General features: G+C 61.2%; 47 protein-coding genes and 1 pseudogene (1 of these 48 running past the window's edge). 30 read left to right on the forward strand and 18 right to left on the reverse strand.

The window, feature by feature from the left end:
- Positions 1–247: 247 nt before the first annotated feature.
- From ntrC to glnA, 3 genes are all read right to left on the reverse strand, one after another.
- Positions 248–1,684 carry a nitrogen regulation protein NR(I) gene (gene ntrC / locus FIV38_RS15175; RefSeq protein ID WP_029295912.1) on the reverse strand — a complete coding sequence of 479 codons (1,437 nt, stop codon included), beginning with the start codon at positions 1,682–1,684 and terminating at the stop codon, positions 248–250.
- Entirely contained in the window at positions 1,681–2,766 is a 1,086-nt protein-coding gene (gene glnL / locus FIV38_RS15180) for a nitrogen regulation protein NR(II) (RefSeq protein ID WP_029295914.1), read from the reverse strand. The genes ntrC and glnL overlap by 4 nt, the downstream gene beginning before the upstream one ends.
- 461 nt (positions 2,767–3,227) lie before the next feature.
- The gene (gene glnA, locus FIV38_RS15185) at positions 3,228–4,634 is read right to left on the reverse strand and encodes a glutamate--ammonia ligase (protein WP_029295916.1); all 1,407 of its coding nucleotides are present in this window, start codon (positions 4,632–4,634) and stop codon (positions 3,228–3,230) included.
- Between the two features lie 333 nt (positions 4,635–4,967).
- On the opposite strand from glnA, the gene thiI reads away from it, so the two are divergent.
- Together thiI and typA are read left to right on the forward strand one after the other, a co-directional pair.
- Entirely contained in the window at positions 4,968–6,422 is a 1,455-nt protein-coding gene (gene thiI / locus FIV38_RS15195; RefSeq protein WP_029295918.1) for a tRNA uracil 4-sulfurtransferase ThiI, read from the forward strand.
- 139 nt (positions 6,423–6,561) lie between these two features.
- Positions 6,562–8,382: a translational GTPase TypA gene (gene typA / locus FIV38_RS15200; RefSeq protein ID WP_092232819.1), complete on the forward strand. Its 1,821-nt coding sequence runs from the start codon at positions 6,562–6,564 to the stop codon at positions 8,380–8,382.
- 220 nt (positions 8,383–8,602) lie between these two features.
- Here typA and FIV38_RS15205 read toward each other — a convergent pair whose 3' ends face one another.
- Positions 8,603–9,037: a YkgJ family cysteine cluster protein gene (locus tag FIV38_RS15205; RefSeq protein ID WP_029295922.1), complete on the reverse strand. Its 435-nt coding sequence runs from the start codon at positions 9,035–9,037 to the stop codon at positions 8,603–8,605.
- Positions 9,038–9,277: 240 nt separating this feature from the next.
- Here FIV38_RS15205 and FIV38_RS15210 point away from each other — a divergent pair, with 240 nt between their 5' ends.
- From FIV38_RS15210 to FIV38_RS15245, 8 genes are all read left to right on the forward strand, one after another.
- Complete coding sequence (locus FIV38_RS15210) at positions 9,278–11,728, forward strand: glycogen/starch/alpha-glucan phosphorylase (RefSeq protein WP_029295924.1); 2,451 nt, start codon at positions 9,278–9,280, stop codon at positions 11,726–11,728.
- A gap of 200 nt (positions 11,729–11,928) precedes the next feature.
- Positions 11,929–15,018 (forward strand): DUF2339 domain-containing protein, encoded by a 3,090-nt coding sequence (locus tag FIV38_RS15215; RefSeq protein ID WP_092232822.1) that lies wholly within the window; start codon positions 11,929–11,931, stop codon positions 15,016–15,018.
- Positions 15,018–16,355: a DUF3999 domain-containing protein gene (locus FIV38_RS15220; protein WP_092237272.1), complete on the forward strand. Its 1,338-nt coding sequence runs from the start codon at positions 15,018–15,020 to the stop codon at positions 16,353–16,355. Before FIV38_RS15215 ends, FIV38_RS15220 begins: the two co-directional genes overlap by 1 nt.
- Before the next feature lie 113 nt (positions 16,356–16,468).
- Entirely contained in the window at positions 16,469–17,479 is a 1,011-nt protein-coding gene (locus FIV38_RS15225) for a class 1 fructose-bisphosphatase (protein WP_029295932.1), read from the forward strand.
- A 246-nt stretch (positions 17,480–17,725) separates the two neighbouring features.
- Positions 17,726–17,980, forward strand: a complete 255-nt coding sequence (locus FIV38_RS15230; protein ID WP_029295934.1) for a hypothetical protein — start codon at positions 17,726–17,728, stop codon at positions 17,978–17,980.
- 30 nt (positions 17,981–18,010) lie between these two features.
- Complete coding sequence (locus FIV38_RS15235; protein ID WP_029295936.1) at positions 18,011–18,580, forward strand: lipocalin family protein; 570 nt, start codon at positions 18,011–18,013, stop codon at positions 18,578–18,580.
- 172 nt (positions 18,581–18,752) lie between these two features.
- On the forward strand, positions 18,753–19,601 hold the full coding sequence (locus FIV38_RS15240) for an EamA family transporter (RefSeq protein WP_092232825.1): 849 nt from the start codon (positions 18,753–18,755) through the stop codon (positions 19,599–19,601).
- Positions 19,601–20,527, forward strand: coding sequence for a LysR substrate-binding domain-containing protein (locus FIV38_RS15245; RefSeq protein ID WP_092232828.1), 927 nt, complete (start codon positions 19,601–19,603; stop codon positions 20,525–20,527). The genes FIV38_RS15240 and FIV38_RS15245 overlap by 1 nt, the downstream gene beginning before the upstream one ends.
- On the opposite strand, the gene FIV38_RS15250 is transcribed toward FIV38_RS15245, so the two are convergent.
- Positions 20,524–21,888, reverse strand: a complete 1,365-nt coding sequence (locus tag FIV38_RS15250; protein ID WP_092232831.1) for a formimidoylglutamate deiminase — start codon at positions 21,886–21,888, stop codon at positions 20,524–20,526. The genes FIV38_RS15245 and FIV38_RS15250 overlap by 4 nt on opposite strands.
- Before the next feature lie 78 nt (positions 21,889–21,966).
- On the opposite strand from FIV38_RS15250, the gene hutC reads away from it, so the two are divergent.
- The 12 genes from hutC (at position 21,967) to hutG (ending at position 36,650) form a co-directional block, all read left to right on the forward strand.
- On the forward strand, positions 21,967–22,746 hold the full coding sequence (gene hutC, locus FIV38_RS15255; protein WP_169877429.1) for a histidine utilization repressor: 780 nt from the start codon (positions 21,967–21,969) through the stop codon (positions 22,744–22,746).
- The gene (locus FIV38_RS15260; RefSeq protein WP_092232837.1) at positions 22,743–23,303 is read left to right on the forward strand and encodes a HutD/Ves family protein; all 561 of its coding nucleotides are present in this window, start codon (positions 22,743–22,745) and stop codon (positions 23,301–23,303) included. Before hutC ends, FIV38_RS15260 begins: the two co-directional genes overlap by 4 nt.
- A gap of 412 nt (positions 23,304–23,715) precedes the next feature.
- Positions 23,716–25,401 (forward strand): urocanate hydratase, encoded by a 1,686-nt coding sequence (gene hutU / locus FIV38_RS15265; RefSeq protein ID WP_070995911.1) that lies wholly within the window; start codon positions 23,716–23,718, stop codon positions 25,399–25,401.
- A 157-nt stretch (positions 25,402–25,558) separates the two neighbouring features.
- A complete protein-coding gene (locus FIV38_RS15270) occupies positions 25,559–27,016 on the forward strand; it encodes a purine-cytosine permease family protein (protein WP_092232840.1) in 1,458 nt (485 codons plus the stop codon).
- Positions 27,017–27,084: 68 nt separating this feature from the next.
- The gene (locus FIV38_RS15275) at positions 27,085–28,053 is read left to right on the forward strand and encodes an ABC transporter substrate-binding protein (RefSeq protein WP_029295953.1); all 969 of its coding nucleotides are present in this window, start codon (positions 27,085–27,087) and stop codon (positions 28,051–28,053) included.
- A 72-nt stretch (positions 28,054–28,125) separates the two neighbouring features.
- The gene (locus FIV38_RS15280; protein ID WP_070995909.1) at positions 28,126–28,977 is read left to right on the forward strand and encodes an ABC transporter permease; all 852 of its coding nucleotides are present in this window, start codon (positions 28,126–28,128) and stop codon (positions 28,975–28,977) included.
- Positions 28,974–29,798, forward strand: a complete 825-nt coding sequence (locus tag FIV38_RS15285; protein ID WP_050492906.1) for a quaternary amine ABC transporter ATP-binding protein — start codon at positions 28,974–28,976, stop codon at positions 29,796–29,798. Before FIV38_RS15280 ends, FIV38_RS15285 begins: the two co-directional genes overlap by 4 nt.
- A 143-nt stretch (positions 29,799–29,941) precedes the next feature.
- On the forward strand, positions 29,942–31,465 hold the full coding sequence (gene hutH, locus FIV38_RS15290; RefSeq protein ID WP_092237275.1) for a histidine ammonia-lyase: 1,524 nt from the start codon (positions 29,942–29,944) through the stop codon (positions 31,463–31,465).
- Positions 31,466–31,484: 19 nt separating this feature from the next.
- On the forward strand, positions 31,485–33,023 hold the full coding sequence (gene hutH / locus FIV38_RS15295) for a histidine ammonia-lyase (RefSeq protein WP_092232843.1): 1,539 nt from the start codon (positions 31,485–31,487) through the stop codon (positions 33,021–33,023).
- A gap of 181 nt (positions 33,024–33,204) precedes the next feature.
- Positions 33,205–34,614, forward strand: a complete 1,410-nt coding sequence (locus FIV38_RS15300; RefSeq protein ID WP_070995908.1) for an amino acid permease — start codon at positions 33,205–33,207, stop codon at positions 34,612–34,614.
- A 15-nt stretch (positions 34,615–34,629) separates the two neighbouring features.
- A complete protein-coding gene (gene hutI, locus FIV38_RS15305) occupies positions 34,630–35,835 on the forward strand; it encodes an imidazolonepropionase (protein ID WP_092232846.1) in 1,206 nt (401 codons plus the stop codon).
- Positions 35,836–35,846: 11 nt separating this feature from the next.
- A complete protein-coding gene (gene hutG / locus FIV38_RS15310) occupies positions 35,847–36,650 on the forward strand; it encodes an N-formylglutamate deformylase (RefSeq protein WP_092232849.1) in 804 nt (267 codons plus the stop codon).
- A gap of 48 nt (positions 36,651–36,698) precedes the next feature.
- Here hutG and FIV38_RS15315 read toward each other — a convergent pair whose 3' ends face one another.
- The gene (locus FIV38_RS15315; RefSeq protein WP_092232852.1) at positions 36,699–37,682 is read right to left on the reverse strand and encodes a hypothetical protein; all 984 of its coding nucleotides are present in this window, start codon (positions 37,680–37,682) and stop codon (positions 36,699–36,701) included.
- Positions 37,683–37,983: 301 nt separating this feature from the next.
- Between FIV38_RS15315 and pip the strand changes: the two genes are divergently transcribed.
- From pip to FIV38_RS15355, 8 genes are all read left to right on the forward strand, one after another.
- Positions 37,984–38,955, forward strand: coding sequence for a prolyl aminopeptidase (gene pip, locus FIV38_RS15320; RefSeq protein WP_029295970.1), 972 nt, complete (start codon positions 37,984–37,986; stop codon positions 38,953–38,955).
- Complete coding sequence (gene dtd, locus FIV38_RS15325; protein WP_029295971.1) at positions 38,952–39,389, forward strand: D-aminoacyl-tRNA deacylase; 438 nt, start codon at positions 38,952–38,954, stop codon at positions 39,387–39,389. The genes pip and dtd overlap by 4 nt, the downstream gene beginning before the upstream one ends.
- A gap of 267 nt (positions 39,390–39,656) precedes the next feature.
- A complete protein-coding gene (locus FIV38_RS15330) occupies positions 39,657–41,393 on the forward strand; it encodes a glucan biosynthesis protein G (RefSeq protein ID WP_029295974.1) in 1,737 nt (578 codons plus the stop codon).
- A complete protein-coding gene (mdoH, locus tag FIV38_RS15335; RefSeq protein ID WP_092232855.1) occupies positions 41,386–43,956 on the forward strand; it encodes a glucans biosynthesis glucosyltransferase MdoH in 2,571 nt (856 codons plus the stop codon). The genes FIV38_RS15330 and mdoH overlap by 8 nt, the downstream gene beginning before the upstream one ends.
- Before the next feature lie 229 nt (positions 43,957–44,185).
- On the forward strand, positions 44,186–44,986 hold the full coding sequence (locus FIV38_RS15340) for a transporter substrate-binding domain-containing protein (protein ID WP_092232858.1): 801 nt from the start codon (positions 44,186–44,188) through the stop codon (positions 44,984–44,986).
- A gap of 222 nt (positions 44,987–45,208) precedes the next feature.
- A complete protein-coding gene (locus FIV38_RS15345; protein WP_029295979.1) occupies positions 45,209–46,006 on the forward strand; it encodes a transporter substrate-binding domain-containing protein in 798 nt (265 codons plus the stop codon).
- Between the two features lie 192 nt (positions 46,007–46,198).
- Positions 46,199–47,158, forward strand: a complete 960-nt coding sequence (locus FIV38_RS15350; protein WP_070995902.1) for an amino acid ABC transporter permease — start codon at positions 46,199–46,201, stop codon at positions 47,156–47,158.
- Positions 47,151–47,885 (forward strand): amino acid ABC transporter ATP-binding protein, encoded by a 735-nt coding sequence (locus FIV38_RS15355; RefSeq protein WP_029295984.1) that lies wholly within the window; start codon positions 47,151–47,153, stop codon positions 47,883–47,885. Before FIV38_RS15350 ends, FIV38_RS15355 begins: the two co-directional genes overlap by 8 nt.
- Before the next feature lie 15 nt (positions 47,886–47,900).
- On the opposite strand, the gene FIV38_RS15360 is transcribed toward FIV38_RS15355, so the two are convergent.
- The 12 genes and pseudogenes from FIV38_RS15360 to ubiE all read right to left on the reverse strand — a co-directional run.
- Complete coding sequence (locus FIV38_RS15360; protein ID WP_167362626.1) at positions 47,901–49,808, reverse strand: methyl-accepting chemotaxis protein; 1,908 nt, start codon at positions 49,806–49,808, stop codon at positions 47,901–47,903.
- A 187-nt stretch (positions 49,809–49,995) separates the two neighbouring features.
- The gene (locus FIV38_RS30980; RefSeq protein ID WP_371923394.1) at positions 49,996–50,868 is read right to left on the reverse strand and encodes a methyl-accepting chemotaxis protein; all 873 of its coding nucleotides are present in this window, start codon (positions 50,866–50,868) and stop codon (positions 49,996–49,998) included.
- Positions 50,851–51,912: pseudogene (locus tag FIV38_RS30985) on the reverse strand (methyl-accepting chemotaxis protein); the annotation flags it as partial. The gene FIV38_RS30980 and the pseudogene FIV38_RS30985, both read right to left, overlap by 18 nt.
- A 192-nt stretch (positions 51,913–52,104) precedes the next feature.
- Positions 52,105–52,812 (reverse strand): 16S rRNA (uracil(1498)-N(3))-methyltransferase, encoded by a 708-nt coding sequence (locus FIV38_RS15370; RefSeq protein ID WP_029295990.1) that lies wholly within the window; start codon positions 52,810–52,812, stop codon positions 52,105–52,107.
- Positions 52,809–53,600, reverse strand: coding sequence for a twin-arginine translocase subunit TatC (tatC, locus tag FIV38_RS15375; RefSeq protein WP_029295992.1), 792 nt, complete (start codon positions 53,598–53,600; stop codon positions 52,809–52,811). Before tatC ends, FIV38_RS15370 begins: the two co-directional genes overlap by 4 nt.
- A complete protein-coding gene (tatB, locus tag FIV38_RS15380) occupies positions 53,597–54,004 on the reverse strand; it encodes a Sec-independent protein translocase protein TatB (protein WP_029295994.1) in 408 nt (135 codons plus the stop codon). Before tatB ends, tatC begins: the two co-directional genes overlap by 4 nt.
- A 10-nt stretch (positions 54,005–54,014) precedes the next feature.
- On the reverse strand, positions 54,015–54,293 hold the full coding sequence (locus FIV38_RS15385) for a twin-arginine translocase TatA/TatE family subunit (protein ID WP_070995899.1): 279 nt from the start codon (positions 54,291–54,293) through the stop codon (positions 54,015–54,017).
- A gap of 27 nt (positions 54,294–54,320) precedes the next feature.
- Positions 54,321–54,653, reverse strand: a complete 333-nt coding sequence (locus FIV38_RS15390; protein WP_029295998.1) for a phosphoribosyl-ATP diphosphatase — start codon at positions 54,651–54,653, stop codon at positions 54,321–54,323.
- A gap of 2 nt (positions 54,654–54,655) precedes the next feature.
- The gene (gene hisI / locus FIV38_RS15395) at positions 54,656–55,048 is read right to left on the reverse strand and encodes a phosphoribosyl-AMP cyclohydrolase (RefSeq protein ID WP_029296001.1); all 393 of its coding nucleotides are present in this window, start codon (positions 55,046–55,048) and stop codon (positions 54,656–54,658) included.
- 64 nt (positions 55,049–55,112) lie between these two features.
- Positions 55,113–56,717, reverse strand: a complete 1,605-nt coding sequence (ubiB, locus tag FIV38_RS15400) for a ubiquinone biosynthesis regulatory protein kinase UbiB (RefSeq protein WP_070995898.1) — start codon at positions 56,715–56,717, stop codon at positions 55,113–55,115.
- A complete protein-coding gene (locus FIV38_RS15405) occupies positions 56,714–57,337 on the reverse strand; it encodes a ubiquinone biosynthesis accessory factor UbiJ (protein ID WP_029296005.1) in 624 nt (207 codons plus the stop codon). The genes ubiB and FIV38_RS15405 overlap by 4 nt, the downstream gene beginning before the upstream one ends.
- Positions 57,337–57,671: the 3' end of a bifunctional demethylmenaquinone methyltransferase/2-methoxy-6-polyprenyl-1,4-benzoquinol methylase UbiE gene (ubiE, locus tag FIV38_RS15410; protein WP_003209306.1), read on the reverse strand. Its footprint extends 436 nt past the window's final position; only the last 335 of its 771 coding nucleotides appear in the window; the start codon falls outside the window, past its right edge; it ends in the stop codon at positions 57,337–57,339. Before ubiE ends, FIV38_RS15405 begins: the two co-directional genes overlap by 1 nt.

A 57,671-nucleotide genomic window follows, 5' to 3' on the forward strand; every position in this document is an offset into this window, starting at 1 on the left:
AATAAGCCGAATGCGTTGTACCAGATACACCGCAGCGGCTGGTTTTGGGGCTGCTTCGCAGCCCAGCGCGGGGCAAGCCCGCTCGCCACAGGGGAGTTCGTCAGTTTCTGAAAGTTGTGTAGATACCGATGCTGCGATGCGGGCACCTCGGTCTTTCAGAGATACCGAGGTGATGCAATCGCAGGCAAGCCAGCTCCCACACAAGCCCTCATCCACATTAGGTCATCCGTGTGCTGGAGGGCTGTGTTCAGCCCTCTTCACCCTCATCATCATCCCCGCCATCCACCTTCATCCCCAATTCCTTGATCTTGCGGGTCAAGGTGTTACGACCCCAGCCCAGCAGCACGGCGGCGTCACGCCGGCGGCCAGCGGTGTGCTTGAGGGCCGTCTCGATCATGATCCGCTCAAAGGTCGGCACGGCGCTGTCCAGCAGGCTCGACTGGCCGCGAGCCAAGGCCTGGTCGGCCCATTGGCGCAGGGCTTGTTCCCAGTTGGTCACGGGCGCTGAATCCTGCGGCAGGCTCAACAGCTCCGGCGGCAGGTCGCTGATATGCACTTCGCGCCCGGACGCCATCACCGTGATCCAGCGGCAGGTATTCTCCAGCTGGCGCACGTTGCCCGGCCACGGCAGGTTTTTCAGGTATTCCTCGGTTTCCGTCTTCAGCAGCTTGGGCTCTACCGCCAGCTCCTGGGCGGCGCGGCTGAGGAAGTGGCGGGCCAGGGTCGGGATGTCTTCGCGGCGGTCCGACATCCGCGGGATGTGGATGCGGATCACGTTGAGGCGGTGGAACAAGTCCTCGCGGAACTTGCCGGCGTGCACCAGGGTTTCCAGGTTCTGGTGGGTCGCGGCGATGATCCGCACATCGACCTTGACCGGCGTATGGCCGCCGACACGATAGAACTCACCGTCGGCCAGCACCCGCAACAGTCGGGTCTGGGTGTCGGCCGGCATATCGCCGATTTCATCGAGAAACAGGGTGCCGCCGTCGGCCTGTTCAAACCGGCCGCGACGCAGGTTGGCGGCGCCGGTAAACGCGCCTTTCTCATGGCCGAACAGCTCCGATTCCATCAAGTCCTTGGGGATCGCCGCCATGTTCAGCGCGATGAACGGCGAGGCGGCCCGTGGGCTGTGGCGGTGCAGGGCATGGGCGACCAGCTCTTTACCGGTGCCGGACTCACCGTTGATCAGCACGGTGATGTTGGAATGGCTCAAGCGCCCGATGGCGCGAAACACTTCCTGCATCGCCGGCGCTTCACCGATGATTTCCGGGGTGCGCGTCAGGGTCGGTTCCACGGCCTGGCCTTGCTGCTCCTGGGCGTGCTGGTTGGCGCGCTTGACCAGCGCCACCGCCTCATCGACGTCGAACGGCTTGGGCAGGTACTCGAAGGCGCCGCCTTGATAGGACGCGACAGCGCTGTCCAGGTCCGAGTGCGCGGTCATGATGATCACCGGCAAGCGCGGGTGCTGCTCGCGGATCCGCGCCAGCAAGTCCAGGCCGCTGGCGCCGGGCATGCGGATGTCGGAGATGATCACATCGGGCTGCTGGCGCGCCAGGCGGCTCATCACCCCGTCGGCGCTGTCGAAGCTCTGGGTGGTCATGCCTTCCTGTTGCAAGGCTTTCTCCAGGACCCAGCGGATGGAACGGTCGTCATCGACGATCCAGACAGTTTCACTACGGCTCATGTCGATGGGGCTCCTTGTTCCAGTGGCAGAAAGATCGAAAAGGTCGTGTGGCCGGGATGGCTTTCACATTCGATCAGGCCCTGGTGCTGGCTGATGATGTTCTGGGTAATGGCCAGGCCCAGCCCGGTACCGTCCGGGCGGCCGCTGACCATCGGGAAGAAAATGGTTTCTTGCAGTTCGGCCGGGATACCCGGGCCGTTGTCGATGATCTCGACCTTGGTCACCAGGCGATGGCGTACGTGGCCAATGGTGAACTGGCGCAAGGCGCGGGTGCGCAGGCTGATACGGCCCAGGCGCAGTTCGTTCTGGCTGCTGATGGCCTGCATGGCGTTGCGCACGATATTGAGCACCGCCTGGATCATCTGCTCGCGGTCGATCAATACGTCGGGGATGCTCGGGTCATAGTCGCGCACCAGGGTGATGCAGCCCTGGCTTTCGGCCTCCACCAACTGGCAGACGCGCTCCAGCACTTCATGCACGTTGGTCATCGCCAGCGACGGCAGTTTGTTGGAACCCAGCATGCGGTCCACCAGGTTTCGCAGGCGGTCGGCTTCCTCGATGATGACGTTGGTGTAGTCCTTGAGGTGCTCATCCGGCAGCTCGCGGGCCAACAACTGTGCGGCGCCGCGAATCCCGCCCAGGGGGTTCTTGATCTCATGGGCCAGGCCGCGTACCAGCATCTTGCTGGTTTCCTGCTTGGACAACTGCGCCTCTTCCTTGGTGATGCGCAGCAGGCGATCGCGGGGATGCACCTCCAGCAGCAGCAAGGTGGCGCCGTGGCTCAGGATCGGTGTTACCGCGTAGTCGACGGTCAGGGTCTGGCCGGTGAGGGCCGTGAGCATCGCTTCGCGCTTGGTGAACGGGTGGGCCTGCTCCACGGCCTGGCGCAAGGAACTCAACGCCTCGGCGGACTCGGTGAACAGCTCGCTGATAAATTGCCCATGGCTGCGCTGGCCGCTGATGGCCAGGAGCATCTCCGCCGCGGGGTTCATGTACTCAAGGCGCAGTTCGGCATTGAGCAGGATGGTCGCGGTGGTCAGGTTGTCGAGTAGCAAGCGGTGCAGTGCGTCGCTGATGGTCATGAGGACCTCTTTTGGAGCAAGGCGTGGGCTTGAGGCTCACGCTGATACCAGGAAAATGCAAAAACCAAACCAAGGCTCCGAAAAGAAGCGTAAAAGCCCTGAAATAGGGGCTTTAGGCGCGAAACTATGGCGCTCTGCCAGCTTGCTCGGGAGATATCGACCCAAAATGGGCTGGCCGGCGGGCATGGGTGCAACCTATCGCACCAATATAGTGCGAATCCCGGCATTCTGTTCAGCGATCAACTATTTCCTGGAAGCACCAATCAAACTGTATGAGCTGGCTTGCCTGCGATAGCGGTGTATCTGTCACATCACGACTGACTGAACCACCGCTATCGCAGGTAAGCCAGCTCCCACAGTTTTGATGGGGTTTGCAAAGGTGGAGAGTCATTGTTTCAGGCAAAAAAAAGACCTCCCGAAGGAGGCCTTTTTGTCACGCCGCGTTGAGCAGCGCTACCGGATCAGCAGCTGTAGTACAGCTCGTATTCCAGTGGGTGTACGAAGGTGCGGACCTTGATTTCTTCTTCGCTTTTCAGGGCGATGTAGGCATCGATGAAGTCGTCGCTGAACACGCCGCCTTTGGTCAGGAACGCACGGCCCTTGTCCAGCTCTTCCAGGGCTTCTTTCAGGCTGCCGCACACTTGTGGGATTTCCTTGGCCTCTTCAGGCGGCAGGTCGTACAAGTTTTTGTCGGCGGCGTCGCCTGGGTGGATCTTGTTCTGGATGCCGTCCAGGCCAGCCATCAGCAGTGCAGCAAAGCCCAGGTACGGGTTGGCTGCTGGATCCGGGAAGCGTGCTTCGATACGGCGAGCGCGAGGGCTGGACACGTAAGGAATACGGATCGAAGCGGAACGGTTGCGAGCCGAGTAGGCCAGCATCACCGGTGCTTCAAAACCTGGGACCAGACGCTTGTAGGAGTTGGTCGACGGGTTGGTGAAGCCGTTCAGGGCCTTACCGTGCTTGATGATGCCGCCGATGAAGTACAGGGCGGTGTCGGACAGGCCGGCATAACCTTCGCCAGCGAAGGTGTTCTTGCCATCTTTGGCGATGGACAGGTGAACGTGCATACCCGAACCGTTATCGCCGTACAGTGGCTTAGGCATGAAGGTAGCGGTACGGCCGTAGGCCACTGCCACGTTGTGTACGCAGTACTTGAGGGTCTGTACTTCGTCAGCCTTGGCAACCAGGGTGTTGAACTTCACACCGATTTCGTTCTGGCCGGCAGTCGCCACTTCGTGGTGGTGAACTTCGATGACCAGGCCCATGTCTTCCATGGCGTTGCACATGGAGGTACGGATTTCGTGGTCGTGGTCGAACGGTGGTACTGGGAAGTAGCCGCCTTTGACGCCTGGACGGTGGCCATGGTTGCCGCCTTCCACGTCCTGGTCGGACATCCACGAACCCTGGTCGGAGAAGATCTTGAACATGGAGCCGGAGATGTCGGACTTGAACTTCACCTGGTCAAAGATGAAGAACTCAGGCTCAGGGCCCACGAATACGGTGTCACCGATACCGGTGGACTTCAGGTATTCCTCGGCACGCTTGGCGATCGCACGTGGGTCGCGGTCGTAGCCCTGCATGGTCGAAGGCTCGATCACGTCGCAGACGATGATCAGGGTTGGCTCTTCGGTGAACGGGTCGAGTACGGCGGTGGAGTCGTCCGGCATCAGGATCATGTCGGAGGCTTCGATGCCTTTCCAGCCAGCGATGGAGGAGCCGTCGAACATTTTGCCTTCTTCGAAGAAGGCGTCATCCAGCGCGTCGCGAGCCGGCATGGTCACGTGGTGCTGAGTGCCTTTGGTGTCCGTGAAGCGCAGATCAATCCATTTAACGTCATGATCTTTGATGAGTTGAACCGACTTCGACATAGTGTCCTCCGGGTGGCTTCGGGCTGGGGTAGTGGAGTAGCCCTTAGAATGTGGGTGATGCCGGCGCGGATAGTCCGCCATGGCAACCTGCCTCACAAGAGAGCAAATTGCATGCCAGTGCCCCGACATGGGTTTTTTGCCTCAAAATGGCCCCTATAAAGGTGCAAATCGTCGAAATGGCAAAAATCGCGCACTGCAATGTAGCGTAACTGCCTGTAAATGCACCTCTTTGGTGCGTTGCGTGCCGTTTGTATATTAACTGGTCAAACCTTGAGCGATTTCCGCTATAATCCGCGCCCCCCTTTTTCGGCTGGCCCTGCGCGCGCTGTTTCCATGAAATTAATCGTTAAAGTCTTCCCCGAGATCACCATCAAGAGCCGACCGGTACGGATGCGTTTCATCCGTCAATTGGCCAAGAATATCCGCGCCGTGCTCCGTGACCTGGACCCGGCCGTGGTGGTGAACGGTGTGTGGGACAATCTCGAGCTGGAAACCCGCGTCAGCGACCCTAAAGCCTTGAAAGATATGACCGAGCGCCTGAGCTGCATGCCGGGCATCGCGCATTTCCTGCAGGTCGACGAGTACCCGCTGGGCGACTTCGACGACATCACGCAAAAATGCAAACTGCACTTTGGCACCAGCCTTGAAGGCAAGATTTTTTCGGTGCGCTGCAAGCGTGCGGGCAAGCACCCGTTCAGCTCCATGGATGTCGAGAAATACGTCGGCAGCAAGCTGCGTCGCGAGTGTGGGGCCGCAGGAATCTCGCTGAAAGAGCCGCAAATCGAAGTACGCATCGAAATTCGCGACCAACGGTTGTTTGTGATCCACAGCCAGCACAACAGCATCGGTGGCTACCCGCTGGGTGCGCTGGAGCAGACCCTGGTGCTGATGTCCGGCGGTTTCGACTCTACCGTGGCGGCCTACCAGATCATGCGCCGGGGCCTGATGAGCCACTTCTGCTTCTTTAACCTGGGCGGGCGTGCACACGAATTGGGCGTGATGGAAGTTGCGCACTATATCTGGAAGAAGTACGGCAGCTCCCAGCGCGTGCTGTTTGTCAGCGTACCGTTCGAGGAAGTCCTGGGAGAAATTCTCGGAAAAGTCGATAACGGTCATATGGGCGTCGTATTGAAGCGTATGATGTTGCGCGCAGCGTCGAAAATCGCCGACCGCCTGCAAATCGAAGCGCTGGTGACCGGCGAGGCGATTTCCCAGGTCTCCAGCCAGACGTTGCCGAACCTGTCCGTGATCGACTGCGTGACCGACAAGCTGGTATTGCGCCCGCTGATCGCCAGCCACAAGCAGGACATCATCGACCTGGCCAACGAAATCGGCACCGCTGATTTCGCCAAGCACATGCCAGAGTACTGCGGGGTCATCTCGGTGAACCCCAAGACCCATGCCAAGCGCTATCGCGTGGAGCATGAAGAGAAAGAATTCGACATGGCGATTCTGGAGCGAGCGCTCGAGAACGCCAAACTGGTGCCGATCGATCGAGTCATCGACGAACTGGGCCAGGACGTACAGATCGAAGAAGTCAGCGAAGCCCTGGCCGGTCAGATTGTCATCGACATCCGTCACCCGGATGCCGCTGAAGACGAGCCGCTGGAAATCGCTGGCATCGACGTGCAAACGTTGCCGTTCTATGCACTGAACGCGCGTTTCAAGGAACTGGATAACAGCCGTCAGTACCTGCTGTATTGCGACAAAGGCGTGATGAGTCGCCTGCATGCCCACCATTTGCTCAGTGAGGGATATGCCAATGTGCGCGTTTATCGACCGAGCTAAGAGCCCGGGGCTGTTTGCCTGTGGCCTGCGTCACCGGCCCCCCGACTCTGCCGTCAAGCTGTAACGGCAAGGCCTGACTCTACTGTTAATCGCTGCCACGACCTGTCAGCACACCGAATCCTCTGATCGAGATACACAAGTGATCGAAAATCTACGTAACATCGCCATCATTGCTCACGTTGACCATGGTAAAACCACCCTGGTAGACAAACTCCTGCGTCAATCCGGCACCCTGGAGCGCAACGAGCTCAACGACGAGCGCGTGATGGACTCCAACGACCAGGAAAAAGAGCGCGGTATTACCATCCTGGCAAAAAACACCGCCATCAACTGGAACGGCTACCACATCAACATCGTGGATACCCCGGGCCACGCCGACTTCGGCGGCGAAGTTGAACGTGTAATGTCGATGGTTGACTCCGTTCTGCTGCTGGTTGACGCTCAAGACGGCCCTATGCCGCAAACCCGTTTCGTGACCAAGAAGGCTTTCGAAGCCGGCCTGCGTCCAATCGTGGTGATCAACAAGGTTGACCGTCCAGGCGCGCGTCCGGACTGGGTTCTGGACCAGATCTTCGACCTGTTCGACAACCTCGGTGCCACCGAAGAACAGCTGGACTTCAAAGTCGTCTACGCCTCGGCCCTGAACGGCATTGCCGGTCTGGAACACACCGACATGGCTGAAGACATGACCCCGCTGTACCAGTCGATCGTCGACAACGTACCAGCGCCGAAAGTCGACCGTGACGGTCCGTTCCAGATGCAAATCTCCGCACTGGACTACAACAGCTTCCTGGGTGTTATCGGCGTTGGCCGTATCGCTCGTGGTCGCGTCAAGCCGAACACTCCGGTCGTGGCTATCGACGCCACCGGCAAGAAGCGTAACGGTCGTATCCTGAAGCTGATGGGTCACCACGGTCTGCACCGTATTGACGTTGAAGAAGCTGCTGCAGGCGACATCGTGTGCATCAGCGGTATGGACTCGCTGTTCATCTCCGACACCCTGTGCCACCCGGACATGGTTGAAGCAATGGTGCCGTTGACCGTTGACGAGCCAACCGTTTCCATGACCTTCCAGGTAAACGACTCGCCTTTCTGCGGTAAAGAAGGCAAGTTCGTGACTTCCCGTAACATCAAGGAACGTCTGGACAAAGAGCTGCTGTACAACGTTGCACTGCGCGTTGAAGAAGGCGACTCGGCTGACAAGTTCAAGGTTTCCGGCCGTGGTGAGCTGCACCTCTCGGTACTGATCGAAACCATGCGTCGCGAAGGCTTCGAAATGGGCGTTGGCCGTCCGGAAGTGATCATCCGTACCGTTGACGGCGTGAAGCAGGAACCGTTCGAAAACGTCACCATCGACACCCCTGAAGAATCCCAGGGCAAGGTCATGGAAGAGATGGGCCTGCGTAAGGGCGACCTGACCAACATGGTGCCGGATGGCAAAGGCCGTGTGCGTCTGGAATACAACATCCCTGCTCGTGGTCTGATCGGTTTCCGTAACCAGTTCCTGACCCTGACCAACGGTGCTGGCATCCTGACCTCGATCTTCGATCGCTACGACACCATGAAGTCCGGCGACATGTCCGGCCGTCAGAACGGTGTTCTGGTATCGGTAGAAACCGGCAAGGCACTGACCTACTCCCTGGAAACCCTCCAGGCGCGTGGCAAGCTGTTCGTTGAACACGGTCAAGAGATCTACAACGGCCAGATCGTTGGTCTGAACAGCCGTGACAACGACATGGGCGTCAACCCAACCAAAGGCAAGAAGCTCGACAACATGCGTGCTTCGGGTAAAGACGAAACCATCGCCCTGGTTCCACCTGTTCGCTTCACCCTGGAACAGGCTCTGGAATTCATCCAGGACGACGAGCTGTGCGAAGTGACGCCGAAGTCCATCCGTCTTCGTAAGAAGATCCTGGACGAAGGCGAGCGTACCCGCGCTGCCAAAAAGGCCAAGAACTGATACTTAGTTCCGGCTGAATAAAAACGCCCCCGGTCGAAAGGCCGGGGGCGTTTTTTTATGCCCGCAATATTTGCAGTGGCTGTACCGGCCTCTTCGCGAGCAAGCCCGCTCCCACGCTTGACCTCATTCATCCTGAAAAAACGCGGTCGAATGTGGGAGCGGCGGTGCGACGATTCGACTTGCTCGCGAAAGCGCTAGTTCAAGCAATAAAGAACTTGGATCAGAACTTGTCGAGGGTCTTGAACTTGGTCTCGCGCACCACTTCCTTGGGCTTGTACGCGCAATACCCCGGCCGTGGCCCGATCTTCGGGTGATTGCGGCAGGTATCCGGGCGCTTGTCATAAATAGTGCAGAAGCGCGTCTTACGATCCAGGTACAGGCAATCGTTGTTGCTCATGCGCTGCAGGGTAAAGATCTCGGACTTGGAGTTGAAACGCTCGACGATGCCTTCCTTCTGCAAGCGCTTGGCGATGTTCTTCGGCGGGTCGCCACGCTCGAATTCGTCGACGATGCCAATGCGGATCAAATCCTTGATCTTCACCTCAACCGGCAGGGTGCAGCAGTTGGACGTGCAGCCGCCGCACATGTGGCTGGAGTATTTCTGCCACGTTTCGAGACGGTCGAGTTCCGCGGCGGCGATCAGTTGAGGCTTCATCAGGTTTCCAAGAGGGGCTTTGTCCGGGCGCGCGATCATACCGGGATTGGTGATTTTTTGAACAATATTTTGCGGATTTCGGCTCAAAGGCTCCCGCCCGTCTCAAACGGGCACGGCCCCTGCATCTAAAACCTGCATGCGTGAATGAGTGAAAAAACTGCCGAACCGTCAGCCATGCCATGGGTCAGACCGTCTAGGCTCTAGGATTTCCCTTCTTCTATCTCGCCCGAGGTCGCACCGATGTCTCAGGAACCGCTTGTACGAGAAGCAGAGGTAGCCGCGTTTCGCGATGCTGTCTTGACCAAACTCACTTATGCGGTGGGCAAGGATCCCGATCACGCCTTTGACCACGACTGGTTCGAAGCCATTGCCCTGGCGGCGCGCGACCATATGGTCGACCACTGGATGGACCACACCCGGCGTATCTACCGGCGTGGGCAGAAGCGGGTGTATTACCTGTCCCTGGAATTTTTGATCGGTCGTTTGCTGTTTGACAGCCTGAGCAACCTCGGCCTGCTGGAGGTGGCGCGCGAAGCCCTCGGCGAGTTGGGTGTGGACCTGGAGCGCATTCGCCTGCTGGAGCCCGATGCGGCCCTGGGCAACGGGGGCCTGGGGCGCCTGGCCGCGTGCTTTATGGAAAGCATGTCGACCCTGGGCATTGCCGGCCATGGCTATGGCATTCGTTACGAACACGGGCTGTTTCGCCAGGCGATTGTCGATGGCTGGCAGCAGGAGCAGACCGAACGCTGGCTGGATTTCGGCAACCCCTGGGAGTTCGAGCGCGCCGAGGTGATCTACCCGATCGGCTTTGGCGGCAGCGTCGAGACTGTGCTGGATGCGTCCGGCAAGTCGATCCAGGTCTGGTCGCCCAATGAAACCGTGCGCGCCGTAGCCTACGACACCCCGGTGGTCGGCTGGCGTGGCGCCAGTGTGAACACCTTGCGCCTGTGGCGTGCGCGGGCCGTCGAAGACCTGCACCTGGAGCGCTTCAACGCCGGTGACCATTTGGGCGCCGTTGCCGAAGTGGCCCGTGCCGAAAGCATCTCAAGGGTGCTTTACCCGGCCGACAGCACCGAAGCAGGGCAGGAATTGCGCCTGCGCCAGGAATATTTCTTCGTCTCGGCCTCCCTGCAGGACCTGCTGCGCCGCCACAAAAACATGCACGGCTCGGTCCTGAGCCTGGGCGAGCACGCGGCCATCCAGCTCAATGACACGCACCCGTCCATCGCCGTGGCCGAGTTGATGCGCCAATTGGTCGACCTGCACGATATTGCCTGGGATGCGGCCTGGCAGGTCACCGTCGAAACGCTGTCCTACACCAACCACACCCTGCTCCCCGAAGCCCTGGAAACCTGGCCGGTGGGCCTGATGGAACGCATGCTGCCCCGGCACATGCAGATCATTTACCTGATCAACGCCCAGCACATTGATTCGCTGCGGGCCAAGGGCATTCACGACTTCGACGTCCTGCGCGCTGTCTCGCTGATCGAAGAAGACAACGGGCGCCGCGTGCGCATGGGCAACCTGGCGTTCCTGGGGTCCCACAGCGTCAACGGCGTCTCGGGATTGCATACGCAGCTGATGCGCAGCACGGTGTTTTCCGAACTGCACAAGCTCTACCCCGAGCGTATCAACAACAAGACCAACGGCATTACTTTCCGCCGCTGGCTGTTCCAGGCCAACCCCAAGCTTACCGCGATGCTGGTGGAGGCCCTGGGGCCGGACATTCTCGACAACATGGAACAGCGCCTGGTGGAGCTGGAAACCTTCGCCGAGAAAGACGCCTTTCGCAAAGCCTTCGCCGAGCAGCGCCTGCACAGCAAGCGGGTGCTGGCCGATATCATCCACGAGCGCCTGGGGATTTCGGTCAACCCGGCGGCGATGTTCGATGTGCAGGTCAAGCGTATCCACGAGTACAAGCGCCAATTGCTGAACCTGTTGCACACGGTTGCCCTGTACCAGGCGATTCGCGCCGAACCCGAAGTGGATTGGGTGCCGCGGGTGAAGATCTTCGCCGGCAAGGCGGCGGCCAGTTATCACCAGGCCAAGCTGATCATCAAGCTGACCAACGACATCGCCCGTACGGTGAACAACGACCCCACGGTGCGTGGCTTGCTCAAGGTCGTGTTCCTGCCCAACTACAACGTCAGCCTCGCCGAAAACATCATCCCGGCGGCGGACCTGTCGGAGCAGATCTCCACCGCCGGGTTTGAGGCCTCGGGCACCAGCAACATGAAGTTCGGCCTCAATGGCGCGCTGACCATCGGCACTATGGATGGCGCCAATGTGGAGATGCATGAGCGTATCGGCGGCGAGCACATGTTTATTTTCGGCCTCAGCGCCGAGCAGGTGGAAGCGCGTAAACAGGCCGGTGAGTTCAATGCCGGCCCTGATATCGCCGCATCCCACCGCTTGAACGACGTGCTGCAGGCGATTCGTGGCGGGGTGTTCTCGCCGGACGATCCGGGGCGCTATGTGGGGTTGATCGACTCGTTGATCGCCTATGACCGGTTCCTGGTGTGCGCCGATTTTGACGCCTACTGGGACGCCCAGGCGCGGGTCGAAGCCCATTGGCACGACACCAGGGAGTGGTGGCGTTCGGCGGTGCTCAATACTGCGCGCACGGGTTGGTTCTCGTCAGACCGAACCATCCGGGAATACGCCACCGAGATCTGGAAAGCCTTGGACTAGAACCCGCAGAACCCCGTGTGGGAGCTGGCTTGCCTGCGATAGCATCCCCTCGGTGTCACTGATACACCGAGGCGCCTGTATCGCAGGCAAGCCAGCTCCCGCACAAGCCAGGTCCTACACAAGCTGGCTCCTACATTGGGATTGTGTCGATATACTGAGCGTCGGTTACGCCCGCTTCGGGCTGCTTAGGGATCTCGACCATGCAATGGATGTTCATGCTCATTGGCCTGGTGCTCGGCTGGGCGCTGGATGAGTCGTTCAGTGACGCAGCCTTCGGCGCGCTCCTGGGTTTGGGGATTGGCCAAGCCATTCGTCTGTCGAACCTTGGCAGCGCCTTGAAGGCTCTGGAGCAACGCCTGGCGATGCTGGAAAAGCCGCCGCAGGTCGAGCCGCCCATGGTCGAACCCGCGCCCGCCCCAGAACTGGTCTGGGAACTGCCCGCCGAACTGCAACCCACCTCTGCTGCCGAACCCAGCCCGCCGCTGCCGGACGACCTGTGGAAACCGGCCGCTGCTGCACGCGAAGCTGAACCCCAAACCCCCCGTGGCCCCAACCTGATCGAACGGGCTATCCAGGGGGCGCGCAACTGGCTGCTGGGTGGCAACACCGTGCTGCGGGTTGGCGTGGTGCTGCTGTTCCTTGGCCTGGCATTTTTGCTGCGCTATGCCACCGAAGGCATGGTGGTGCCCATCGAGTTGCGCTACGCCGGTGTCGCCGCCTGCGCCCTGGGCTTACTGGGCCTGGGCTGGTGGCTGCGCGCGCGCAACGGCAATTACGCGCTGATCCTGCAAGGCACCGGCATCGCCGTGTTGTACCTGACGGTATTCGCCGCCATGCGTCTGCACCCTTTGCTCGACCCCGGCGCGGCGCTCGGCCTGCTGGTGGCAGTGACGCTGTTTTCGGCGATCCTTGCCATTACCCAGGACGCCATCGGCCTGGCCTGCGCCGCCGCCCTGGGCGGTTTCGCCGCGCCGATCCTGGCGTCCACCGGCGAGGGCAGCCATGTGGCGCTGTTCAGCTACTTCACCTTGCTCAACGTCGGCATCCTCGCCATTGCCTGGTTCAAGGCCTGGCGCCTGCTCAATGTGATTGGTTTTGCCGGCACCTTCGGTATCGGCTTTGCCTGGGGCATCCGCTCCTACACGCCGGAGTTGCTGTGGAGTACCGAGCCGTTCCTGATTGTGTTTTTCCTGATGTACCTGGCCATCGGCCTGTTGTTTGCGCGGCGCAAACTCCTGGAAATGCCCGACGCCCCGGCCGATGACAGCCGTGGCGCATTGCTGCGCTGGTCGGCGGCCAAGGGGGATTATGTGGATGGCGGCCTGCTGTTCGGGCCACCGCTTGTGGCGTTTGGCTTGCAGTTCACCCTGGTGCAACACCTGGAGTTCGCACCGGCATTCAGCGCGTTGGCGTTGGGCATCATCTATATGCTCCTGGCGCGTGTGCTCAGTGGCGGGCGCACCGTATTGCTGGCCGAAACCTGCCTGGCCCTGGGCGTGATCTTCGCCAGCCTGGCGATCCCCCTGGGCCTGGATGCGCGCTGGACCGCCGCGGCGTGGGCGGTGGAGGGGGCGGGGATCTTCTGGCTGGGGTTGCGTCAGCAGCGCTTGCTGGCTCGCGGGTTTGGCCTGCTGCTGCAACTGGGTTCGGCACTGGCGTTTCTCAGTGAGTTGCAGGCGGGCGAATACACGCTGCTTGAGGGTGCACCGTTGGGTGCGTTGCTGCTTGGCGTGGCGTTGCTGTTTAGCTTCTGGCAACTGCGCAAGGCGGGCGATGAGCAGGTGTCTGCCTGGGAGCGCCACGGTTTGCCGGTGTTGGCCGGCTTGGGGCTGGGCTGCTTGTATTTGCTGGCACCGTTGCTGCTGTCGATCAACGGTACGGCGATCAGTTGGGCGCTGGCGGGCGCGGTGACACTGTTTGCCGGCCTGCGTATCGCTTCGCGCACTTTCCTGTTCGCGGGGCTTACTGTGCAAGTGCTGGGCGGCACATTGCTGTTGTGGTGGGCGCCGTGGATCGACGAAGAGTGGCCTGCGTTCCGGCATCTAGGATTCTGGGCGCCGATGCTTGTAGGGCTGGCAGCATTCGTGGGCGCCTGGCGTTTGCGGGGCGCAGGTCAATCGTCGGTGTTTGACGGGCTTAAGTTGCCGCGTATCGCGGATGGGCTGTTGGCCTGGGGCGTAATCTGGTGGGCGGCAGCGCTGAACAGCGAAGTGCTGCGCTTTACGCCTCCTGAACTGCAAGCCACGTTCCTGCTGGCGGCCGCGGCGGCCAGTGTGGCGCTCTGGACTGTGTTGGCCGTGCGTCTGCGCTGGGCATCGCTGGGCGCCATGAGCCTGTTGCTGATGCCGGCGGCGGCGATGGTGCTGCTGGTTTCGGCGCATCGCTATTATCACCCAGCAGCCGAATTTGGCTGGCTGGCCTGGAGCTGCGTGTTCGCCGTACATTTCATCTCGTTGCGCCTGTTGAGTCTGGTGGCGCCGACCAAGGCTTTGAGCATCGCCCATGTACTGGGCTGCTGGATGCTAATCGGCATGCTGGCCCTGGAGTTGCGCTACGGCCTGCTGGTGCTCTCGGTGCAATACAACGCCTGGCGCTGGCTCGGCTGGGCGATTTTCCCCAGCCTGTACCTGATAGCCGTCGCTGCACCGCGCCAATGGCCGTGGCCAGTTTCTGCTTATCCACGCGAATACCGCCTGCTGGCCGCGCTGCCGTTGGCCGTGCTGATGCTGGTGTGGTTCTGGCTGGCCAATATTTTCAGCGACGGTACCGCCAAGCCGTTGCCCTACATGCCATTGCTCAACCCCTTGGACCTTGGCCTGCTGTTTGCGCTGCTGGGTGTGTACCTGTGGGCGCGCAGCGCGGCGCCGCAACTGGGCGGCCGCACCCCCTGGATTGCCCAGGGGGTTGCCGGGGTTTCGCTGTTCGCCTTTTTCACCGCATTGGTGATGCGCACGGCGCACCACTGGGGCGGCGTGCCGTTTCATCTGGATGCGTTGCTCGACTCCATGCTGGTGCAGGCCGGATTGTCGATTGTCTGGACCCTGATTGCCCTGGGCCTGATGATCGGTGGTCATCTGCGCAATCGCCGGGAGGTGTGGCTGGTCGGCGCGGTGCTGATTGGCGTGGTGGTCGCCAAGTTGTTCCTCGTCGAGCTGAGCAACCGTGGCGGGCTGGAGCGGATTGTGTCGTTTATCGGCGTGGGCGGGCTGTTGCTGGTGGTGGGTTATTTTGCCCCGCTGCCGCCCAAACGCGTTGAACTCGAGGTTCAAACCCAAGGAGCTTCCTCTTGATCGGCAAACTGAGTATTGCCCTGGTGGGCCTGTGCACCGCGCTATCGGTATGGGCCGCAGAAGCCCCCGCCGACTTCACTGCCCAAGTGCCGCTGGCGATCAGCGGCGAAGGACCCTGGTATCGCCTGGAGTTGCCGCTGGCGGTGCAACTGAGCGCCCGCCAGGCCGATCTCAGTGACCTGCGGGTGTTCAACGCCGCCGGCGAGCCGCAGGCGTATGCATTGGTGCGTCAGTCGGCCGCCAGCGCGAAAAACCTGGCGAGGCTGAAGGGCTTCCCGCTGTACGCCGCCGACAACACCAGTGACAGCGCGCCCAGCGTGCGCGTGCAATCGAGTGCCACGGGCACCCTGGTGCAGGTGCAGCCGTCCAGCGAAGTGCCGGCCGGCGCGCAGGTGCGACGCGGCTGGTTGCTCGATGCCAGTGCCATCAAGGCGCCGTTGCAAAAGCTGATCCTCGACTGGTCCGCCGAGCACGACGGTTTCCAGCGTTTCAGCATCGAAGCCAGTGACGATTTGCAGCACTGGCGCTCCTGGGGCGAAGGGCAGTTGGCGCGCCTGGCGTTTGCCGATGATCGGGTTGAACTGCGTGAAGTGGCCTTGCCGGGGCAACCGGCGCGTTACCTGCGCCTGTTATGGCAAGGCCAGGCCGCGCCCGAGTTGACCTCCATTGAAGTGCAGAGCACCAGCAGCTTGCCGTTGCCGCTGGTGTGGTCCGAGCCATTGGCCGGCAGCGCCCTTGAAGCGGGGCAATACAGCTGGCAGCTGCCCGGGGCGTTGAATATCGAGCGGGTGCGCATCGAGTTACGCCAGCCCAACAGCCTGGCCCCGGTGGGTCTTGCCGGGCGCCAGGACAGCAAGCAGGCATGGCAGCCGTTAAGCCGCGGTTTGCTCTACCGGTTGCCGCAGAACGGGCAAGAAATCACCCAGGATCAATTGCAGTTGCCGGGTTACCCGGTCCGCCAACTCAAGCTGGACGTAGACGAGCGGGGCGGTGGCCTGGGGCCGCAGGCGCCGGGGTTGAGTTTCGCCGTGCGGGCCACGCAGGTGGTGTTCCTGGCGCGGGGCGAACCGCCGTTTACCCTGGCGCTGGGCAACCCGTCGGCCAAGGCGGCGAACCTGCCGTTGACCACCCTGATTCCCGATTATCAGCCGCAGCGCCTCGCGGCGTTGGGCCAGGCCAGGGTCGATGGCGAGTGGCGCGCCATTCCGCCGGCCGCGCCAAATGTCGCAGGTATGCCTTGGCAGACAATCGGCCTGTGGGCCGTATTGCTGCTGGGCGTAGCGGCACTCGGGGGCATGGCCTACAGTCTGTTGCGCAAGCCGCCGGCCAGGCCCTGAGCCGGGGCCTGCATGAACTCTGTCAGGGTTATCTCGTCTGATAGGAGGAAATGCGCCCCGACTCGCGCTAAACTGCGCGGGTTTTTAGCCCCCCCCATTCTCCGGAGCCGTCCATGTCCCGCGTTACCCTGAGTCGCTATTTGATTGAGCAGACCCGCAGCAACAACACCCCTGCCGATCTGCGCTTCCTGATCGAAGTGGTGGCGCGTGCTTGCAAGGAAATCAGCCACGCCGTGTCCAAGGGCGCGCTGGGCGGCGTCCTGGGCAGCATGGGCACTGAAAACGTGCAAGGCGAAGTGCAGAAGAAGCTCGACGTGATTTCCAACGAAATCCTGCTCGAAGCCAACGAATGGGGCGGTCACCTGGCCGGCATGGCGTCCGAAGAAATGGACAACGCCTACCAGATCCCGGGCAAATACCCTAAAGGCGCGTACCTGCTGGTATTCGACCCGCTGGACGGCTCGTCGAACATCGACATCAACGCGCCAGTCGGCACCATCTTCTCCGTACTGCGTTGCCCGAACGAATACCTGAGCCAGAACGAAGCCCTGAACGAAAAGGCCTTCCTGCAGCCAGGCACCGAGCAGGTCGCCGCCGGTTATGCGATCTACGGCCCGCAGACCATGCTGGTGCTGACCCTGGGCGATGGCGTCAAGGGCTTTACCCTGGACCGTGAAATGGGCAGCTTCGTGCTGACCCACGAAGACATCTCCATTCCTGCCTCGACCCAGGAATTTGCGATCAACATGTCCAACCAGCGCCACTGGGAAGAACCGGTCAAGCGCTACGTCAACGAGTTGATGGAAGGTGAAGAAGGTCCGTTGAAGAAAAACTTCAACATGCGTTGGGTCGCCGCGATGGTTGCCGACGTACACCGCATCCTGACCCGTGGTGGCCTGTTCATGTACCCACGCGACAGCCGCGAGCCGTCCAAGCCGGGCAAACTGCGCCTGATGTACGAAGCCAACCCGATGTCGTTCCTGGTCGAACAAGCTGGCGGTGCTTCCACCGACGGTCACCAGCGCATCCTCGACATCCAGCCTGAAGGCCTGCACCAGCGTGTGGCGGTGTTTCTGGGCTCCAAGGAAGAAGTGGCGCGCGTGACCGGTTACCACAAAGGTTAATGCTACCCCCTTTGGCGAGGGGGCTTGTCCCCCGCTGGGCTGCGAAGCAGCCCCCAAACCCACCCACTCGTTTTACCTGAAAGTACTCAGTGGCTTTATTGGGGCTGCTTCGCACCCCAGCGGGGGACAAGCCCCCTAGCCACAGGGGGCTTTTTTTGTTTTTGCCTTCCGGGAACCAGACCCCCCTTTTCCCTTCTAAGCTTCTGGCAGACCCCCACTGCTGCGTGTCCCTCCAGGAGCTCTACCATGTCGTTACGCCGTCTCGCACTCTTGTGCTTTTGCGTCCTATTGGCCGCTTGCAGCAAGGTCACCCAGGAAAACTACCAAAAGCTCTCGGCTGGCATGGCCAAGGCTGAAGTGGAGTCGTTGCTGGGTAAGCCCACCGATTGTTCCGGCGCGCTGGGCATGTCCAGTTGCACCTGGGGCGATAAAACCAGCTTTATCAGCGTGCAGTACGCCGGTGACAAAGTTCTGATGTTTTCCGGGCAAGGCCTGAAGTAAACCGGGGCGCAAGCCTGCGGGAGAAGAAGAATGATGCGTTTCGTTTTATACCTTTGCGCCAGCCTGTTTTTGGCAGGCTGCGCCAGCCATTCTGGCGATGATCTGCAACCCAAGACCGTCGGCAGCGTCAACCTCAAGCGTTACCAGGGCACCTGGTACGAGTTGGCCCGCCTGCCCATGTACTTCCAGCGTAACTGCGCGCAGTCCGAGGCCCGTTACTCCCTGCTGCCCGATGGCGACATGTCAGTGTTCAACCGCTGCCTGACCACCGAGTGGAAGTGGGAAGAAGCCAAGGGCACGGCCACGCCGCAAGTACCGGGCAAGACCGACAAGTTGTGGGTCGAATTCAATAACTGGTTCACCGCGCTGTTGCCGGGCGTGGCCAAGGGCGATTACTGGGTGTTGTACGTCAGCGACGACTACAAGACCGCCATCGTCGGCAGCCCGAGCCGGCGCTACATGTGGCTGCTGTCGCGCACGCCGACCGTCAGCGCCGACACCCGCGAAGACCTGCTCAGCAGGGCACGCCAGCAGGGTTACGACACCACGCGTTTGATCTGGCGTACGTCGGATAAGCAGATGAGCAAGACGTCGCAGTAATGCGAAATAGAAAGGGCGGGTTTTTTAATAAACCCGCCCTTTTTTTGCCCGCAGGGTTTGACCACGTCGGGAACCATGATGGATTTTGATGGCTGTGCTGATGAGGATTCGCTTCTGGCCAATGCGCGAGGCTGAGTTAAATACCCGCCTTTTCCTCTGAACAGCCGACTCCATGGACAACTCCGATATTGCGATCACCCTGGTCCTGATCTCCGCCTTTATGCACGCCACCTGGAACGCCGTTGTCCGGGCCGGCAGCAGCCGCTTCATGACCCTGGCTCTGGTCGATGGCACGGCTTTGTTGATCTGCCTTGCGGCGCTGCCGTTGGTCGATGTGCCGAGCCTGCAAGTGTGGAGCTATGTACTGCTCTCGGTGGTGCTAAATACGGTCTATCGCCTGTTTTTGATCAAGGCCTATGAAACGGGCGACTTTGGCCAGGTCTATCCGGTAATGCGCGGCGTACCGCCGGTACTGGTCGCGCTGTTTTCCTACTTTCTGCTGCACGAACACCTGTCTTTCCAGGCGCTGGCAGGGGTGTTGTTGATTTGCCTGGGGATCATCAGCCTGACGTTTGTGCGCAAGATGACGGCGCTCATGCTCCGGCCGATCCTGATGGCGGTGGGCGCCGGGGTGTTTATTGCCTCCTACACGGTGGTGGACGCCAAGGGTGTAAGAGCCAGTGAGACGGTGCTGCAATACATCATTTACTTGACGGTGTTCCAGAGTATTCCGATCCCGTTGCTGGCGTTTCTCAAGGCGCGTACGCAGTTTGTCCAGGCGATTGCCCGGCAGTGGCGGGTGGGCATGTTGGGCGGGGTTTTTTACCTGGCGTCCTACGGCCTGGTGTTGTTCGCGCTGTCCTTGGACGCGGTGGCCAAGGTCTCAGCACTGCGGGAAACCAGTGTTATCATCGGCGCCATTATTGCTGCGCTGTTCTTTCGTGAGCGGTTCGGCTGGCGGCGGATGCTTTCGGCGCTGGTGATAGTTTGCGGGATCATCCTGATCAAAGTGAGCACCTGATGGCCCAGCGCCCGCCACCGACTCCTATGCTTCAAGCCTTTGTCAGCGCTGCGCAATGTGGCAGCTTTGCGCGTGCGGCGTCTGAACTCAACCTCACAGCCAGTGCCATCAGCCATCAGATTGCGGGCCTGGAAGCGTGGTGGGACGTGCAGTTGTTCGAGCGCCACTCGCGGGGCGTCACGCTGACTGAAGCGGGGCAGGCCTTGCTGCCGGTGACCGCTGGATTTTTCCGCGAGCTGGATGGCGTGCTGCACTCCCTGCGCCCGGACACACCTCAACCGCTCTACCTTTCGTGTACCTCGTCCCTCTGCTCGACATGGCTGATCCCCAGGCTGCACGGCTCGCATACCGAGGCTTCGTTCAACCTGGACCTGGTGTTGACCAGTACGGATAACCTGGGCGCCCATCAATACGACGTAGCCGTGGTGATGGGGTACGGCGACTATCCGGAGCATCATGTCGAACTGCTGATGCGTGATGCCGTGTTCCCCGTCTGTTCGCCGGCGTTTGTGCGGGGCAATGGCGATATTGCGTTGGCGGATATCGCCCGGCACCCGCTGATCCACCGGGTCGACGATCAAGTGTGCCCGGGCTGGGAAAGCTGGTTTGCGTTCCAGGCACTGGCGGCTCCACCGTATCACCGTGGCCCGCGATTTCCGGATTCCAGCCAGGCCATCAGCCTGGCGGCAAAAGGCAGTGGGATTGCCCTGGGCAGGACGGCGCTGGTGTATGACGCGCTGAAAGAGGGGAGCCTGCTGGCGTTGAACGGTCCGGTGATGATGTCACCGGCGGCGTACTACATCATTTGTCGAAACGGGCGACAGTCTGAGCCGGATATCGCCCGGCTATTTGCTTGGCTCAAGGCGACTGCCGATGAGTTTGTGGGAGAAGTCCGCGAGCAGTGTCCGCAAATCTGTAGCTGTTAGGACAGTAGGTCTCTAAGAACCTGCGTGAAGGCCCGGCTGCTTTCTTCCTCGCCAGCATGCCGCCCATCGCGTACCACCCACTGGCCATTGACCAGCACATCACGCACTTGCCGATCACCCCCGGCGAACAGCCAGCGGTTGAGAATCCCGTCTTCACTGGCCGTCGCCAGGTACGGATCGTTGCCGTCCAGCACCAGCCAGTCGGCGCGCTTGCCCACTTCCAGGCGGCCAATCGGCTGGCCCAGGGCCTGGGCGCCGCCGTCGAGGGCGGCGTCGAACAACGTACGCCCGACCATCGGTTGATCGCTGCGATACAGCCGGTTACGCCGCTGGTCGCGCAGGCGCTGGCCGTATTCCAGCCAGCGCAGTTCCTCGACCACGCTCAATGACACATGGCTGTCTGAGCCAATCCCCATGCGCCCGCCCTGGGCCAGGAAGTCCACCGCCGGGAAAATCCCGTCGCCCAGGTTGGCTTCAGTGCTCAGGCACAGCCCGGCAATCGCTCGGCTCTGGGCCATCAGCGTCACTTCTTCAGGGTTGGCGTGGGTGGCATGTACCAGGCACCAACGCTGGTCCACTTCGACATTGTCATACAGCCATTGCAGCGGGCGCTTGCCGCTCCAGGCCAGGCAGTCATCGACTTCCTTTTGCTGTTCGGCGATGTGGATATGCACCGGGCAGGCCTGGTCGCTGGCGGCCAGGACTGTGCTGATCTGTTGTGGCGTTACCGCGCGCAATGAGTGGAAACACAGGCCCAGTTGCTGTGCCGGTTGCGCGGCCACTATCGGTTGCAAACGCGCTTGCAGGTCCAGGTAGTTTTCGGTGCTGTTGATAAACCGCCGCTGGCCTTCGTTCGGCGCCTGGCCGCCAAAGCCCGAGTGGCTGTACAGCACCGGCAGCAACGTCAGGCCGATCCCGCTGCTGGCCGCCGCCAGGCTGATCTGGCGTGACAGTTCGGTGGGGTCGGCGTACGGCTGGCCGCTGACATCGTGGTGTACATAGTGGAACTCGGCGACCGAGGTGTAGCCGGCCTTGAGCATTTCGATATACAGCTGGCGGGCGATGATTTGCAGTTGCTCGGGGCTGATCTGGCCGACCATGCGGTACATCAGGTCGCGCCAGGTCCAGAAGCTGTCATTGGGGTTGCCGGCGACTTCCGCCAGCCCTGCCATAGCCCGCTGGAATGCATGGGAATGCAGGTTCGGCATGCCCGGCAACAACGGGCCTCTGAGCCGTTCGGCGCCGTCTGCGCTGGCATTGGCCGTTACGTTGGTCAGCAGGCCGTCGGCGCTGACTTCAAGACGTACATCAGTGGCCCATCCATTAGGCAGCAGCGCGCGTTCGGCAAAGAAAGCGGACATGATCAAGGCACCCCGGTCGTGTGTTTATTTGTATATACATATACAGACGTTTGCCTGCTCGGTAAACTCCGGCAATCTATGCATCTTTTCCCCCTGCAAGGATTCCCCGTGCCGACTCCGCCCGCCAAGTCCCCGCTGGCTGCCCACATGGACGAAAGTCCGGCGCCCTTGTATGCCCGCGTCAAGCAGATGATCAGCCAGCAGATTCTCAACGGCAACTGGCCGCCGCACTATCGCGTGCCGTCGGAAAGCGAGTTGGTCAACCAACTGGGCTTCAGCCGCATGACCATCAACCGGGCGCTGCGGGAGCTGACCGCCGAAGGTCTGCTGGTGCGCATGCAAGGCGTCGGCACCTTCGTCGCCGAGCCCAAGAGCCAGTCGGCGCTGTTCGAGGTGCATAACATCGCCGATGAGATCGCCTCCCGCGGCCACCGCCACACTTGCAAAGTCATTACCCTGGGCGAAGAGGCCGCTGGCTCCGAACGTGCCGTGGCCCTGGAGATGCGTGAAGGCGGGCGGGTGTTCCACTCGTTGATCGTGCACTACGAAAACGATATCCCGGTGCAAATCGAAGACCGCTTCGTCAACGCCCTGGTCGCCCCTGAATACCTGCAACAGGATTTCACCCAGCAAACCCCCTATGCCTATCTCAACCAGGTGGCACCGCTGACCGAGGGTGAGCATGTGGTGGAAGCGATCCTGGCCGACCCGCAGGAGTGCAAGCTGCTGCAGATCGAGGCCGGCGAGCCATGCCTGTTGATTCGTCGGCGCACTTGGTCCGGCCGCCAGCCGGTGACCGCTGCGCGACTGATCCACCCCGGCTCCCGTCATAGCCTCGAAGGACGTTTCAGCAAATGAATGCAGTAAAGGTCTGGCGTGCTGCCGATTACGTGCGTATGCCGTGGAAGAACGGTGGCGGTAGCACCGAAGAAATCACCCGTGACGCTGGCCATGGTCTCGACGGCTTTGGCTGGCGCCTGTCGATTGCCGATATTGGCGAGTCGGGCGGCTTTTCCACGTTTGCCGGGTATCAGCGGGTCATCACCGTGATCCAGGGCGCGGGCATGGTGTTGACGGTGGACGGTGAGGAGCAGCGCGGGTTGTTACCGCTGCAACCGTTTGCCTTCAGCGGTGAAAGCCAGGTGGCGTGCCGCCTGATCACCGGGCCGATTCGCGATTTCAACCTGATCTATTCGCCCCAGCGTTACCACGCGCGTTTGCAGTGGGTGGATGGTGTGCAGCAGTTTTTCAGCACCGCGCACACCGTGCTGGTGTTCAGTGTGGCGGATGAGGTGAAGGTGCTGGGCCAAGTGCTGGGGCATCATGATTGTTTGCAGGTGGACGGTAACACCGGGCTGCTGGAGTTCAGCATCATTGGCCGTTGCTGTGTGATCGAACTGACCGCACGCGATTAAAAATGTAGGAGCGGGCTTGCTCGCGAATGCGCTGTATCAGTCACCGCAAGCGTTAGCTGACACACCGCATTCGCGAGCAAGCCCGCTCCCACATTTGGATCTTCATAGGCTACAAAATCTGTTTCCAGTCCCGCACCAAGTTGTTACCGAATGCCCCAGCATGGCGCAATGCCCTGCTTCAGTAGCAATCCCCCGGCACTTCAAAACCCCTCTGTAAGAAATTTCATCAAGCCCGGAAGCCTTGTTTTCCGAGGCTTACACGCATCCCACAAGAAAATCTTAGGCACATGGCGCAGAAGTTGGCCGCTTGATTGCATATGCTTGTATGTACAAGTAAAGGTGTGTGCATAAGAGTCGCTGGACATCCTCTTCGCACCATCGTGTTCGCGCATCGATTGCTGAGGAGTTTTTTGTGACTGACTTTTCCCAGAACAAGCCTACCAAGTACCGCGACGTTGAAATCCGCGCCGCCCGTGGCAACACGCTTACCGCCAAAAGCTGGCTGACTGAAGCACCGCTGCGCATGCTGATGAACAACCTCGACCCGCAAGTGGCCGAGAACCCCAAAGAGCTGGTGGTATACGGTGGCATCGGCCGCGCGGCGCGTAACTGGGAGTGCTACGACCAGATCGTCGAAAGCCTCACCCACCTGAACGACGACGAAACCCTGCTGGTGCAATCCGGCAAGCCGGTGGGCGTGTTCAAGACCCACAGCAACGCGCCCCGCGTACTGATCGCCAACTCCAACCTGGTGCCGCACTGGGCCAGTTGGGAGCACTTCAACGAACTGGATGCCAAGGGCCTGGCCATGTACGGCCAGATGACCGCCGGCAGCTGGATCTACATCGGCAGCCAGGGCATCGTCCAGGGCACCTACGAAACCTTCGTTGAGGCTGGTCGCCAGCATTACGACAGCAACCTCAAAGGCCGTTGGGTGCTCACCGCCGGCCTCGGCGGCATGGGCGGTGCCCAGCCTCTGGCCGCGACCCTGGCCGGCGCGTGCTCGCTGAACATTGAATGCCAGCAGGTCAGCATCGACTTCCGCTTGAACAGCCGCTATGTCGACGAACAAGCCACCGACCTCGACGACGCCCTGGCGCGCATCGCCAAGTACACCAAGGAAGGCAAGGCCATCTCCATCGCCCTGCTGGGCAACGCTGCCGAAATTCTCCCGGAACTGGTCAAGCGCGGCGTACGCCCGGACATGGTCACCGACCAGACCAGCGCCCACGACCCGCTCAATGGCTACCTGCCAGCCGGCTGGACCTGGGACGAGTACCGCGCCCGCGCCAAGACCGAGCCCGCCGCCGTGATCAAGGCGGCCAAACAGTCGATGGCCGTGCACGTCAAAGCGATGCTCGAGTTCCAGAAACAAGGCATTCCGACCTTCGACTACGGCAACAACATCCGTCAGATGGCACAAGAAGAGGGCGTAGAAAATGCCTTCGACTTCCCGGGTTTTGTGCCGGCCTATATTCGCCCGTTGTTCTGCCGTGGCATCGGCCCGTTCCGTTGGGCGGCACTGTCGGGCGACCCGCAAGATATCTACAAGACCGACGCCAAGGTCAAAGAGCTGATCCCCGACGACGCCCACCTGCACAACTGGCTGGACATGGCCCGCGAGCGCATCAGCTTCCAGGGCCTGCCGGCGCGCATCTGCTGGGTCGGCCTGGGCCAACGCGCCAAGCTTGGCCTGGCATTCAACGAGATGGTGCGCAGCGGCGAGCTGTCGGCGCCGGTGGTGATCGGCCGTGACCACCTGGACTCCGGTTCGGTGGCCAGCCCCAACCGCGAAACCGAATCCATGCAGGACGGTTCCGATGCCGTGTCCGACTGGCCTCTGCTCAATGCCCTGCTCAATACCGCCAGCGGTGCGACCTGGGTTTCGCTGCACCACGGTGGCGGCGTAGGCATGGGCTTCTCCCAGCATTCGGGGATGGTGATTGTCTGCGACGGTACCGACGAAGCCGCCGAGCGGATTGCCCGCGTGCTGCACAACGACCCGGCCACTGGGGTAATGCGCCACGCCGATGCGGGCTATCAGATCGCTATCGACTGCGCCAAGGAGCAGGGCCTCAACCTCCCGATGATCAAGTAACTAATGTGGGAGCGGGCTTGCTCGCGAATGCGGTGTATCAGTCACCGCAAGCGTTAGCTGACCCCCTGCTTTCGCGAGCAAGTCGAACCGTCGCACCGCCGCTCCCACATTTGATCTGCAGTGAACCAGAAAACAATCCATTAGAGGTTGAACCCCCATGGCTGCAAAAGACGCACGTGCAAGCTCCACCCCGTTGATCGAAAGGCGTTCGATCGACTACATCCCGGAAGCGGAAAGACACGGTCGTCTATTTAGCCAGTTCACCCTCTGGATGGGGGCCAACCTGCAGATCACCGCGATTGTCACCGGGGCCCTGGCCGTGGTGTTGGGCGGTGATGTGTTCTGGTCGTTGATCGGTCTGTTGATCGGCCAATTGCTGGGCGGCGCGGTGATGGCATTGCATGCGGCGCAGGGACCACGGCTTGGCCTGCCGCAGATGATCTCCAGCCGGGTGCAGTTCGGGGTATATGGCGCGGCCATTCCGATGGTGCTGGTGTGCTTGATGTACCTGGGGTTCACCGCCACCGGGACTGTGCTTTCCGGCCAGGCACTGGGCCAGTTGTTCGGGGTCAGTGACAGCCTCGGCATCCTTATCTTTGCCAGTGTCATCGTGCTGGTCACGGTGCTCGGTTATCGGGTGATCCATTTCATCGGCCGTGTCGCCAGCGTCATTGGGGTGGTTGCCTTTGTCTACCTGTTCAGCCGCCTGATGAGCCAGACCGATGTTGGCGCACTCCTGCAAATCCGCCACTTCAGTTGGTCCAGCTTCCTGCTCGCGGTGTCGCTTGCGGCCTCCTGGCAGATCGCCTTCGGGCCCTATGTGGCTGACTACTCACGCTACCTGCCGAGCAACACGTCTTCGGTGAAAACCTTTCTGGCCGCAGGCGCAGGCTCGGTCATTGGTGCGCAGGTGGCGATGATCCTCGGCGTGTTTGCCGCCGCCATGTCCAACGGGCAATTTGCCGGTAACGAAGTGGCCTACATCGTGGGCCTGGGCGGCACCGGTGCTACGGCGGCGCTGCTGTACTTCAGCATCGCGTTCGGCAAGGTCACCATCTCCACGCTCAATTCCTACGGCAGCTTCATGTGTATTGCGACCATCGTCAGCGGTTTTCGTGGGCGCATGGAGGTGACGCGTGTGCAGCGCCTGGTTTTCGTGCTGTTGATCGTCGGCGCGGCGACCCTGATCGCGTTGCTCGGCCAGCACTCGTTCCTCAGTGCGTTCAAGTCCTTCATCCTGTTTTTGCTGGCGTTTTTTACGCCCTGGAGCGCGATCAACCTGGTGGACTACTACTGCATCACCCGCGATCGCTATGACGTGCCGGCGCTGGCCGATCCGAATGGTCGCTATGGCCGCTGGAACCCGCTGGGTATCAGCGTGTATGTGTTCGGTGTGCTGGTGCAGTTGCCGTTCATCGCCACCAAGTTCTACACCGGCCCCCTGGTAGCCAGCCTGGGGGGTGTGGATATTTCCTGGATCATCGGCCTGGTACTGCCTGCCGCCCTGTATTACGTGTGTGCAAAAAAATGGCACGGCGAGATTCCGCAGCGACTGATCCTGCCGGTAGAGCAGGGCGCTACACCAACAACAACCGGGCAGCTTGCACAAGCCTGATGGGACGTGGACGAGGCAGGATGCCTTTTGACTGCCGTAATCCATTTCATGATTGGGAGCGTCACACAATGAAAATGCATAAGACCCTGCTGACCCCATTGCTCGCCGCAGGCTTGCTGGCCAGCGCTGGCGCCACCCAGGCGGCCGGCTGGTGCGAGTCAGGCAAACCGGTGAAGTTCGCCGGCCTGAATTGGGAAAGCGGCATGCTGCTGACCGACGTCCTGCAAGTGGTCCTGGAAAAAGGCTACGACTGCAAAACCGATAGCCTGCCGGGCAATTCCATCACCATGGAAAACGCCCTGGGCAGCAACGATATTCAGATCTTCGCCGAGGAGTGGGTCGGCCGCAGCGAAGTGTGGAAGAAAGCCGAGAAGGCCGGCAAAGTCGTCGGCGTCGGCGCCCCCGTGGTCGGCGCGGTTGAAGGTTGGTACGTGCCGCGTTATGTGATCGAAGGCGACGCCAAGCGCAAGCTTGAGGCCAAGGCGCCGGACCTGAAAAACATTGCCGACCTGGCCAAGTACTCTGCGGTATTCAAGGACCAGGAAGAACCTGCCAAAGGCCGCTTCTACAACTGCCCGGCCGGCTGGACCTGCGAGCTGGACAACAGCGAAATGCTCAAGAGCTATGGCCTGGAAAGTTCCTACACCAACTTCCGCCCAGGCACCGGCCCGGCGCTGGATGCGGCAGTGCTGTCGAGCTACAAGCGTGGCGAGCCGATCCTGTTCTACTACTGGTCGCCAACGCCGCTGATGGGCCAGGTGGACCTGGTCAAACTCGACGAAAAACCCGGCGTGGACAAAAGCGTGACCATCAAGGTCGGCCTGTCCAAGACCTTCCACGAGCAGGCCCCGGAACTGGTGGCGGTGCTGGAAAAGGTCAACCTGCCGATCGACCTGCTCAACCAGAACCTGGCGCGCATGAGCAAAGAGCGCATTGACTCAGCGAAGCTGGCGAAGATTTTCCTCAAGGAACACCCGGAAGTCTGGCACGCCTGGGTCAGTGAAGACGCAGCCAAGAAAATCGACGCGGCCTTGTAGGCACAGTGCTCCCGGCTACCCTGAAAAGGCAGCCGGACACCCGGCCACACTCCACTGGATCGAGAGCACGCTATGTTTCCTGAGAGTTTTACGTTTTCCATCGCCGACTGGGTCAACGGTTGGGTCGATGGGTTGGTGACCAACTACGGTGATGTGTTCCGGCAGATCTCCGACACCTTGCTGTGGGCCATCGTCAACCTGGAAGGCCTGCTGCGCATGGCGCCCTGGTGGCTGATGCTGGCGATTGTCGGCGGCGTTGCCTGGCACGCTACCCGCAAGGTCGTGACCACGGCGGTGATCGTCGGCCTGCTGTTCTTGGTCGGCGCGGTCGGCCTGTGGGACAAACTGATGCAGACCCTGGCCCTGATGATGGTAGCCACGGTGATTTCGGTGCTGATCGGCATTCCCCTGGGCATTCTCTCGGCGCGCAGCAATCGCCTGCGCTCGGTGCTGATGCCGCTGCTGGACATCATGCAAACCATGCCCAGCTTCGTGTACCTGATCCCGGTATTGATGCTGTTTGGCCTGGGCAAGGTGCCGGCGATTTTCGCCACGGTGATCTACGCCGCGCCACCGCTGATACGCCTGACCGACCTGGGCATTCGCCAGGTGGACCGCGAAGTGATGGAAGCCATCAATGCCTTCGGCGCCAACCGCTGGCAGCAGCTGTTCGGCGTGCAACTGCCGCTGGCCCTGCCAAGCATCATGGCCGGGATCAACCAGACCACCATGATGGCCCTGTCGATGGTGGTGATCGCCTCGATGATCGGCGCCCGTGGCCTGGGGGAAGACGTACTGGTCGGCATCCAGACCCTCAACGTCGGGCGTGGCCTGGAGGCCGGCCTGGCGATTGTGATTCTCGCAGTGGTCATCGACCGCATTACCCAGGCCTATGGTCGTCCACGGCATGAGGCGAGCAAATGACTACTGTCAGCAAGATCGAAGTTAAAAACGTCTTCAAGATTTTCGGCGCGCGGGAAAAAGAAGCCCTGGCACTTATTGGCCAAGGCCAGACCAAGGACCAGGTGCTGGCGCAGACCGGTTGCGTGGTGGGCGTCAATGACCTGTCCCTGAGCATCGGCACTGGCGAGATCTTTGTGATCATGGGCCTGTCGGGTTCTGGCAAGTCCACGCTGGTGCGCCACTTCAACCGCCTGATCGACCCCACCAGCGGCGCGATCCTGGTGGACGGTGAAGACATTCTGCAACTGGATATGGACGCCTTGCGCCAGTTCCGTCGGCACAAGATCAGCATGGTGTTCCAGAGCTTCGGCCTGTTGCCCCACAAGAGCGTGCTGGACAACGTGGCCTACGGCCTGAAAGTGCGCGGCGAAAGCAAGCCAGTGTGCACCGAGCGCGCGTTGCACTGGATCCAGACCGTGGGCTTGAAGGGCTACGAAAACAAATACCCGCACCAACTGTCGGGCGGCATGCGCCAACGGGTGGGCCTGGCCCGTGCGTTGGCGGCCGACACCGACATCATCCTGATGGACGAGGCGTTCAGCGCCCTCGACCCGCTGATCCGTGCCGAGATGCAGGACCAGTTGCTGGAGCTGCAAAAGACCTTGCACAAGACCATCGTGTTTATCACCCACGACCTGGACGAGGCCGTGCGTATCGGCAACCGCATCGCGATCCTCAAGGACGGCAAGCTGATCCAGGTCGGTACGCCGCGGGAGATTTTGCATTCGCCGGCGGATGAGTATGTGGACCGGTTTGTTCAGCGGCGGGCGGCGGTGGTCTGAGCCAGCAGGTGCAGTGAGGCCGCTGGCCCCATCGCAGGCAAGCCAGCTCCCACATTTGAATGCATTCACAAATCAAAATGTGGGAGCGGGCTTGCCCGCGATGAGGCCGGCAAGGCTGCAAAAGAATTGAAGAAGGTATGAAGATGTCCCAGGCAAAAAAAATCATCATCGCCGACACCCCCCTGCACTGGCAGGACGTAGTCGCCGTCGCTCGTTTCGGCGCCGAACTGCAGCTGTCGGGCCAGGCCTGGGCGCGCATCGATAATGCCCAGGCCATCGTGCAACGCATCGTCACCAGCGGCGAGCGCGCCTATGGCGTCAACACCGGCCTGGGCGCCCTGTGCAATGTGTCGCTCAAGGGCGAGCAACTGAGCCAGTTGTCGCGCAACACCTTGCTTAGCCACGCCTGCGGTGTCGGTGCGCCGCTGAGCAATGAACAGACCCGCGCCATCATCTGCGCCGCCGTCATCAACTACAGCCAGGGCAAATCCGGCCTGCATCCGCAGGTGGTGCATTCGCTGCTGGCGCTGCTCAACCATGGCATCACCCCGCAAGTACCGTCCCAGGGCTCGGTGGGCTACCTGACCCATATGGCCCATATCGGCATTGCCTTGCTGGGTGTAGGAAATGTTAGTTATCGCGGGCAGATCGTTACCGCCCAGGCCGCCTTGGCCGCCGAAGGCCTGCAGCCCGTGGTGCTTGGCGCCAAGGACGGCCTGAGCCTGGTCAACGGTACGCCGTGCATGAGCGGCCTGAGCTGCCTGGCCCTGGCCGATGCCCACCATTTGCTGCAATGGGCCGATGTGATCGGTGCCATGAGCTTTGAAGCACAGCGCGGGCAGATCGACGCATTCGACGAGCAGGTCATCGCCCTCAAGCCGCATCCGGGCATGCAGCAGGTCGCCAGCAACCTGCGGGCCTTGCTCGATGGCAGTGAGGTGATTGCCGCGAGCAAGGGCATTCGCACCCAGGACGCGCTCAGCATCCGTTCGATCCCCCAGGTCCATGGCGCTGCCCGCGATCAACTGGAGCACGCCACCCGGCAGATCGAGACCGAACTCAACGGCGCCACCGACAACCCTTTGCTGCTGGGCACGCCGGACAACTACCGGGTGGTGTCCCAAGCCAACCCCCATGGCCAGTCCGTGGCATTGGCGGCGGATATGCTGGCCATCGCCATGGCGGAAATCGGCGCCATCGCCGAGCGCCGCCTGGACCGCCTGATCAACCCCCACGTCAGCGGCCTGCCGGCATTCCTGGTGAGCAACCCCGGGGTTAACTCGGGGATGATGATCGTGCAGTACGTCGCCGCTTCCCTCTGTGGGCAGAATCGCCAACTGGCGCAGCCGGCGGTGCTCGACAATTTCGTCACCTCGGGCCTGCAGGAAGACCACCTGAGCATGGGCACCAATGCCGCGCTCAAACTGCACGCGGTGCTGGACAACGTCACCCAGATCCTCGCCATCGAATACCTGCTGGCGGCCCAGGCCTTTGAGTTCCTCAAGGAGCAACGCTTCGGCGCCGGCACCCACACCGCCTGGCGCCTGCTGCGCGAGCAGGTCCCGGCCTATGAACAGGACCGCTGGCTGGCGCCGGATATCGCGACCGCTGCCACGCTGCTCAAGAACACCGATTTGCTGAACCACGCTTTACCGAATGTGCACTGAACCCTATTTCAAAAGGAGCATGAATGTGACCGCGCTAAATCTGATTCCAGGCCAACTGAGCCTTGCCCAACTGCGTGACATCTACCAGCAGCCGGTAACCCTCAGCCTGGATGACAGCGCCACGGCGCAGATCGAAGCCAGTGTTGCCTGTGTCGAGCAGATCCTTGCCGAGAACCGCACTGCCTATGGCATCAACACCGGTTTTGGCTTGCTGGCCTCGACCCGTATCGCCAGCGAAGACCTGGAAAACCTCCAGCGTTCCCTGGTGTTGTCCCACGCTGCCGGGGTGGGTGAACCGATCAGCGATGCGCTGGTGCGGTTGGTGATGGTGCTCAAGGTCAACAGCCTGAGCCGGGGTTTCTCCGGGATTCGCCGCAAGGTGATCGACGCGCTGATCGCCCTGATCAACGCCGAGGTCTACCCGCATATTCCGCTCAAGGGCTCGGTGGGTGCTTCCGGTGACCTGGCGCCGCTGGCCCATATGTCCCTGGTGCTGCTGGGCGAAGGCAAGGCGCGTTACAAAGGGCAATGGCTGGAGGCCACCGAGGCGCTGAAAGTCGCCGGCCTCACGCCTCTGACCCTGGCCGCCAAGGAAGGCCTGGCGCTGCTCAACGGCACCCAGGTTTCCACCGCCTACGCCCTGCGCGGTCTGTTTGAAGGCGAAGACCTGTTTGCCGCCGCCATCGCCTGCGGTGGCCTGACCGTCGAAGCCGTGCTGGGCTCGCGCTCGCCGTTCGACGCGCGCATTCATGCGGCCCGTGGCCAGCGTGGGCAGATTGACTCGGCGGCCGCGTATCGCGACCTGCTCGGCGACAGCAGCCAGGTGTCCCAGTCCCACCAGAACTGCGACAAGGTGCAAGACCCGTACTCCCTGCGTTGCCAGCCACAAGTCATGGGCGCCTGCCTGACCCAGTTCCGCCAGGCGGCCGAGGTGTTGGTGGTCGAAGCCAACGCAGTGTCGGATAACCCGCTGGTATTTGCCGCCGAGGGTGATGTGATCTCCGGCGGTAACTTCCACGCCGAACCGGTGGCGATGGCTGCCGACAACATGGCCCTGGCCATCGCTGAAATCGGCTCCCTCAGCGAGCGCCGTATTTCGTTGATGATGGATAAGCACATGTCGCAACTGCCGCCATTTTTGGTGGGCAACGGCGGGGTGAACTCCGGCTTTATGATCGCCCAGGTAACTGCTGCGGCCTTGGCCAGTGAGAACAAGGCGCTGTCCCATCCCCATAGCGTCGACAGCCTGCCGACGTCGGCCAACCAGGAAGACCACGTCTCCATGGCCCCGGCTGCTGGCAAGCGCCTGTGGGAAATGGCTGAAAATACCCGTGGCATTCTCGCGGTGGAATGGCTGGCCGCGTGTCAGGGCCTGGACCTGCGCGATGGCCTGAAAACCTCGCCGAAGCTGGAACAGGCCCGCGGGATCCTGCGCGCCAAAGTAGGGTTCTATGACAAGGACCGCTTCTTCGCCCCGGACATCAATGCCGCCAGTGAGTTGTTGGCCAGCCGCTGCCTGAATGAGCTGGTACCCGCCAAGTTGCTGCCAAGCCTCTAAACACTCCCCCGATCCCGTGTGGGAGCTGTCTCGCCCGGCGAGGCTGCGATAGCGGTGGACCAGGCAATGTAAATGTTGCCTGTGCCGCCGCCATCGCAGCCTCGCCAAGGCTCGACAGCTCCCACAGGTGATCGTCCATAGGTTCGGATTCTCTCTGGATAACAATAATTAGGGACGAGAAATGCACCAGCAAGCACAAGGTCTCAAACGCGGACTGACCGCCCGCCATATTCGCTTCATGGCACTGGGGTCGGCGATCGGCACCGGGCTGTTCTACGGCTCCGCCTCGGCCATCCAGATGGCCGGCCCGGCGGTGTTGCTGGCCTACCTGATCGGTGGCGCTGCGGTGTTCATGGTGATGCGCGCCCTCGGTGAAATGGCCGTGCACAATCCGGTGTCTGGCTCCTTCGGCCAGTACGCCAGCACCTACCTGGGCCCGATGGCCGGCTTTATCCTCGGCTGGACCTACGCATTCGAGATGATCATCGTCTGCCTGGCGGACGTCACGGCCTTCGGCATCTACATGGGCTTCTGGTTTCCCGAAGTCGCACGCTGGGTCTGGGTGCTCGGCATTGTCCTGCTGATCGGCGGGCTGAACCTGTGCAACGTCAAGGTGTTTGGCGAGATGGAATTCTGGCTGTCGCTGCTCAAGGTCGGCGCGATTGTCGCGATGATCCTCGGTGGCTTCGGCATCATGCTGTTCGGCGTGCATTCGGCCGGTGACGCGCCAGCCAGTGGCTTGAGCAACCTGTGGGCCCATGGCGGCTTCATGCCCAATGGCGTGGGCGGCCTGATCGCTTCGTTTGCGGTGGTGATGTTTGCCTTTGGCGGCATCGAAATCATTGGCATCACTGCGGGTGAAGCCAAGGACCCGCAACGGGTAATCCCCAAGGCGATCAACGCGGTGCCGCTGCGCATCCTGCTGTTCTATGTGCTGACCCTGTTTGTGCTGATGGCCATCTACCCATGGCCGCAGATCGGCAGCCAGGGCAGCCCGTTCGTGCAGATCTTCAGCAACCTGGGGATTGGCTCGGCGGCGACCATCCTCAATATCGTGGTGATCTCGGCGGCGGTCTCGGCCATCAACAGTGACATCTTCGGCGCAGGCCGCATGATGTACGGCCTGGCCCAGCAAGGGCAGGCACCCAAGGGCTTTGCGCAACTGTCGCGCCACGGTGTGCCGTGGATGACCGTGGTGGTGATGGGCGCTGCGCTGTTGGGCGGCGTGGTATTGAACTACCTGATCCCGGAAAACGTGTTCCTGGTGATTGCCTCGATTGCCACCTTCGCCACCGTCTGGGTATGGCTGATGATCCTGGTCACGCAGGTGGCAATGCGCCGCTCGATGAGCAAGGAACAGATCGCCGAACTGAAATTCCCGGTACCGTTCTGGCCCTATGCGCCGGCGGCGGCCATTGTCTTCATGCTGTTTATTTTTGGCGTACTGGGCTACTTCCCGGACACCCAGGCCGCGCTGCTGGTGGGTGCCGCATGGATTGTGCTGCTGGTCGTCGCCTACCTGCTGTGGGTCAAGCCTGCAGCCGGGCAAGCGGCCAAGGTCCATTACGACCCGGCTTTGTCTCATCGATAACTTAGGGAGGCGTTGATGAAAACGCTTTGGCAACACTGCCACATCGCAACCATGGCCCAGGGCGAGTACTCGATCATCGAGGATGGCGCGATGGTCACGGCCGGCACGCTGATCGAGTGGATCGGCCCACGGGCCGAGCTGCCCAGTGGCGACTACGGGCAGACCCATGACCTGCAGGGGGCGTGGGTCACGCCGGGGCTGATCGACTGCCATACCCACACGGTATTTGGCGGCAACCGCAGCGGTGAATTCGAGCAGCGCTTGCAGGGCGTGAGCTACGCCGAGATCGCCGCAGCCGGTGGCGGCATTGCCAGCACCGTGCGCGCCACCCGTGCAGCGACCGAAGACGAGCTGTTCGACAGCAGCCGCAAGCGCCTGCGCAGTTTGCTGCGCGATGGCGTGACCACCGTGGAGATCAAGTCCGGCTACGGCCTGGACCTGGCCAACGAGCGCAAGATGCTGCGGGTGGCCCGGCGCCTGGGCCGGGAGCTGCCGGTCAGCGTGCGTGCCACGTGCCTGGCGGCCCATGCGTTGCCGCCGGAGTACAAGGACCGTGCCGACGACTACATCGAGCATATCTGCAACGAGATGCTGCCAGCCCTGGCCGCTGAAGGGTTGGTGGATGCCGTGGATGCGTTTTGCGAATACCTGGCGTTTTCCACCGAGCAGGTTGAGCGTGTGTTCAAGGTTGCCCAGCGTTTGGGCTTGCCAGTCAAGCTGCACGCCGAGCAATTGTCGTCCCTGCACGGCTCCAGCCTGGCGGCGCGGTATCAGGCGCTGTCGGCGGACCACCTGGAATTCATGACCGAAGAAGATGCCATCGCCATGGCCGCCTCCGGCACTGTCGCCGTGCTATTGCCGGGGGCGTTCTATTTCCTGCGTGAAACCCAGTTGCCTCCGATGGATGCCTTGCGCAAGCACGGGGTGAAGATCGCGATTGCCAGCGACCTCAACCCCGGCACTTCACCGGCCTTGTCGCTGCGCCTGATGTTGAACATGGCCTGCACCTTGTTCCGCATGACCCCGGAAGAAGCCCTGGCCGGCGCCACCCGGCATGCCGCCACGGCGCTGGGCATGGGTGACACCCACGGCTCGCTGGAAGTGGGCAAGGTGGCGGACTTTGTCGCCTGGCAGATCGATCGCCCCGCCGACCTGGCCTACTGGCTGGGCGGCGAGCTGGATAAACGCGTTGTGCGCCATGGCGTCGACGTCACTGTGTAAGGAGTAGCGTTGTGGACAAGGTTCTGAACTTCAAACAAGGCAGCACCCCGCTGCTGATCAGCATGCCCCATGCCGGCCTGCGCCTGACGCCTGCGGTGGCGGCGGGCTTGATCCCCGAGGCACAAAGCCTGCCGGATACCGACTGGCATATCCCCACGCTGTACGATTTTGCGGCAGAGCTGGGGGCCAGCACCCTGGCGGCCGAGTATTCGCGGTTTGTGATCGACCTTAACCGGCCATCTGACGACAAGCCGCTGTATGCCGGCGCGACCACAGGCCTGTTTCCAGCGACGTTGTTTGATGGCGTGCCGTTGTTCAGCGAAGGCAAGGAGCCGTCGAAAGAGGAACGGGCGACCTACCTGGAGCAGATCTGGACGCCCTATCACCAGACCCTGCAGCGCGAACTGGCGCGGCTCAAGGCCGAATTCGGCTACGCATTGCTGTTCGATGCGCATTCTATCCGCTCAGTCATCCCGCACCTGTTCGACGGCAAGTTGCCGGACTTCAACCTCGGCACGTTCAACGGTGCCGCCTGCGATCCCGGGTTGGCCAGCCAGTTGGAAGCGATCTGCGCGGCGCACCCGCAATACAGCCATGTGCTGAACGGGCGTTTCAAAGGCGGGCATATCACCCGGCATTACGGCAACCCGGCGCAGGCTATCCATGCAGTGCAACTGGAGCTGGGGCAGTGCACGTATATGGAGGAGTTTGAGCCGTTTCGTTATCGGGCGGATTTGGCCGAACCGACACGTCGAGTGCTTATGGAGTTATTGAAGAGCATGCTGGGTTGGGGATGCCGGCAGTATGCCAAATAAAGGCGGATGCGATCTTTGAAAAAAGATCGCATCTTTAATCTCCGAGCCTCAATAAATAAGACGTGGGGGGCCGGTTAATACGTTGAAGTGGCCGCGTATTTGAATGTTTGTTTTATCGGGCGCGACAACCAGGACGCTGAACTCGCCCAGGACTCTTTTCCTGCCACTCTCCCAGCGATAGCTGATGTGTCCCGAAATACCGAGGTAGTCAACAGTGGTATCGATCTTGTTTTGAGCGTCGGGAATGTGGTCAATAATTCTAAAAAAGCTGGCGCTGTTTTTTTGAGTTGCGGGGAGGCTTTTGGCAGGTGCCATCGGCTGATTGTCCTCCAGAGGGGTTCGCGCAATGTATAAATGGATCCCCTGTACTTCCTTGATCGCCCCGCCTTCTACGATTTCCTGAAAGGCCTCGATTTTCCAGCAGGCGTCTTCTGAGGTGCCTTCGGGGGGCTCAACCCTGACTTTAACGGCTTTGAATTCTAAATTGCTGGTCGGATACTGCACGCTAGCCACAAACTCCTCGTTTGTCTTGATACGGTGCACGCCACCCTTCTTCAGGTTAAAACCGCCCATTATTCTAAAGCTAGAGACGCCCGGGTTTTCGACGGTCAGGTCAAATGTTCCGCGCAAGTAGGTTTTGTCCGTGTTCCATTGATACGTTATCCAACCGTTGCGCAGAGGAAAGTTATTGGCTGTATCAACTTCTTTATCTATATCGTCAGGGCTGTCTGTGTATTTATAAAAGTAGCCGCTGTTTTTCGTCATGACGGGATACGGTTCGGGCGTGGCAAGTGCATGATCGAAGCTGGTTGAGTTCTTATCAAGAAAGAACTGGAATAAATTGACTTCGTCGCTGTAGGTTGTTTCGTTTATGGTGTTTTCGGCGGCGGTTATTTTCCAGCAGTCGGTGCCGGAAATATCATAGCTGTCAATACTTGCTTTATCGGCGGTGATTTTTTCCGTATGGCTGGAAAAAATCAGATCGGCCGTAAAGTATTCTATGAACTCATCCTGGATTATTTGAGTGGACATGGCGCAACTCTCCTGTGGCCGTGAAATTCCGCAAGGCGGTTGTCATGATTTAAATGCCGTTATAAGGAGGTGTCGACTGTCATAGTTGACAGTTTTTTATAATATTTGGATATAGCGCCAAGAGGGATTATGGAGGGTATCTGTGTCTGCGTAAAAGAAGCAGCGCCTTGGCAGGCAGATCTGCTGACACAGATCCAAGCCCTCAAGAACATGCTCATTGCACAATTCGGGTTTATGATGCCAGACGGCAAAATAATAGACGTCCCCCCAGGGATGGACCCGACCCCTTACGGAGCGCGCAATGCAGACTTTGTTCCCGCAGATCAAACCCTACGCCCGGCACGATCTGGCCGTCGATGAAACCCACACGCTGTATGTCGACGAAAGTGGTTCCCCGCAAGGTTTGCCCGTAGTTTTCATCCACGGCGGCCCCGGCGCCGGCTGCGATGCCAACAGCCGCTGCTATTTCGATCCCAACCTGTACCGTATCGTCACCTTTGACCAGCGCGGTTGCGGGCGCTCCACGCCACGGGCCAACCTGGAAAACAACACCACGTGGGATCTGGTCGCTGACCTTGAGCGCATTCGCGAGCACCTGGGCATTGAAAAGTGGGTGCTGTTCGGCGGCTCCTGGGGCTCGACCCTGGCCCTGGCCTATGCGCAAACCCACCCCGAGCGTGTGCTTGGCCTGATCGTGCGCGGCATTTTCCTGGCCCGCCCCCAGGATATCCAGTGGTTCTACCAGGCCGGCGCGAGCCGTCTGTTCCCCGATTACTGGCAGGACTACATCGCGCCAATCCCTGTGGAAGAACGCCACGACATGATCAGCGCCTACCACAAGCGCCTGACCGGCAACGACCAGATCGCCCAGATGCATGCCGCCAAGGCCTGGTCCACCTGGGAAGGCCGCATGTTGGGCCTGTGCCCCAACCCGCAGTTGATCGAGCGTTTTTCCGAGCCCCAGCGCGCCTTGTCGATTGCGCGTATCGAGTGCCACTACTTCACCCATAACTCCTTCCTGGAGCCCGACCAGCTGATTCGCGACATGCACAAGATCGCTCATCTGCCGGGCGTCATCGTGCATGGCCGCTACGATATGATCTGCCCGCTGGACAATGCCTGGGAATTGCATCAAGCCTGGCCGAACAGCGAATTGCAGGTGATCCGCGAGGCGGGTCATTCTGCCGCCGAGCCTGGAATCACCGATGCGCTGGTGCGAGCCACGAACGAGATGGCACGGCGCCTGCTTGATCTGCCGCCAGAAGAAGCATGAAGGGGCTTTTACAACGGGTGCGCGGCGCCCGGGTCGAGGTGGCAGGCGAAGTGGTGGGGGCGATAGACCAGGGTTTGCTGGTGCTGGTGGCCGTCGAGCCTTCAGATACAGCGGCCAGTGCCGACAAGCTGTTGCATAAGCTGCTTAACTATCGGGTGTTCAGTGACGACGACGGCAAGATGAACCTGTCGTTGAAGGATATTGGCGGTGGTTTGCTGCTGGTGTCCCAGTTCACCCTGGCGGCCGATACCAAGAGTGGCCTGCGTCCCAGCTTCTCCACGGCGGCGCCTCCGGCGTTGGGCGAGGCGCTTTTTGGGCACTTGCTGCTACAAGCGCAACAATTGCATGGCACGGTGGCATCGGGGCGTTTTGGCGCGGATATGCAGGTACATCTGGTCAATGACGGGCCGGTCACCTTCCTTTTGCAGACCTGATTGTATGAAAAACGACTTTTAATGCGCAAAAACCCAAGTTTTCGCTACAAATACTTCGCTGCCCCTGCTGCGTTATCTCACGGGCTACTAGATAATCGCGCGCTACGGGGATCAGCGTAAATTGGTCCAATTTTGATTTAGGTAGAGACTTGTCCGCTCGCCCTTGGGGAATCATTTAGCCCCATCGGAGTCGGAACAATGCTCGCCAACCTGGCATATAGATAGCTGGCCGTTGGTTTTTTGATCTGTTTTCGGCGAGGGTTGCTCGTGATTGTTAGTCCCTGTAATGCACCAAAATTGTCTGCCAAACGGTTACGAAACGCACTGGTGACGGGCTCCGCCCTGTTTTGCCTGTTCGGCGCGGGTCAACTGTGGGCATTCAGTCTGGACGATGTGTCGGCCAAGGCAAAAGAGCTGGCCGGGCAGAAGTACGAAGCCCCGCGCAGCAATCTGCCGAACGAATTCCGCGAAATGAAATTCGCTGACTACCAGAAAATTCGTTTCCGCAATGAAAAAGCCGAGTGGGCCGATCAGAAAACCCCGTTCAAGCTGTCGTTCTATCACCAGGGCATGCACTTCGACACGCCGGTGAAGATCAACGAAATCACCGCGACCGACGTCCAGGAAATCAAGTACGACCCGACTCGTTTCGATTTCGGCGACGTCACGTTTGATCCTAAAGCCACCGATCAGCTGGGTTATGCCGGCTTTCGCGTGCTGTACCCGATCAACAAGGACGACAAGCAAGACGAAATCATGACCATGCTCGGCGCCAGCTACTTCCGCGTCGTGGGCAAGGACCAGGTCTATGGCCTGTCCGCCCGTGGCATGGCGATCGATACCGCGCTGCCGTCCGGCGAAGAGTTCCCGCGTTTCACCGAGTTCTGGATTGAGCGTCCAAAACCGGGTGACAAGCACCTAGTGATCTTTGCCTTGCTGGATTCGCCACGGGCCACTGGCGCCTATCGCCTGATCCTGCGCCCGGGTACCGACACCATTGTTGACGTCAAGTCGCAGATGTTCCTGCGTGACAAGGTCAGCAAACTGGGGGTTGCCCCGTTGACCAGCATGTTCCTGTTCGGCGCGAACCAGCCGTCCAAAGTGCTCAACTACCGTCGTGAACTGCACGATTCCAGCGGTCTGTCGATCCATGCCGGCAACGGCGAGTGGATCTGGCGCCCGCTGAACAACCCAAAACACCTGTCGGTCAGCAACTTCTCGGTAGAAAACCCGCGTGGTTTCGGCCTGTTGCAGCGCGGTCGCAACTTCAGCCAGTACGAAGACCTCGACGACAACTACGACAAGCGCCCAAGCGCCTGGATCGAGCCTGAAGGCGACTGGGGCAAGGGTTCCGTCGACCTGGTAGAGATCCCGACTGCCGACGAGACCAACGACAACATCGTTGCGTTCTGGAGCCCGGCCGAGCTGCCCAAGCCCGGTGAGCCGCTGGATATCGCCTACCGCCTGCACTGGACGCTCAACGACGCACCGTTCCACTCGCCAGACAGCGCCTGGGTCAAGCAGACCCTGCGTTCGACCGGTGACGTGAAGCAATCGAACCTGATCCGCCAGCCAGACGGCAGCGTGGCCTATCTGGTGGACTTCGAGGGCCCGTCCCTCAAGGCCCTGAAGCCCGATGCGGCAGTGCGCAGCCAGGTCAGCGTCGGCGAAAACGGCGAAGTCGTGGAAAACAGCGTGCGCTACAACCCGCACACCAAAGGCTGGCGCCTGACCCTGCGCTTGAAGATCAAGGACGCAGGCAAGCCGACCGAAATGCGTGCGGCCCTGGTCCAGGACATCGTCAAGCCTGAGCCAGAGCAGGCTTCCACCCAAGTCCTGAAGGCTGACAAAGTCCTGGCCAAGCAACACGAGAAACAGGCCAAGAAAGATGCCAAGGACAAGCAAGACAAGCAGCCAGAAGCTGCCCCAGCCACCCCGGAACCGGTCAAGACAGAACAAGTCCTGACTGAAACCTGGAGCAATCAGTTGCCTGCCGATGAGTAACTCCCCAGTCCAGCCAGAGACTCTTGCCGAGTATCTGGCGCATCTTCCGATGACCGACGAGCAGCGCGCCGAACTGGCGGGCTGCAAGTCCTTCTCCGAACTGCACGAGCGCCTGTCGTCGTCGACCTTTGACGCACCGGTGGACGCCGCGCAGGCGTCGGTTGGCCGCCGCTTGACCCTCAACACGGCCGAAGAGCTCGAAGACGCCGAAATGCTGGTGCTCGACGCCGCAGGTCGGGTTTGCCTCAAGGCTACGCCGCCGATCCGCCGTACCAGGGTGGTGCCCGAGCCTTGGCGCACCAATATCCTGGTGCGCGGCTGGCGCCGGCTGACCGGCCGCAGCAACCCGCCTGCGCCGCCCAAAGACGAACGCGTGCTGCCGGCTGCGCGCTGGCGCACGGTCGGTTCGATCCGCCGCTATATCCTGCTGGTGCTGATGCTCGGCCAGACGATTGTGGCCGGCTGGTACATGAAAGGCATCATGCCTTACCAGGGCTGGTCCTTCGTCGACTTTGACGAGGTGCGCAACCAGACCCTGCTGCAAACGGCCACCCAGGTACTGCCATACGCCTTGCAAACCAGCATCCTGATCATGTTCGGGATCTTGTTCTGCTGGGTTTCGGCAGGTTTCTGGACCGCGCTGATGGGCTTCCTCGAGCTGCTCACCGGTCACGACAAGTACCGCATCTCCGGCAAAAGCGCCGGCGACGAGCCGATCCCGAAAGATGCCCGTACCGCGCTGGTCATGCCGATCTGCAACGAAGACGTGCCGCGGGTTTTTGCCGGCCTGCGCGCGACCTTCGAGTCGGTGGCCGCTACCGGTGACCTCGATCGTTTCGACTTCTTCGTGCTCAGCGACAGTAACGACGCCGATATCTGCATCGCCGAGCAGCAAGCCTGGCTCGACGTCTGCCGCGAAGCCGGTGGCTTTGGCAAGATCTTCTATCGCCGCCGTCGCCGTCGCGTCAAACGCAAGAGCGGTAACCTCGACGACTTCTGCCGTCGCTGGGGCGGTGACTACAAGTACATGGTGGTCCTCGACGCCGACAGCGTGATGAGCGGCGAATGCCTGACCAGCCTGGTGCGCCTGATGGAAGCCACGCCGGACGCCGGGATCATCCAGACCGCGCCACGGGCTTCGGGCATGGACACCCTGTATGCGCGCATGCAGCAGTTCGCCACCCGCGTCTATGGCCCGCTGTTCACCGCCGGCCTGCACTTCTGGCAGTTGGGTGAATCCCACTACTGGGGCCACAACGCTATTATCCGCATGAAGCCGTTTATCGAGCATTGCGCCCTGGCGCCATTGCCAGGTAAAGGTGCGTTCGCTGGCTCCATCCTGTCCCACGACTTTGTTGAAGCAGCGCTGATGCGCCGTGCCGGCTGGGGCGTGTGGATTGCCTATGACCTGCCCGGCAGCTACGAAGAATTGCCGCCCAACCTGCTGGACGAACTCAAGCGTGACCGTCGCTGGTGCCACGGTAACCTGATGAACTTCCGCCTGTTCCTGGTCAAGGGCATGCACCCGGTACACCGTGCGGTGTTCCTCACCGGCGTGATGTCCTACCTGTCGGCGCCGTTGTGGTTCCTGTTCCTGGTGCTGTCCACGGCCCTGCTGGCGGTCAATACCCTGATGGAGCCGCAGTACTTCATGGCGCCACGCCAGTTGTACCCGCTGTGGCCGCAATGGCACCCGGACAAGGCGGTGGCACTGTTCTCCACCACCATCGTGCTGCTGTTCCTGCCCAAGTTGCTGAGCATCATCCTGATCTGGGCCAAGGGCGCGAAAGAGTTCGGTGGCAAGTTCAAGGTGACCTTGTCGATGCTGCTGGAGATGTTGTTCTCCATGCTGCTGGCGCCGGTAAGGATGATTTTCCACACCCGCTTTGTACTCGCCGCGTTCCTCGGCTGGGCTGCGACCTGGAATTCGCCGCAACGTGACGACGACTCCACGCCATGGAGCGAGGCGGTCAAGCGCCACGGCCCGCAGACCTTGCTGGGCTTCTTCTGGGCACTGCTGGTGGTGTGGTTGAACCCTAGCTTCCTGTGGTGGTTGGTGCCGATTGTCGGTTCGTTGATGCTGTCGATCCCGGTCTCGGTGATCTCCAGCCGGGTCAAGCTGGGCCTCAAGTCTCGCGACGAAAGCCTGTTCCTGATCCCCGAGGAATACAATCCGCCGCAGGCGCTGCTGTCGACCGACCTCTACACCCACGAAAACCGTTGGCATGCACTCAACGACGGTTTTGTACGGGCAGTGGTCGATCCGCAACAGAACGCCCTGGCCTGCGCCCTGGCAACCTCGCGCCATGGTCAGGCGGAGCCGATTGAGTGGCTGCGTACCGATCGCGTGCGCCATGCGTTGAAAGTCGGCCCGGCTGGGCTGAACAACAACGAGCGCGTGGCGTTGCTCAGCGACCCGGTGGCCCTGGCTCGCTTGCATGAGCAGGTCTGGAGCGAAGGGCACGCCGAATGGCTTGGCGCTTGGCGCGAGTCGGTCAAGGCCGATCCCCATGCGCCGTTGCTGCCGCTCAAGCCGCTGTCCTCCCAGGTGCAACCTGCCTGATTCAGACGCCCCCGAGACCTGTCTCGGGGGCGCTTGATACGCCCGTCCTACAGCGCTTGTCGCTCGCGTCTCAACCTTCTAACTTCGATACAAAAGACCCTGGCTCAAGGCGTATTGCCGTGCCTGCCAGTGGGTTAGGATCGCCCCCCAAATCTGAATAGACCGCCTCTGGTTTGCGCTGAATCCGCAACGCCCGGTGCGCGGCTGCTTAATGAAAAAGGGGCTTTTCATGGTCAAGGGTTACTGGTCGATACTGCTGCTGGGCTTTATCGTGTTTCTGCAGGTGCAGGTGGCACAGGCAGGCGCCATCGATGAGGCCGTGCGGCGCGGGGTACTGAAAGTGGGGACCGACCCCAACTACGTGCCCTTTGAAATGACCGACAAGCACGGGCGTGTGATTGGCTTTGAAGCCGACCTGCTCGAAGAGATGAGCAATGCCCTGGGGGTGACGCTGGAATGGGTCCCGGTGGCCTATACCGAACTGATCCCGGGCCTGCTGGCCGGCCGCTTCGACCTGATCGGCAGCGGCATGACCGTGACCCAGGAGCGCAACCTGCAACTCAACTTCAGTGATTCGTTCATCATTGTCGGCCAGACCGTCCTGCTCCACCCGCGCCTGGCCGGCAAGGTCGGCAGCATTGAAGACTTGAACGAAGCCGGCTATCGCATTGCTGCCGCAGACGGCACCACGGGCGAAGCCGCGGCGCGTCGCTTCCTGGGGGCTGCACAGCTGCGCAGCTTTGCCACGGCTGAGGAAGGCGTACGTCAGGTGGTCAGCGGCGAGGTGGATGCGTTTATCCACGATGCGCCCTATAACCTGATTGCCCTGGCCAAGCCGCAAAACCACGGGCTGCTGGCCCTGGAACAGCCTTTTACCTATGAACCCCTGGCGTTTGGGGTGAAGAAGGGCGATTACGACAGCCTGAACTGGATCAATCACTTCCTGAATCAGATTGCCCAGGACGGCACCTACGATCGGCTGCATGACAAGTGGTTCCGGGACACGGACTGGTTGTCGGAGATCGAATGATGGTCACAACTGCTTACATAAGTTCTAGAGCCTGGCCCCCTGTGGCAAACCGTCTAACTGCGCTTTTCTCCGGGGTTTTGTAGGGTTTTTCTGTCATATCCGCCAACAAATCCCGGCTAGACCTTTGTGCCGGTGGGCGAGTGGGTTAGCATCGCTCCCCGAAGAAATAGTGCAGCCGTGCTAAGGCCTGCATCAAAATAAAATGAGTCAGGGGACTTGGTGATGAAAAAGTATCTTTCGATGCTCATGCTCGGTGTTACAGCCTTGCTGGCAGTCAATACGGCCCAGGCCGGTGCGATTGACGACGCGGTCAAGCGCGGCACCTTGAAAGTCGGTATGGATCCGACCTACATGCCGTTCGAGATGACCAACAAACGCGGCGAAATCATTGGTTTCGAAGTCGACCTGCTCAAGGCGATGGCCAAGTCCATGGGGGTCAAGCTGGAACTGGTCTCCACCGGTTACGACGGCATTATCCCGGCCTTCCTGACCGGCAAGTTCGACATGATCGGCAGCGGCATGACCCTGACCCAGGAGCGTAACCTGCGCCTGAACTTCAGCGAACCGTTCATCGTGGTGGGCCAGACCCTGCTGATCCGCAAGGACCTGGAAGGCACCATCAAGTCCTATAAAGACCTGAATGACGAGAAATACCGCCTGACCTCCAAGCTCGGTACCACCGGCGAGATGGTGGCCAAGAAGCTGATCTCCAAGGCCAAGTACCACGGCTACGACAACGAGCAGGAAGGTGTGCTTGATGTGGTCAACGGCAAGGCCGACGCCTTTGTCTACGACGCGCCGTACAACGTGGTTGCCGAGAAAAAAGTCGGCAATGGCAAGCTGGTGTACCTCGAGGAACCCTTCACCTACGAGCCTCTGGCATTTGGCCTGAAGAAGGGCGACTACGACAGCATCAACTTCATCAACAACTTCCTGCACCAGATCAAGCACGACGGCACTTACGATCGCATCCATGACAAGTGGTTCAAGAGCTCCGAGTGGCTCAAGGACATGGAATAAGCTAGTTGTGGCGAGGGGGCTGTCGTGGCGAGGGGGCTTGTCCCCCGTTGGGTGGCGAAGCCGCCCCAAGCCCCCCCCTGCGGTCTATCTGACACAGCTGGGTAAGTCTTGCAGGGGCGGCTTCGCCACCCAGCGGGGGACAAGCCCCCTCGCCACAGAGGGGCTTGCCCCGACCTTGATGGATGTTGAGCAATGAAACAGAAAAAAGCCCAATGGCCCTGGCACCTGCTGACCGTGCTGGTGCTGGTCGGCCTGGCCGGCGCTTTGTACTACGCCACCTCGCTGATGTCCTACGAATGGCGCTGGAACCGCGTGCCGCAATACTTCGCCTACCAGGCTGAAGAGTCCAAGCGGGCGGCGGATATTTCCACCGTGGTCGAGTTGGTACGCAAGGGCGACGTTGCTGAAGTTACCTTGCGCAACGACGCCGGCGCCGAGCAGCACCTGACGGTGGCCGAAAACAGCCTGCAAGTGGCCCGTGGCGACGATGTGGCCGAAGGCGATGTGATCGGTGTGACCCGACATTGGGCGCTGGGCCCATTGATGTGGGGCTTGTGGACCACTCTGTGGCTGTCGCTGGTCTCGGGGGTGTTGGGCTTGTTGATTGGCCTGGCGACGGGCCTGTGTCGTTTGTCGAATAACCCGACCCTACGCGATCTGTCGACGATCTACGTCGAACTGGTACGCGGCACGCCGCTATTGGTGCAGATCTTCATTTTCTACTTCTTCATCGGCACGGTATTGAACCTGTCCCGCGAGTTCGCCGGTATTGCCGCGCTGTCGCTGTTTACCGGCGCCTACGTGGCGGAAATCGTGCGTGCCGGTGTGCAGTCGATTGCCCGTGGCCAAGGCGAAGCGGCCCGGTCCCTGGGTTTGAGCGCCAGCCAGTCGATGCGCCACGTGGTGTTGCCGCAGGCCTTCAAACGCGTGCTGCCGCCGTTGGCCGGGCAGTTTATCAGCCTGGTCAAGGACACCTCGCTGGTCTCGGTGATCGCCATTACCGAGCTGCTCAAGAGCGGTCGCGAGGTCATCACCACCTCGTTCTCGCCGTTTGAAATCCTGTTCTGTGTCGCAGGCCTGTACCTGCTGATCAACCTGCCGCTGTCGAAAATGGCCAGCCGGCTTGAGCGGAGGCTCGCCCAAAGTGATTGAAGTCCGCGATCTGGTAAAAGTCTTCGACACCCGTGGGCATGTGGTCCGCGCCGTGGATCACGTCACCACCCAGGTGGCCAAGGGCGAAGTGCTGGTAGTAATCGGCCCATCTGGCTCTGGTAAGTCGACGTTCCTGCGCTGCCTCAATGGCCTGGAGGAGTTCGACTCAGGCTCGGTGAGCATCGACGGCTTGCAACTGGCCGACCCCAAGACCGATGTGAACGCCTATCGTCGCGAAGTCGGCATGGTGTTCCAGCACTTCAACCTGTTCCCGCACATGACCGTCCTGGAGAACCTGTGCCTGGCGCAGAAAGTCGTGCGCAAGCGTGGCAAGAAAGAGCGTGAGGCCAAGGCCCTGGCGTTGCTGGAAAAGGTCGGCATTGCACAGAAAGCCAACGAGTTCCCCTCGCGGCTTTCCGGTGGCCAGCAACAGCGTGTGGCGATTGCCCGGGCGTTGGCCATGGAACCCAAGGTCATGTTGTTTGACGAGCCCACTTCGGCACTGGACCCGGAAATGGTCGGCGAAGTGCTGGATGTCATGAAAACCCTGGCCCTGGAAGGCATGACCATGGTCTGCGTCACCCACGAAATGGGCTTTGCCCGGGAAGTGGCGGATCGGGTGTTGTTTTTCGATCACGGCAAACTGCTGGAAGATGCTGCGCCCGCGCAGTTCTTCGATTCGCCGAAGGATCCACGGGCACAGGCGTTCTTGCGTCAGGTCCTGTAAGTCGCGGGGGCAGGTTCAAACCTTGAACTTGCCCACGCACTTCTGAAGATTGCTGCCCAATCGGGCCAGTTCAATACTTGCCGCCGCTGTCTGTTCGCTGGCCGCGGCGGTTTGTTCCGACACATCCCGCACTTTCAACACGCTGCGATTGATCTCTTCGGCCACCGCACTTTGCTGCTCGGCGGCGGCGGCGATCTGTGGGTTCATTTCCTGGATGAGCAGCACAGTGCGCGCGATTTCCGTCAGGGCATCCCCGGCGTTGCGTGTCAGGCCGACACTGCGATCGGTCAGGGTGCGGCTGTTGTCCATGATATCGGCAACCTGTTGCGTGCCACTGTGCAGCCCGCCAATCAGCTCTTCGATTTCCTCGGCAGATTGCTGGGTGCGTTGGGCAAGGCTGCGCACTTCGTCAGCGACCACGGCAAAGCCTTGGCCGGCTTCCCCGGCGCGGGCGGCTTCGATCGCCGCATTGAGTGCCAGCAGGTTGGTCTGCTGGGACACCGATTTGATCACCTCCAGCACACTGCCGATCTTCTGGCTTTCCCGTTGCAGGCCCAGCATCGCCTGGCTTGAGCGCGCCATCTCGTGGGCGAGGTGTTCAATGTGCGCCACTGCATCTGTCACCACCTGGTCCCCCAGTTCGGTCTGCTGATTCGCCTGGCTGGCGGCAATCGCGGCCTGTTCGGCATGCCGGGCCACTTCCTGGGCGGTGGCGAGCATCTGGTTCATGGCGGTCGCTACCTGCTCGGTTTCGTCGCGCTGATTGCTGACGCCCGCGCGGGTTTGCTCGGTGACGGCCGAAAGCTCTTCGGCGGCGCTGGCGATCTGCCGGGCATTGTCGCTGATGCTGCCGATTAGGCTCCGCAGGTTGAGGGTCATTTGCGCCATGCTGCATTGCAACTGACCCAGTTCATCCCGGCGCCGGGTTTGCACATCGTGGCTCAGGTCTCCATCGGCGATGCGGTTGGCCACGGCCAGCGCCCGGCGTAGCGGTTTTACGATCTGCCCGGCAATCACCCAGGCCGCCAGGGCGCCGAACAGCAAGGCTGCAGCAGTGATGGCAATGGTTTGGGTGCGGGCATTTTCCGCCTCTTGGTTGCGACGCTCGGTCTGGTCCTGACTGAGCAGGTCACTTTGTGCCAACAGATGGTCCAACTGCTGCTCCAGCAGGTTCTGCGCCTTTTCGGTGTTGAGTTGGGTATCGCGCAGGCGTGTCAGATGGGTGCGGATGCTGAGTACGACATTTTTCAATGCGCCGCTGTCCACCGGTAACTTCTCTACGGCGGCCTGGGCCAGTTCGAGGCTGCGTTGCGCGTCGCTGACGGCCTGGGCATAGGCATCCAGGGAACTGGCGGCCCAGGCCGGGCTTGTGGCGCGGTCTTCGGCCTGTTCGATGGCCAGGCGCAAATCCTCGACGGTATCGAGGGCCTTCTGGTCTTCTTGATCGGGTAGGTCGCTGGCCAATTGGGACAGGGCGTCACCGCCGTCGATCGTGCTTTGCTTCAATTGTTCACGGGCGGTTTCCCGCTGCTTGACCAGTGCCGGTACATCCTTGAGCGTGGTTTTGAACTGGCCGGAAATACTGACCATGCTTTGCAGGTATTGGAGCGGCTTGGCTACCGTGACGCGTGTTGTAACCTCGGCCAGATACCCGTCGACCCGCTCTATGGAAAGGCTGAGTTTTTTCAGGCTGGCCTCATCGTCAAGGGTGCGGTAGACGATGCGGTCGGCCCGCAGCTCTTCGCCGGTCACCGCCAGTTGCGCCAGTACGCTCAGGGTCTGCGAACGGTAGAGCGAAGCGGCCAGGGCCTGCCAGCCGGTTAGGGCAATCACCAGGCTCAGGGCCAAGACCAAGGCAAAACCCAGAACCAGTTTGAGGGTGACGCTGGCGTCACCCAGCAGTTGAGTCATTCGACGAAGCATGGTCAACCTCCGGCAAGTGAACAAAGGCGTTCGCTGTACCGGGGCGCCGAAGGGCGTGGACACAGTGAACCCATTTGAACGCTAGTTCCGTTGGGCGCCGGGCGTATGGATCACGGTCTGAAAAGAATGTAGGAAACTTCACAAGCTTTAAGCGGCGACCCGGACGGATCGCCGCGAAGGGCAGGTATCAAACCCGGAAGCGGCCGACCAGTGCCTGCAGATGAGTGCCCAGGCGCGCCAGTTCGGTACTGGAGGCGGCGGTCTCTTCACTGGCCGCTGCGGTCTGCTCCGACACATCACGCACATTCAGCACGCTGCGGTTGATCTCTTCGGCCACCGCGCTCTGTTGCTCGGCGGCGGTGGCGATCTGCTGGTTCATGGCCTGGATCGCCGAAACCGTGCGAGTGATGTTTTCCAGGGCATTGCCGGCCCGGCGGGTCAGCTCGACGCTGCTGTCGGTGAGGCTGCGGCTGTTGTCCATGATGGTCGCCACTTGTTGGGTGCCACTTTGCAGGCCGACGATCAGTTCTTCGATTTCCTCGGTGGATTTCTGCGTGCGTTGCGCCAGGCTGCGCACCTCATCGGCCACCACCGCGAAGCCACGACCGGCTTCCCCGGCGCGTGCGGCTTCAATAGCGGCGTTGAGTGCCAGCAGGTTGGTTTGTTGGGCCACGGACTTGATCACGTCCAGGACGCTGCCGATCTTGTCGCTTTCGCGCTTGAGATGGCCCATGGCCTCGGTGGAGTTGCCGACTTCGCCGGCCAGGCGCTCGATCTGGGCGATGGCCTCGCCGACCACTCTGTCACCTTCGCGGGCCTGTTGGTCGGCGGCGACGGCGGCTTCGGAAGCCTCTTCGGCATTGCGCGCCACTTCCTGCACGGTGGCGGCCATTTCGTTCATGGCGGTGGCGACCTGGTCAGTCTCGACCTTCTGGCTGTTGACCCCGGCGCTGGTCTGCTCGGTAACGGCCGACAACTCTTCGGCAGCACTGGCGATCTGCGTCACGCCGTCGCTGATCCCGCCGATCAAGTCGCGCAGGCCCATGGTCATGCTTTGCATGGCACGTTGCAGTTGGCCCAGTTCGTCCTGGCGTTGCGAGACCAGGTCGTGGGTCAGGTCACCGGCAGCGACCCGCTCGGCGACCTTGAGGGTCTGGCTCAGTGGAATCACGATCTGGCGGGTGATCGCCCAGGCCGCCACGATGCCGAAGACCAGCGCCAGGGCGGTGGCGAGCATCAACAGGAACTTGGCCTGTGCAGCGTCGGCGTCGCGGATGATGGTTTGTGAGGCTGTGAGTTTTTTGCTGCGGTCGAACAGCAGGTCGCCTTGTTCAGCCATGGCCTTGAGGGCTGCGGCGCTGGCCACCTGGGAATCACGGAACTGGCTGACTGCCGCGAGGTAGGCCTTGAGGGAGTCGCTGGCCTCTTGCAGGTTGGCGCTGTATTGCTCCGGCAATTGACTGCGCAGGCTGTCGGCGTTTTTCAGGGCGTTGGCGATGGCGTCCAGGGCCGGCTGCTCGGCCTCGACCTTGGCGCTATAGGTGTAGCCACGTACCTGGAAGCGCGCCTGTTGGATCAACTTGCTCAAGTCGATCACGCTGTTGAATTGGCTGACGCTGTCGCCTTGCAGCAGGCTCTTTTCGATCTCCGACACGCGGGCGACGGCGTTGTCAGCGGTGGCGCCGAGTTTGCTGCGGGCGTCTTCGCGATGGGCGCCAGCCTGGACCATGGCGCTGAAGGACTGCTTGTACTTGGCGACGGCAGCCAGTTGCTCGTCGATCAAGGCGACATCGGCCGGCTGCTCGATCTGGCTACGCGCGGTCTTGAGGCCGCTGTCGAGTTTTTCCATCAGCTCGTTGACCAGCCCGGGACCCTGTTCGCCACGGCGCATTTCATAGTCCAGGCGGGCCTGGCGCAGGTCTTTGGTCAGTTCATTGAGGCTGGAAATAAAGCCCAGTTTATCGCCCCGGCTGATCACGCCGCTAAGGCCCGTCCAGCCAGTGAAGGTGATCAGAAGCGTGAGGAGCAACACCAGGCCAAAGCCCACGCTCAGCTTGCGATTGACGCTCACATTTCCCAGTTTTTCAGCTAGCCAACGGTGCATGCGGTGAACTCCCCTGAACAAGGCTTGGACTTATCCTGAGGGTATCGGCATGCACGCGCGATTCTGTAGGAGCGAGCTTGCTCGCGAAAATTGTCAACGATAACGGGTACTTGCTAAATGAACGCGCGGCTCTCAAGTTTTTCGCGAGCAAGCTCGCTTCTACAGGAGATTTCAGTGGTCTATCAGAGCGGGTTAGAAGAGGCGGGCCAGCAGCGCGGTGACGGCGGTTTCTACCCGCAGGATCCGCGCACCCAGCTGCACCGGCTGCAATCCGGCCTTGGCCAGCAAATCCACCTCATAGGGGATCCAGCCACCTTCGGGACCGATGGCCAGGGTCACCGGCTCATCCACATCGCGAGGGCAGGGCGGGTACGCGCCGGGGTGCCCGACCAGGCCAAGGGTGCCCTGGGCCAGGGCCGGCAGGCGGTCTTCGACGAAGGGCTTGAAGCGCTTTTCGATGATGATCTCGGGCAACACGGTATCCCGGGCTTGTTCCAGGCCAAGGATCAGTTGTTCGCGAACCGCTTCGGGCTCCAGGAAGGGCGTCTGCCAGAAGCTCTTCTCGACCCGATAGCTGTTGACCAGCACCACCCGTGGCACGCCCATGGACGCCACCGTCTGCAACACCCGACGGAGCATCTTCGGGCGCGGCAGGGCCAGCAGTAACGTCAGTGGCAGTTTGGCCGGTGGCGGCTGGTCGAGGGTGATTTGCAGCTCGGCCTCGTCCGCTTCCAGGCGCAGCAGCTGGGCATTGCCCATTAGAGCGCCAATGCGCCCCACGCGCAGGCTGTCGCCGACCGCCGCACGATGCACTTGCTGCATGTGCACCAGGCGTCGGTCACGCAGCACCACCCGGTCGGCCGCGATAAAGTCGGCGTCTTCAAGCAGCAGCAGGTTCACGGTTGTGTCGCTGGCGGCTGGTCGTCATCGGCGGGTTGGTCATCCGGGTGTTCGCCACGCTTGCTCACCAGGCTGCCAAACAGGATGCCTACTTCAAACAGCATCCACATCGGCACGGCCAGCAAGGTTTGCGAGAAGATATCCGGCGGGGTCAGGATCATGCCGACCACGAAGCAGCCGATGATCACGTAAGGGCGGATCTTGCGCAGGTACTGCACGTCGACCACGCCGATCCACACCAGCAATACCACCGCCACCGGGATCTCGAAGGCCACGCCAAAGGCGAAGAACAGCGTCATCACGAAGTCGAGGTAGCTGGTGATGTCGGTCATCATTTCCACGCCGGCCGGGGTGGCGGCGGCGAAGAACTTGAAGATCAGCGGGAACACCAGGAAGTACGCAAACGCCATGCCGGTGTAGAACAGCATGATGCTCGACACCAGCAGCGGCACTGCGATGCGCTTTTCATGCTTGTACAAGCCCGGGGCGATAAAGCCCCAGATCTGGTGCAGGATCACCGGGATCGCCAAAAACAGCGAAACCATCATCGTCAGCTTGAGCGGCGTCAGGAACGGCGAGGACACGTCGGTGGCGATCATCGTCGCGCCCACCGGCAGGTACTCGCGCAGTGGCGTGGAGACAAAGGTGTAGATCTGCTGGGTAAAGGCAAACAGCCCGGCAAAAATCACGAAGATCGCCGCGACACACCGCAGCAGGCGGGTGCGCAACTCGGTGAGGTGCGAGACCAGCGGCATGTGCTGGTCGTTTTCCGGTTTATCAGCGCTCATGGGGCTCGCGGTGGCAATGTAGGGTCGTGGGGAGCGGGCGACGCGGCAGGCGTCGGCGCTGGTTCTGCTGGGGGCACGGGCGTTGCGGCCGGGGTGGTTTGGGCCACTGGCGCAATGCTCTGCTCGGCCACCGGCTCAACCGGTGTCGGCGCCTGTTGCTGGGGCGCGAGAATTTTCCGCGCTTCCTGCTCCAGGGACAGAATGTGTTCGTTGTGCAGTTGCCGGCGGATCTCGTCGGCGCCGATTTCCCGTTCAACTTCCTGTTTGATGGCGTTGAAACTGCGTTTCAGGCGCCCGACCCACAGGCCGGCCGTGCGTGCGGCGCCGGGCAGGCGTTCAGGCCCCAGCACCAACAGGGCAACAAGGCCGACGAGCAGCAGTTCAGAGAAGCTGATACCAAACATTAGTCAGTGCTCACGAGTCTTTGCGGGACGGCTCTTCGACTTTCTCGGCCTGTACGTCGAAGGTGCGACGCTCAGTGATCGGCTGCGCGGCTTGGGGGTGTACAGGTTGCGCCGGAGGAATCGGGTTGGCGCCGGCATCGGCCGGTTTTTCGTCGTCGTTCATGGCCTTGCGAAAGCCCTTGATGGATTCGCCGACATCGGTGCCCAGGTTCTTCAGTTTCTTGGTACCGAACACCAGGACGACTACCACGAGAATGACGATCCAGTGTTTCCAGTCAAAAATGCCCATGCTGCAATTCCTCAGTCAGAAAGTTATTCAGGCGGACGGGCGCGAGGCCTTTTCGGCGTGCCCGGACAAGCCGAAGCGACGGTCCAGTTCATCCAGCACGGCCTGTGGGTGCTGCCCCAGTTGGGCGAGCATCACCAGGCTATGGAACCACAAGTCGGCGGTCTCATAGATTACATCGCTGTAGTCGCCGCTGATTTCGGCATCCTTGGCGGCGATGATGGTCTCGACGGATTCTTCGCCGAGTTTTTCCAGAATCTTGTTCAGACCCTTGTGGTACAGGCTGGCGACATAGGAGCTGTCGGCGTCCGCACCTTTGCGGTCTTCCAGCACCTGGGCCACACGGTTCAGGGTATCGCTCATGTTCAATGTCCTGCCGAGTAAATGGCGTGCGGGTCTTTGAGCACCGGCTCGACGGTTTTCCACGCGCCGTTCTCGAACACCCGGTAGAAGCAGCTGTGGCGGCCGGTATGACAGGCGATGTCGCCGATCTGCTCGACCATCAGCACGATCACATCGGCGTCGCAATCCAGGCGCATCTCGTGCAGTTTTTGCACATGCCCGGACTCTTCGCCCTTGCGCCACAGTTTGCCACGGGAACGTGACCAGTAGATGGCACGCTGCTCGGCGGCAGTCAGGCTCAGGGCCTCGCGGTTCATCCAGGCCATCATCAGGATGCGCCCGGTCTTGTGGTCCTGGGCAATGGCTGGCACCAGGCCGTCACTGTCCCACTTGATCTCGTCCAGCCAGTCTTTCATCTTCGACTCCGACAGCCGTGCGTGGCCCGCCCCGGCATTGTGCAACAGTGTATAACCGGTCGGCCTATCGACGCACGACCAGATAAAGGCCCACGGCGACCATGATTGCGGCCGGCCAGTGACCCAGTTCGTGCAACGGCCCGCCGACGGCAAGCACCGCGCCAGCGCCCAGGTGCGCCGCGCCCAGCAGGCGCAGGAACCAGTCGTCCTTGCGCTGGTGCCACGGCGGCGCCGGGTCCTTGGCGTGGGGCTGGGACATGCGTTCGAGCAGGTCGCGGGTCATGTTGGCCAGGTGCGGCAGTTGCTCGACCTGGCTTTGCAGGTTGCCCAACAGTGTTTTCGGGCTGACGCGCTCGCGCATCCAGCGTTCAAGGAACGGTTGTGCGGTGTTCCACAGGTCCAGGTCCGGGTACAGCTGGCGGCCCAGGCCTTCGATATTGAGCAGGGTCTTTTGCAGCAATACCAGTTGCGGCTGCACTTCCATATTGAAGCGCCGGGCCGTCTGGAACAGGCGCATCAGTACCTGGCCGAAGGAAATATCTTTTAACGGTTTTTCGAAGATCGGCTCGCACACGGTGCGGATCGCCGCTTCGAATTCATTGAGCTTGGTTTCGGCCGGCACCCAGCCCGAATCGATGTGCAATTGCGCCACGCGGCGGTAGTCACGCTTGAAGAAGGCAAACAGGTTGCGCGCCAGGTAGTCCTGGTCCTCGGGGGTGAGGCTGCCGACGATGCCGCAGTCGATGGCGATGTACTGCGGGCTCCACGGGTTCACCGTACTGACGAAGATATTGCCGGGGTGCATGTCGGCGTGGAAGAAACTGTCGCGAAACACCTGGGTGAAGAAAATCTCCACACCGCGCTCGGCGAGCATCTTCATATCGGTGCGCTGGTCGGCCAGGGTCGCCAGGTCGGTGACCTGCACCCCGTAGATACGCTCCATCACCAGCACTTTCGGCCGGCACCAGTCCCAATACACCTGCGGCACATACAGCAGCGGCGAGCCCTCGAAGTTACGCTTGAGCTGGCTGGCGTTGGCCGCCTCGCGCAGCAGGTCGAGTTCGTCGTAGATGGTTTTTTCGTAGTCGGCGACCACGTCCACCGGGTGCAGCAGGCGCGCATCGGCAGAGAACCGCTCGGCGGCGCGGGCAAGGATGAACAGCCACGCCAGGTCCTGGCCGATGATCGGCTTGAGGCCAGGGCGGATCACCTTGACCACGACTTCTTCGCCGGTTTTCAGCTGCGCGGCATGCACCTGGGCGACCGAAGCCGAGGCCAGGGGCTCGACGTCGAACCGGCTGAACACTTCGCTGATTTTCTTGCCCAGCTGTTCTTCGATCAGCTTCATCGATTGCTGTGAGTCGAACGGCGGCACGCGGTCTTGCAGCAGCATCAGCTCGTCGGCGATATCTTCGGGCAGCAGGTCACGGCGGGTGGACAGGATCTGCCCGAACTTGATGAAGATCGGCCCCAGGTCCTGCAAGGCCAGGCGCAGGCGCGCACCACGGCTCAGGTCCAGGGTCTTGCGCGGGAACCAGCGCCACGGCAGCACATAGCGCACCGCCAGCAGAAACCACGGCAGCGGCAGGGCGAACAGCAGGTCATCGAGGCGGTAGCGAATGACGACGCGTTGGATTCGGAACAGACGGCGGACGGCGAGCAGCTTCATGCGTTATCGCTTGGATCAAGGGAGCGGCTCAGGCGCTCGAAGCGCGCCTCAAGCCGTTCCAGGTCGAGTTTGGCCTGGTCGAGTTCACGAAAGCGCGCTTCGGCTTCCCGTTGTCCGACGAGGGTGCGCGATTCTTCGCTCAGGTATTCGGCGAGGTTTTGATTGAGGCTGGCGAAGCCCTGCTGGTACCAGCGCGAGCGGCTGCGCAGGTGCCCGCTGATCAGTTGGGTGGCCACGGGGCCCAGCCAGCGGGACAGCTCGTATTCCCAGTCCAGCTCCAGGTCTTGCAGCACGGCGGCCAGGTCCATCAGCACCGCGCTATCGCCTTCAAGCTCCACGTCCGGGCCGTGCAGGATCGCGGTCTTGTCCCGGCTCATGGCCAGGCGCAGCAGGCTTGAGCCGGAGGCACGCAGGGTGCAGTCGGCATCGGCGGCCCAATGTGCCGCCAGCAACAGGCCTTCATCGCTGGGCAGGATGAACAGTTGCAAGGCGGGGCTGGTGCAATCGACGGCAATGATCTTGCCATTGAGGTGCGCCAGCCGCGCCAGAGCGGTGCTGTCCAGGCGCAGGACACGGTTGAGGCCGTGTTCGACGCTGGCGAGAAGGCCCGTGAACAACATCAGGGTTTGATGCCGCGGTGCAGGGCAACGATGCCGGAGGTCATGTTGTGGTAGGTCACGCGGTCGAAACCGGCCTCGACCATCATCGACTTCAGGGTTTCCTGGTTCGGGTGCATGCGGATCGATTCGGCCAGGTAGCGATAGCTTTCGGCGTCATTGGTGATCAGCTTGCCCATCAACGGCATGAAGGCGAACGAGTAGGTGTCGTAGACCTTGGACATCAGCGCGTTGGTCGGCTTGGAGAACTCCAGCACCAGCAGGCGGCCGCCCGGCTTGAGCACCCGCAGCATCGAGCGCAGGGCGTCTTCTTTATGGGTCACGTTGCGCAGGCCGA

Source organism: Pseudomonas proteolytica (assembly GCF_007858275.1).
Taxonomy (GTDB): domain Bacteria; phylum Pseudomonadota; class Gammaproteobacteria; order Pseudomonadales; family Pseudomonadaceae; genus Aquipseudomonas; species Aquipseudomonas proteolytica.

Coding starts and splice junctions, on each gene's coding strand:
- ntrC (WP_029295912.1), bottom strand. CDS start 1,684: ATGAGCCGTAGTGAAACTGTCTGGATCGTCGATGACGACCGTTCCATC.
- glnL (WP_029295914.1), bottom strand. CDS start 2,766: ATGACCATCAGCGACGCACTGCACCGCTTGCTACTCGACAACCTGACC.
- glnA (WP_029295916.1), bottom strand. CDS start 4,634: ATGTCGAAGTCGGTTCAACTCATCAAAGATCATGACGTTAAATGGATT.
- thiI (WP_029295918.1), top strand. CDS start 4,968: ATGAAATTAATCGTTAAAGTCTTCCCCGAGATCACCATCAAGAGCCGA.
- FIV38_RS15205 (WP_029295922.1), bottom strand. CDS start 9,037: ATGAAGCCTCAACTGATCGCCGCCGCGGAACTCGACCGTCTCGAAACG.
- FIV38_RS15210 (WP_029295924.1), top strand. CDS start 9,278: ATGTCTCAGGAACCGCTTGTACGAGAAGCAGAGGTAGCCGCGTTTCGC.
- FIV38_RS15215 (WP_092232822.1), top strand. CDS start 11,929: ATGCAATGGATGTTCATGCTCATTGGCCTGGTGCTCGGCTGGGCGCTG.
- FIV38_RS15225 (WP_029295932.1), top strand. CDS start 16,469: ATGTCCCGCGTTACCCTGAGTCGCTATTTGATTGAGCAGACCCGCAGC.
- FIV38_RS15230 (WP_029295934.1), top strand. CDS start 17,726: ATGTCGTTACGCCGTCTCGCACTCTTGTGCTTTTGCGTCCTATTGGCC.
- FIV38_RS15235 (WP_029295936.1), top strand. CDS start 18,011: ATGATGCGTTTCGTTTTATACCTTTGCGCCAGCCTGTTTTTGGCAGGC.
- FIV38_RS15240 (WP_092232825.1), top strand. CDS start 18,753: ATGGACAACTCCGATATTGCGATCACCCTGGTCCTGATCTCCGCCTTT.
- FIV38_RS15245 (WP_092232828.1), top strand. CDS start 19,601: ATGGCCCAGCGCCCGCCACCGACTCCTATGCTTCAAGCCTTTGTCAGC.
- FIV38_RS15250 (WP_092232831.1), bottom strand. CDS start 21,888: ATGTCCGCTTTCTTTGCCGAACGCGCGCTGCTGCCTAATGGATGGGCC.
- hutC (WP_169877429.1), top strand. CDS start 21,967: ATGCATCTTTTCCCCCTGCAAGGATTCCCCGTGCCGACTCCGCCCGCC.
- FIV38_RS15260 (WP_092232837.1), top strand. CDS start 22,743: ATGAATGCAGTAAAGGTCTGGCGTGCTGCCGATTACGTGCGTATGCCG.
- FIV38_RS15270 (WP_092232840.1), top strand. CDS start 25,559: ATGGCTGCAAAAGACGCACGTGCAAGCTCCACCCCGTTGATCGAAAGG.
- FIV38_RS15275 (WP_029295953.1), top strand. CDS start 27,085: ATGAAAATGCATAAGACCCTGCTGACCCCATTGCTCGCCGCAGGCTTG.
- FIV38_RS15280 (WP_070995909.1), top strand. CDS start 28,126: ATGTTTCCTGAGAGTTTTACGTTTTCCATCGCCGACTGGGTCAACGGT.
- FIV38_RS15285 (WP_050492906.1), top strand. CDS start 28,974: ATGACTACTGTCAGCAAGATCGAAGTTAAAAACGTCTTCAAGATTTTC.
- hutH (WP_092237275.1), top strand. CDS start 29,942: ATGTCCCAGGCAAAAAAAATCATCATCGCCGACACCCCCCTGCACTGG.
- hutH (WP_092232843.1), top strand. CDS start 31,485: ATGAATGTGACCGCGCTAAATCTGATTCCAGGCCAACTGAGCCTTGCC.
- FIV38_RS15300 (WP_070995908.1), top strand. CDS start 33,205: ATGCACCAGCAAGCACAAGGTCTCAAACGCGGACTGACCGCCCGCCAT.
- hutI (WP_092232846.1), top strand. CDS start 34,630: ATGAAAACGCTTTGGCAACACTGCCACATCGCAACCATGGCCCAGGGC.
- FIV38_RS15315 (WP_092232852.1), bottom strand. CDS start 37,682: ATGTCCACTCAAATAATCCAGGATGAGTTCATAGAATACTTTACGGCC.
- pip (WP_029295970.1), top strand. CDS start 37,984: ATGCAGACTTTGTTCCCGCAGATCAAACCCTACGCCCGGCACGATCTG.
- dtd (WP_029295971.1), top strand. CDS start 38,952: ATGAAGGGGCTTTTACAACGGGTGCGCGGCGCCCGGGTCGAGGTGGCA.
- mdoH (WP_092232855.1), top strand. CDS start 41,386: ATGAGTAACTCCCCAGTCCAGCCAGAGACTCTTGCCGAGTATCTGGCG.
- FIV38_RS15340 (WP_092232858.1), top strand. CDS start 44,186: ATGGTCAAGGGTTACTGGTCGATACTGCTGCTGGGCTTTATCGTGTTT.
- FIV38_RS15345 (WP_029295979.1), top strand. CDS start 45,209: ATGAAAAAGTATCTTTCGATGCTCATGCTCGGTGTTACAGCCTTGCTG.
- FIV38_RS15350 (WP_070995902.1), top strand. CDS start 46,199: ATGAAACAGAAAAAAGCCCAATGGCCCTGGCACCTGCTGACCGTGCTG.
- FIV38_RS15360 (WP_167362626.1), bottom strand. CDS start 49,808: ATGCTTCGTCGAATGACTCAACTGCTGGGTGACGCCAGCGTCACCCTC.
- FIV38_RS30980 (WP_371923394.1), bottom strand. CDS start 50,868: ATGCAAAGCATGACCATGGGCCTGCGCGACTTGATCGGCGGGATCAGC.
- tatC (WP_029295992.1), bottom strand. CDS start 53,600: ATGAGCGCTGATAAACCGGAAAACGACCAGCACATGCCGCTGGTCTCG.
- tatB (WP_029295994.1), bottom strand. CDS start 54,004: ATGTTTGGTATCAGCTTCTCTGAACTGCTGCTCGTCGGCCTTGTTGCC.
- FIV38_RS15385 (WP_070995899.1), bottom strand. CDS start 54,293: ATGGGCATTTTTGACTGGAAACACTGGATCGTCATTCTCGTGGTAGTC.
- FIV38_RS15390 (WP_029295998.1), bottom strand. CDS start 54,653: ATGAGCGATACCCTGAACCGTGTGGCCCAGGTGCTGGAAGACCGCAAA.
- hisI (WP_029296001.1), bottom strand. CDS start 55,048: ATGAAAGACTGGCTGGACGAGATCAAGTGGGACAGTGACGGCCTGGTG.
- ubiB (WP_070995898.1), bottom strand. CDS start 56,717: ATGAAGCTGCTCGCCGTCCGCCGTCTGTTCCGAATCCAACGCGTCGTC.
- FIV38_RS15405 (WP_029296005.1), bottom strand. CDS start 57,337: ATGTTGTTCACGGGCCTTCTCGCCAGCGTCGAACACGGCCTCAACCGT.